This window comes from Nocardia sp. NRRL WC-3656, assembly GCF_000720265.1.
GTDB lineage: Bacteria > Actinomycetota > Actinomycetes > Mycobacteriales > Mycobacteriaceae > Nocardia > Nocardia nova.
In genome coordinates this window covers 1-56,279 of the sequence record NZ_JOJF01000022.1, presented here as the reverse complement: position 1 = coordinate 56,279, position 56,279 = coordinate 1, and the positions used below count along the sequence as shown (strand labels likewise).

The 56,279-nt window shown below is 68.2% G+C and carries 51 protein-coding genes, 1 tRNA gene and 2 pseudogenes (1 of these 54 running past the window's edge); 19 read left to right on the top strand and 35 right to left on the bottom strand.

The features are described 5' to 3' along the window. The 4 genes and pseudogenes from cydD to IG65_RS0125220 all read right to left on the bottom strand — a co-directional run. Positions 1-1,806, bottom strand: partial view of a thiol reductant ABC exporter subunit CydD gene (cydD, locus tag IG65_RS35100; protein ID WP_063833766.1) — the 5' portion only. Its footprint begins 204 nt before the window's first position; only the first 1,806 of its 2,010 coding nucleotides appear in the window; the start codon lies at positions 1,804-1,806; its stop codon lies beyond the left edge, outside the window. A 7-nt stretch (positions 1,807-1,813) separates the two neighbouring features. Continuing rightward, positions 1,814-2,875: a cytochrome d ubiquinol oxidase subunit II gene (gene cydB / locus IG65_RS0125230; RefSeq protein ID WP_030517437.1), complete on the bottom strand. Its 1,062-nt coding sequence runs from the start codon at positions 2,873-2,875 to the stop codon at positions 1,814-1,816. A gap of 10 nt (positions 2,876-2,885) precedes the next feature. Further along, positions 2,886-4,334 (bottom strand): annotated as a pseudogene (locus IG65_RS35095) (cytochrome ubiquinol oxidase subunit I). 167 nt (positions 4,335-4,501) lie between these two features. Then, positions 4,502-5,416 (bottom strand): aminodeoxychorismate lyase, encoded by a 915-nt coding sequence (locus IG65_RS0125220; RefSeq protein WP_030517436.1) that lies wholly within the window; start codon positions 5,414-5,416, stop codon positions 4,502-4,504. Positions 5,417-5,581: 165 nt separating this feature from the next. Here IG65_RS0125220 and IG65_RS0125215 point away from each other — a divergent pair, with 165 nt between their 5' ends. The 4 genes and pseudogenes from IG65_RS0125215 to IG65_RS0125200 all read left to right on the top strand — a co-directional run bounded on the left by IG65_RS0125215 (position 5,582) and on the right by IG65_RS0125200 (position 8,893). Beyond that, positions 5,582-6,697, top strand: coding sequence for a folate-binding protein YgfZ (locus tag IG65_RS0125215; protein WP_369801586.1), 1,116 nt, complete (start codon positions 5,582-5,584; stop codon positions 6,695-6,697). A gap of 23 nt (positions 6,698-6,720) precedes the next feature. Further along, positions 6,721-7,344 (top strand): annotated as a pseudogene (locus tag IG65_RS39290) (MOSC domain-containing protein); the annotation flags it as partial. Between the two features lie 194 nt (positions 7,345-7,538). After that, positions 7,539-8,501, top strand: coding sequence for an asparaginase (locus tag IG65_RS0125205; protein WP_030517433.1), 963 nt, complete (start codon positions 7,539-7,541; stop codon positions 8,499-8,501). A 185-nt stretch (positions 8,502-8,686) separates the two neighbouring features. Next, a complete protein-coding gene (locus IG65_RS0125200; RefSeq protein WP_030517432.1) occupies positions 8,687-8,893 on the top strand; it encodes a DUF3073 domain-containing protein in 207 nt (68 codons plus the stop codon). Between the two features lie 334 nt (positions 8,894-9,227). Here the strand turns inward: IG65_RS0125200 and purM are convergent, their stop codons facing one another. After that, positions 9,228-10,346 (bottom strand): phosphoribosylformylglycinamidine cyclo-ligase, encoded by a 1,119-nt coding sequence (gene purM / locus IG65_RS0125195; protein WP_051756841.1) that lies wholly within the window; start codon positions 10,344-10,346, stop codon positions 9,228-9,230. 187 nt (positions 10,347-10,533) lie between these two features. On the opposite strand from purM, the gene IG65_RS0125190 reads away from it, so the two are divergent. Together IG65_RS0125190 and IG65_RS0125185 are read left to right on the top strand one after the other, a co-directional pair. Further along, complete coding sequence (locus IG65_RS0125190) at positions 10,534-11,400, top strand: alpha/beta fold hydrolase (RefSeq protein ID WP_030517430.1); 867 nt, start codon at positions 10,534-10,536, stop codon at positions 11,398-11,400. After that, on the top strand, positions 11,387-12,010 hold the full coding sequence (locus IG65_RS0125185; RefSeq protein WP_030517429.1) for a TetR/AcrR family transcriptional regulator: 624 nt from the start codon (positions 11,387-11,389) through the stop codon (positions 12,008-12,010). The genes IG65_RS0125190 and IG65_RS0125185 overlap by 14 nt, the downstream gene beginning before the upstream one ends. A 113-nt stretch (positions 12,011-12,123) precedes the next feature. Here IG65_RS0125185 and purF read toward each other — a convergent pair whose 3' ends face one another. After that, entirely contained in the window at positions 12,124-13,728 is a 1,605-nt protein-coding gene (gene purF / locus IG65_RS0125180; protein WP_030517428.1) for an amidophosphoribosyltransferase, read from the bottom strand. A gap of 175 nt (positions 13,729-13,903) precedes the next feature. On the opposite strand from purF, the gene IG65_RS0125175 reads away from it, so the two are divergent. Further along, the gene (locus IG65_RS0125175; RefSeq protein WP_030517427.1) at positions 13,904-15,181 is read left to right on the top strand and encodes a YhgE/Pip domain-containing protein; all 1,278 of its coding nucleotides are present in this window, start codon (positions 13,904-13,906) and stop codon (positions 15,179-15,181) included. Between the two features lies 1 nt (position 15,182). Here IG65_RS0125175 and IG65_RS0125170 read toward each other — a convergent pair whose 3' ends face one another. From IG65_RS0125170 to IG65_RS0125160, 3 genes are read right to left on the bottom strand one after another with little or no spacing between them, the layout of a single operon-like run. Further along, a complete protein-coding gene (locus IG65_RS0125170) occupies positions 15,183-15,569 on the bottom strand; it encodes a sterol carrier family protein (protein ID WP_030517426.1) in 387 nt (128 codons plus the stop codon). Between the two features lie 28 nt (positions 15,570-15,597). Next, positions 15,598-16,254 (bottom strand): CPBP family intramembrane glutamic endopeptidase, encoded by a 657-nt coding sequence (locus IG65_RS0125165; protein ID WP_231509410.1) that lies wholly within the window; start codon positions 16,252-16,254, stop codon positions 15,598-15,600. 58 nt (positions 16,255-16,312) lie between these two features. Continuing rightward, positions 16,313-18,070 carry an alpha/beta-hydrolase family protein gene (locus IG65_RS0125160; RefSeq protein WP_030517424.1) on the bottom strand — a complete coding sequence of 586 codons (1,758 nt, stop codon included), beginning with the start codon at positions 18,068-18,070 and terminating at the stop codon, positions 16,313-16,315. 139 nt (positions 18,071-18,209) lie between these two features. Between IG65_RS0125160 and IG65_RS0125155 the strand changes: the two genes are divergently transcribed. Continuing rightward, on the top strand, positions 18,210-18,491 hold the full coding sequence (locus IG65_RS0125155) for a YiaA/YiaB family inner membrane protein (protein WP_030517423.1): 282 nt from the start codon (positions 18,210-18,212) through the stop codon (positions 18,489-18,491). Between the two features lie 42 nt (positions 18,492-18,533). On the opposite strand, the gene purL is transcribed toward IG65_RS0125155, so the two are convergent. Next, entirely contained in the window at positions 18,534-20,828 is a 2,295-nt protein-coding gene (purL, locus tag IG65_RS0125150) for a phosphoribosylformylglycinamidine synthase subunit PurL (RefSeq protein WP_030517422.1), read from the bottom strand. A gap of 160 nt (positions 20,829-20,988) precedes the next feature. On the opposite strand from purL, the gene IG65_RS0125145 reads away from it, so the two are divergent. Continuing rightward, positions 20,989-22,299 (top strand): glycosyltransferase 87 family protein, encoded by a 1,311-nt coding sequence (locus IG65_RS0125145; RefSeq protein ID WP_231509409.1) that lies wholly within the window; start codon positions 20,989-20,991, stop codon positions 22,297-22,299. Here IG65_RS0125145 and IG65_RS0125140 read toward each other — a convergent pair. Next, positions 22,254-23,558 (bottom strand): M18 family aminopeptidase, encoded by a 1,305-nt coding sequence (locus IG65_RS0125140; RefSeq protein WP_030517420.1) that lies wholly within the window; start codon positions 23,556-23,558, stop codon positions 22,254-22,256. The two genes, IG65_RS0125145 and IG65_RS0125140, sit on opposite strands and share 46 nt — an antisense overlap. Before the next feature lie 69 nt (positions 23,559-23,627). Beyond that, entirely contained in the window at positions 23,628-24,062 is a 435-nt protein-coding gene (locus IG65_RS0125135) for a MarR family winged helix-turn-helix transcriptional regulator (protein WP_030517419.1), read from the bottom strand. A gap of 45 nt (positions 24,063-24,107) precedes the next feature. Between IG65_RS0125135 and IG65_RS0125130 the strand changes: the two genes are divergently transcribed. Next, on the top strand, positions 24,108-25,175 hold the full coding sequence (locus IG65_RS0125130) for a substrate-binding domain-containing protein (protein WP_030517418.1): 1,068 nt from the start codon (positions 24,108-24,110) through the stop codon (positions 25,173-25,175). Between the two features lie 27 nt (positions 25,176-25,202). Here the strand turns inward: IG65_RS0125130 and IG65_RS0125125 are convergent, their stop codons facing one another. After that, a complete protein-coding gene (locus IG65_RS0125125; RefSeq protein WP_051756839.1) occupies positions 25,203-26,201 on the bottom strand; it encodes a LysR family transcriptional regulator in 999 nt (332 codons plus the stop codon). Between the two features lie 245 nt (positions 26,202-26,446). Here IG65_RS0125125 and IG65_RS0125120 point away from each other — a divergent pair, with 245 nt between their 5' ends. Next, entirely contained in the window at positions 26,447-27,691 is a 1,245-nt protein-coding gene (locus IG65_RS0125120) for a Glu/Leu/Phe/Val dehydrogenase dimerization domain-containing protein (protein ID WP_030517416.1), read from the top strand. Positions 27,692-27,724: 33 nt separating this feature from the next. On the opposite strand, the gene purQ is transcribed toward IG65_RS0125120, so the two are convergent. Beyond that, complete coding sequence (gene purQ, locus IG65_RS0125115) at positions 27,725-28,411, bottom strand: phosphoribosylformylglycinamidine synthase subunit PurQ (protein ID WP_030517415.1); 687 nt, start codon at positions 28,409-28,411, stop codon at positions 27,725-27,727. Beyond that, positions 28,408-28,644: a phosphoribosylformylglycinamidine synthase subunit PurS gene (purS, locus tag IG65_RS0125110; protein WP_030517414.1), complete on the bottom strand. Its 237-nt coding sequence runs from the start codon at positions 28,642-28,644 to the stop codon at positions 28,408-28,410. The genes purQ and purS overlap by 4 nt, the downstream gene beginning before the upstream one ends. Before the next feature lie 189 nt (positions 28,645-28,833). On the opposite strand from purS, the gene IG65_RS0125105 reads away from it, so the two are divergent. Further along, positions 28,834-29,478 (top strand): MBL fold metallo-hydrolase, encoded by a 645-nt coding sequence (locus IG65_RS0125105; protein WP_030517413.1) that lies wholly within the window; start codon positions 28,834-28,836, stop codon positions 29,476-29,478. 46 nt (positions 29,479-29,524) lie between these two features. Here the strand turns inward: IG65_RS0125105 and IG65_RS0125100 are convergent, their stop codons facing one another. Continuing rightward, on the bottom strand, positions 29,525-30,895 hold the full coding sequence (locus IG65_RS0125100; RefSeq protein ID WP_030517412.1) for a dipeptidase: 1,371 nt from the start codon (positions 30,893-30,895) through the stop codon (positions 29,525-29,527). 162 nt (positions 30,896-31,057) lie between these two features. Here IG65_RS0125100 and IG65_RS0125095 point away from each other — a divergent pair, with 162 nt between their 5' ends. Beyond that, a complete protein-coding gene (locus IG65_RS0125095) occupies positions 31,058-32,503 on the top strand; it encodes a glutamate decarboxylase (protein ID WP_081879757.1) in 1,446 nt (481 codons plus the stop codon). A 12-nt stretch (positions 32,504-32,515) separates the two neighbouring features. Here the strand turns inward: IG65_RS0125095 and IG65_RS0125090 are convergent, their stop codons facing one another. From IG65_RS0125090 to IG65_RS0125080, 3 genes are all read right to left on the bottom strand, one after another. Further along, the gene (locus IG65_RS0125090) at positions 32,516-33,235 is read right to left on the bottom strand and encodes a DUF2334 domain-containing protein (protein WP_030517410.1); all 720 of its coding nucleotides are present in this window, start codon (positions 33,233-33,235) and stop codon (positions 32,516-32,518) included. Between the two features lie 106 nt (positions 33,236-33,341). Then, complete coding sequence (locus IG65_RS0125085; RefSeq protein WP_051756848.1) at positions 33,342-35,519, bottom strand: S9 family peptidase; 2,178 nt, start codon at positions 35,517-35,519, stop codon at positions 33,342-33,344. Positions 35,520-35,618: 99 nt separating this feature from the next. Further along, the gene (locus IG65_RS0125080; protein ID WP_063065915.1) at positions 35,619-35,831 is read right to left on the bottom strand and encodes a hypothetical protein; all 213 of its coding nucleotides are present in this window, start codon (positions 35,829-35,831) and stop codon (positions 35,619-35,621) included. 310 nt (positions 35,832-36,141) lie between these two features. Between IG65_RS0125080 and IG65_RS0125075 the strand changes: the two genes are divergently transcribed. Then, positions 36,142-36,366 (top strand): DUF397 domain-containing protein, encoded by a 225-nt coding sequence (locus IG65_RS0125075; RefSeq protein WP_228796201.1) that lies wholly within the window; start codon positions 36,142-36,144, stop codon positions 36,364-36,366. Between the two features lie 80 nt (positions 36,367-36,446). Here the strand turns inward: IG65_RS0125075 and IG65_RS0125070 are convergent, their stop codons facing one another. From IG65_RS0125070 to IG65_RS0125050, 5 genes are all read right to left on the bottom strand, one after another. Further along, the gene (locus IG65_RS0125070) at positions 36,447-37,406 is read right to left on the bottom strand and encodes an alpha/beta hydrolase family protein (RefSeq protein ID WP_030517406.1); all 960 of its coding nucleotides are present in this window, start codon (positions 37,404-37,406) and stop codon (positions 36,447-36,449) included. A 118-nt stretch (positions 37,407-37,524) separates the two neighbouring features. Continuing rightward, the gene (locus tag IG65_RS0125065) at positions 37,525-37,995 is read right to left on the bottom strand and encodes an HIT family protein (protein ID WP_051756836.1); all 471 of its coding nucleotides are present in this window, start codon (positions 37,993-37,995) and stop codon (positions 37,525-37,527) included. A 131-nt stretch (positions 37,996-38,126) separates the two neighbouring features. Further along, the gene (purB, locus tag IG65_RS0125060) at positions 38,127-39,560 is read right to left on the bottom strand and encodes an adenylosuccinate lyase (protein WP_030517404.1); all 1,434 of its coding nucleotides are present in this window, start codon (positions 39,558-39,560) and stop codon (positions 38,127-38,129) included. A gap of 6 nt (positions 39,561-39,566) precedes the next feature. Beyond that, a complete protein-coding gene (locus IG65_RS0125055) occupies positions 39,567-40,271 on the bottom strand; it encodes a TetR/AcrR family transcriptional regulator (RefSeq protein WP_081879751.1) in 705 nt (234 codons plus the stop codon). A 247-nt stretch (positions 40,272-40,518) separates the two neighbouring features. Beyond that, entirely contained in the window at positions 40,519-41,688 is a 1,170-nt protein-coding gene (locus IG65_RS0125050; RefSeq protein ID WP_030517402.1) for a pyridoxal phosphate-dependent aminotransferase, read from the bottom strand. Positions 41,689-41,819: 131 nt separating this feature from the next. On the opposite strand from IG65_RS0125050, the gene IG65_RS0125045 reads away from it, so the two are divergent. Then, positions 41,820-42,824: a M23 family metallopeptidase gene (locus IG65_RS0125045; protein WP_051756834.1), complete on the top strand. Its 1,005-nt coding sequence runs from the start codon at positions 41,820-41,822 to the stop codon at positions 42,822-42,824. Between the two features lie 62 nt (positions 42,825-42,886). Here IG65_RS0125045 and purD read toward each other — a convergent pair whose 3' ends face one another. Continuing rightward, positions 42,887-44,179 carry a phosphoribosylamine--glycine ligase gene (gene purD, locus IG65_RS0125040; protein WP_030517400.1) on the bottom strand — a complete coding sequence of 431 codons (1,293 nt, stop codon included), beginning with the start codon at positions 44,177-44,179 and terminating at the stop codon, positions 42,887-42,889. A 105-nt stretch (positions 44,180-44,284) separates the two neighbouring features. Here purD and IG65_RS0125035 point away from each other — a divergent pair, with 105 nt between their 5' ends. After that, entirely contained in the window at positions 44,285-44,710 is a 426-nt protein-coding gene (locus IG65_RS0125035; RefSeq protein WP_030517399.1) for an HIT family protein, read from the top strand. Between the two features lie 15 nt (positions 44,711-44,725). Here the strand turns inward: IG65_RS0125035 and IG65_RS0125030 are convergent, their stop codons facing one another. The 3 genes from IG65_RS0125030 to IG65_RS0125020 all read right to left on the bottom strand — a co-directional run bounded on the left by IG65_RS0125030 (position 44,726) and on the right by IG65_RS0125020 (position 47,700). Further along, positions 44,726-46,129: a sensor histidine kinase gene (locus IG65_RS0125030; protein WP_030517398.1), complete on the bottom strand. Its 1,404-nt coding sequence runs from the start codon at positions 46,127-46,129 to the stop codon at positions 44,726-44,728. A 194-nt stretch (positions 46,130-46,323) separates the two neighbouring features. Continuing rightward, positions 46,324-47,061, bottom strand: a complete 738-nt coding sequence (locus tag IG65_RS0125025; protein WP_030517397.1) for a response regulator transcription factor — start codon at positions 47,059-47,061, stop codon at positions 46,324-46,326. Between the two features lie 150 nt (positions 47,062-47,211). Beyond that, positions 47,212-47,700 carry a hypothetical protein gene (locus tag IG65_RS0125020; protein WP_156055760.1) on the bottom strand — a complete coding sequence of 163 codons (489 nt, stop codon included), beginning with the start codon at positions 47,698-47,700 and terminating at the stop codon, positions 47,212-47,214. A gap of 304 nt (positions 47,701-48,004) precedes the next feature. Between IG65_RS0125020 and IG65_RS0125015 the strand changes: the two genes are divergently transcribed. Continuing rightward, positions 48,005-48,211: a hypothetical protein gene (locus IG65_RS0125015; RefSeq protein WP_030517395.1), complete on the top strand. Its 207-nt coding sequence runs from the start codon at positions 48,005-48,007 to the stop codon at positions 48,209-48,211. Positions 48,212-48,253: 42 nt separating this feature from the next. On the opposite strand, the gene IG65_RS0125010 is transcribed toward IG65_RS0125015, so the two are convergent. The 3 genes from IG65_RS0125010 to IG65_RS0125000 form a co-directional block, all read right to left on the bottom strand. Continuing rightward, a tRNA-Thr gene (locus IG65_RS0125010) sits at positions 48,254-48,328 on the bottom strand. 158 nt (positions 48,329-48,486) lie between these two features. Further along, on the bottom strand, positions 48,487-48,729 hold the full coding sequence (locus IG65_RS0125005; protein WP_011207082.1) for an MbtH family protein: 243 nt from the start codon (positions 48,727-48,729) through the stop codon (positions 48,487-48,489). Positions 48,730-48,887: 158 nt separating this feature from the next. Then, the gene (locus IG65_RS0125000) at positions 48,888-49,727 is read right to left on the bottom strand and encodes an alpha/beta fold hydrolase (protein WP_030517394.1); all 840 of its coding nucleotides are present in this window, start codon (positions 49,725-49,727) and stop codon (positions 48,888-48,890) included. 270 nt (positions 49,728-49,997) lie between these two features. Between IG65_RS0125000 and IG65_RS38640 the strand changes: the two genes are divergently transcribed. Next, positions 49,998-50,165, top strand: coding sequence for a hypothetical protein (locus IG65_RS38640; RefSeq protein WP_169812365.1), 168 nt, complete (start codon positions 49,998-50,000; stop codon positions 50,163-50,165). 99 nt (positions 50,166-50,264) lie between these two features. After that, entirely contained in the window at positions 50,265-51,812 is a 1,548-nt protein-coding gene (locus IG65_RS0124990; protein ID WP_030517393.1) for a trehalose-6-phosphate synthase, read from the top strand. Between the two features lie 358 nt (positions 51,813-52,170). Here IG65_RS0124990 and IG65_RS0124985 read toward each other — a convergent pair whose 3' ends face one another. Genes IG65_RS0124985 through IG65_RS0124970 form a run of 4 tightly spaced genes read right to left on the bottom strand, consistent with a single transcriptional unit; the run spans position 52,171 to position 56,181 of the window. Then, positions 52,171-52,671 carry a h domain protein gene (locus IG65_RS0124985; RefSeq protein WP_030517392.1) on the bottom strand — a complete coding sequence of 167 codons (501 nt, stop codon included), beginning with the start codon at positions 52,669-52,671 and terminating at the stop codon, positions 52,171-52,173. After that, positions 52,668-53,516, bottom strand: a complete 849-nt coding sequence (locus IG65_RS36100; RefSeq protein WP_051756832.1) for a hypothetical protein — start codon at positions 53,514-53,516, stop codon at positions 52,668-52,670. The genes IG65_RS0124985 and IG65_RS36100 overlap by 4 nt, the downstream gene beginning before the upstream one ends. Further along, entirely contained in the window at positions 53,513-54,937 is a 1,425-nt protein-coding gene (locus IG65_RS0124975) for an MCE family protein (RefSeq protein ID WP_030517390.1), read from the bottom strand. The genes IG65_RS36100 and IG65_RS0124975 overlap by 4 nt, the downstream gene beginning before the upstream one ends. Continuing rightward, positions 54,934-56,181, bottom strand: coding sequence for an MCE family protein (locus IG65_RS0124970; RefSeq protein WP_030517389.1), 1,248 nt, complete (start codon positions 56,179-56,181; stop codon positions 54,934-54,936). The genes IG65_RS0124975 and IG65_RS0124970 overlap by 4 nt, the downstream gene beginning before the upstream one ends. Positions 56,182-56,279: the final 98 nt, after the last annotated feature.

The window sequence follows — 56,279 nt, the reverse complement described above, 5'->3', positions numbered from 1 at the left end:
TACCTCGATGATGTGATCGGCGATGGCGAGCACGGTGGGGCGGTGCGCCACCACGACGACCGTCGCGCCCGCGCGGGCCCGTTCGGTCAGGGCGGCGAGGACCGTCGCCTCACTGTGTTCGTCGAGATGGGCGGTGGGTTCGTCGAAGAGCAGAATCGGGCGGTCGGCGGCCAGCACGCGAACCAATGCCAGGCGTTGGCGCTGGCCGAGGGACAGACCGACGCCGCCGGGACCCACCACGGTGTCCCACCCGTCCGGAAGTTCGCCGAGTACTGTGTCGAAACCCGTTGCCGCACAAGCATTGTCGACGGCCTCGGCGCGGCCGGCGGTACCACCACGCCCGCCGCCACCAGCTTGCGCGCCGAAGAGTTCGAGGTTCTCTCGCAAGGTGCCGGGCAGCAGCACCGGGCGCTGCGGCAACCAGGCGATATGCGACCACCATCCGTCCGGATCGAGCTCGCCGACCGGGCGCCCACCTGCCAGAACCGCACCCCGCTCCGGCGCCATCAGACCCAATATCACTTGCAGCGCAGTCGATTTCCCGCTTCCATTGGGGCCGATGAGGGCGGTCACCGCGGCCGGTCGGAACACACCCGACAATCCGGCGGGGGCGTACCCGCCCCGCGCGCGCACCCACACGTCACGCAGCTCGATCTCCGCGGTCCCCGGTTCGACCGTCGCCGGGACTCGCGCCGCGGATGGCTCGCCGGATCGCCGGACACTGCGGGCATCTGCTCGCCGAGGTTCGGTGGGCGCGTTGGCCTCCACCGAGACTTCCCGCGCACCGGCGACGCTCGCGGACAGGTCCCGCGCCTGGGTCCGGTCCGGCTCCAGTATCGCGAAAGCCCGTTCGGCAGCAGCCATTCCGTCCTGCGCCGCGTGGAACCTCTCCCCCACCGCACGCAGCGGCAGATAGACCTCCGGGGCGAGGATCAGGCCCAGCAGACCGGCGTACAGGCCCATATGCCCGAAGACCAGCCGCATGCCGATCGACACGGCGACCAGTGCCACGCACAGGGTCGCCAGCATCTCCAGCACCATCGACGACAGGAACGCCATCCGCAGCGTCGCCATGGTCCGCTTGTGCAGCGCCTCGCCGAGCTCGCGCACCCGATGCCGCATGGTCGGCGCACTGTCCTCGGCCGCACCGGCTTCCCGGCCGAGCGCCCGCAGCGTCGGCATGCCGGCGAACAGGTCGAGCATCTGATCCGACAGCCGGGTGGTGGCGGCCAGGGCGTCGGCGGCACGGCCCTGGGTCATCAGCCCGATCAGAATCATGAAGATCGGGATCAGCGGCAGCGTCACCAGGATGATGATCGCCGCGGTGAGATCGTGCACCGCGATCACGGCCAGCACGACGGGCGGTACCAGGACCGCGAGCAGCAACGCGGGCAGATATCCGGTGAGATAGGCGCGCAATCCGCCCAGTCCGTCGCCGACCACCACCGCCAGTTCGGTTCGCCGCCGGTCCAGCTCCCGCGGCGGCAGGGCGGCTCCGGCGGCCAGGACGGAATTCTCCAACTCCGCGACCACCTGTGCGCCGGCTCGATGCGCCAGCCGCGACTGCCACCAGTTCGCCACCGTCCGCACCGCGATCGCCGCCGCCAGAATCGCCAGCTCGGCGGTCCACGCGCCGATCGTGCGCTGCCCGGGATCGGTGATCACGCCCGCCGCGACCCGGGCCAGCATCAGCGCCGCGACCACGATGCCCGCCGTGATCACCAGCGACAGCCCCACGCTGACGATCAGATATCGGCGGGCCGAGCGGGCGTGACGCCACAGCCGGGGATCGACGGGACGGGCCATCGTGGACCTACCGCGCGCCGCGGCGCATCGACAGGCCGATGGGCGCCGGGATCTGCTCGACGGTGATGCGCTTGCGGAAGACCCAGTACGTCCAGCCCTGGTAGATCAGCACGACCGGAGTCAGCACCACCGCGACCCAGCTCATCACCACCAGCGTGTAATGCGTGGAGGAGGCGCTGACGGTGGGATGCCCGTCGACCATCCGGCCGTCGACGGTCAGCCCGTAGGCGGCGTCGATGGTGGACGGCAGCACGTACGGGAAGAGCGCACCGAACAGCAGCACGATCGCGGCGACCACGGTGACGGCGGTGCCGGTGAACGCCCAGCCGTCGCGATGCCGCAGCACCGCACCACCGGCGAGCAGCAGGCCGAATACCGCCACGCCCAACGGGATCCAGGTCCAGCCCTGGCCGTGGGCGAGCTGGGTCCACAGCGCGAAGGCGGCGGCGACCACGGTGGCCGGCAACCAGATCACCCGGGCGATCCGCTCGGCGCTGTCGCGAATATCGCCGCCGGTCTTCAAGGCGATGAACACCGCACCGTGCAGGATGAACAACAGCAGCAGCGTCAGGGCGCCGAGCAGCCCGTACGGGTTGATCAGGCCGAGCAGACCGCCCTCGATCCGCCGCTGCGCGTTGAGCTGCGTTCCGTGCACGATATTCGCGAAGGCCAGCCCCCAGGCCAGCGCGGGCACCCAGGAACCGAAGACGATCGCGGCGTCGCACCATTTGTACCAGCGCGGATCGTGGATCTTGCCGCGCCATTCGATCGCCACCGCGCGCACGATCAACGCCACCAGGATCAGCAGCAGTGCCAGGTAGAACCCGGAGAACAGGCTGGCATACCACTCCGGGAAGGCCGCGAACATCGCACCGCCCGCGGTGATCAGCCACACCTCGTTGCCGTCCCAGACCGGCCCGATCGTGTTGAGTACGGCGCGCTTTCGCGTTTCGTCGCCGCGGCCGATGATCGGCATCAGTATCCCGACGCCGAAATCGAAGCCCTCGAGCACGAAGTAGCCGGTGAACAGGACACCGATCAGCAAGAACCAGAATTCGGGCAGACTCATCCTCGGCTCCTCAGTACGCGAACGAAAGCTTCTCGACCGCAGGCGTTTCCGTCTCCGCGGGTGGCTGTTCGGGCCCCTCGATCACATAGCGCCGCATGAGGAAGAACCACACGACCGCAAGTGCGCCGTACACCAGCGTGAAGACGATCAGTGAGGCCAGCACTGTGCCTGCGGTATGCCCGGAGACGGCTTGCTGCACGGTCATCCGGATGGCCGGGTTCCCGGTCGGATTCGGTGCGACCACCCAGGGCTGGCGGCCCATCTCGGTGAAGACCCAGCCCGCGCTGTTGGCCAGGAACGGCGTCGGAATGCAGATCAGGCTCAGCCACTTGAACCAGGGCTGATCCGGGATCCGTCCGCGCCGGGTCATCCAGAAGCCCAGCAGCGCGATGGCCGCCGAACCCACTGCCCAGCCGATCATGGCGCGGAAGGTCCAGTAGGTGACGAACAGATTCGGCCGATAGTCACCCGGGCCGAATTTTTCGTTGTAGCTCGCCTGCAGGTCCTTGACACCCTGCAGCGTCACGCCGCTGAACCTGCCTTCGGCGAGGTACGGCAGCACGCCGGGCACCTCGAGGACGCGGGTGATGCTGTCACAGTTGTTGTGGGTGCCGACGGTGAGTATCGAGAAGTCGGGGTCGGTTTCGGTGTGGCACAACGATTCCGCCGAGGCCATCTTCATCGGCTGCTGTTTGAACATCAGCTTGCCCTGGATGTCGCCGGTGAATACCAGTGCGATGCCGGCGATCACGATCACCCACATCCCGGCGCGGGCGGCGGGCCGCCACATACCGCGCGCCTCTTCCAGCAGTTCCGGATGGCCCGAGCGGGCGTTGCGAACCATCCACCAGCCGCCGATACCGGCCACGAAGGTGCCGGCGGTGAGGAACGCACCCGCCACGACGTGCGGGAAGGCGGCCAGCGCGGTGTTGTTGGTCAGCAGTGCGCCGATGCTCTGAAGTTCGGCGCGGCCGGATTCGGGGTTGTAGCGGGCGCCGACCGGATGCTGCATGAACGAGTTGGCGGCGATGATGAAGAAGGCCGAGGCGTTCACGCCGATCGCGACCAGCCAGATGGTGGCCAGGTGCACCAGTTTGGGCAGCCGCGACCAGCCGAAGATCCACAGCCCCAGGAAGGTCGATTCCAGGAAGAACGCGGCCAGGCCCTCCATGGCCAGCGGGGCGCCGAATACGTCGCCGACGAAGCGGGAGTATTCGCTCTAGTTCATGCCGAACTGGAACTCCTGCACGATGCCGGTGGCGACACCGAGCGCGAAGTTGATCATGAACAATTTGCCGAAAAACTTCGTCAGCCGGTACCAGTGATCCTTACCCGTGATCACCCATGCGGTCTGCATCCCGGCGACCATCGGCGCGAGGCCGATGGTGAGCGGTACGAAGATGAAGTGATAGACGGTCGTGATCCCGAACTGCCAACGTGAGACGTCGACGACATCCATCCGGCGGCCTCCTGTGTCATGCGGGACATCCACACGTACTACGACATGTCGTAGTGGAGCCTACGCCGGTACAGCCGTGGAGCAACGAGTCCTACGTCACGACATTCCAACAATTATTGCTGCGCGGTAACGGGTTCCGCTTTCGACGCTCCGACAACGCGGTCGAATCAGGTCCAGTCGGCGATATTCCAGGCCCGTTCGATCCCACGGTTCACCAGATCCTTGATTTCGTCGGCACAGTCCGGCGCGGACATCCGCAGCCCGTCCAGTGTCGCCACCCGCGCGGCCAGCGTGATGCTCGACAGTAGCCAAACACTGTCGGCGGTAACGAGATCCGCCGTGAACAGCGACTTGTAGCTGCAGTCCCAGCCGGCCTTGCCCGCCTCGGCGAACAAGGCGCGCTGGGTGATGCCGGGCAGGACCCCGTCGCGCGCGGGCGGGGTGAGCAACTGCTTGTCGCGCTGGATCACGACCGTCGAGCGCGGCCCCTCCAGCACGCGGTGCTCGGTGCTGGTGAAGATCACGTCGTCGGCGTCCTGGCGGGCCGCGAACCGCAGCGCCGCCATATTCGTCGCATAGGAGAGCGTCTTGGCACCCAGCAGGAGCCACGGGGCGGTGGTCGCGAGTTCGGTGGAGATGCCCCGAGTGAGAGTGATCACCGAGATGCCTTCGGCGCGAGCCTTACTCACCCGCTCGGCGACCGGGCTCACGAGCACGTAGCCGGTGAGATCCGGTGCCGGGCCGGACAGTTCGCCCGAACCGACGCGCTTGGACTCGGCGCCGTCGCGGCCCCGCGTCACGATCATGCGCAGCACGCCCTCGCGGTCGGATCCCCATTCCTTGACCGCGGACTCCACGGCGGTGCGCCACTGGGCGACATCCGGGTCGGGCAGGTCCAGCGCCTGGGCCGAGCGCCGTAGCCGCGCCAGATGTAATTCCAGTGCACTCGCCTTACCGTCCCGCACCAGCACCGTCTCGAAGACGCCGTCGCCGCGCAACGTGCCGATATCGTCCGCATAGAGCAACGGCTCGTCCGGATTCCGGACGGTACCGTCGAGTGTCACCAGAACTCGATCCACCATGCGTGGCAGCCTAGGCGAATCGAGCGCTCCAGGCGTGGGTACGCAATCGTCGGGCAACGCCCGGGCGAGCCCCGCGCCCACAGGCGTATCCACGGCATACTCACCGCATACCTGCGGCAACCCGTGGCGCGGCGCGGGTCGGCGCGACCGCCTATTGTGGAAAACGTGTCCGTGGTTGCCGCCCCCAGTCCACTGCTCGGTCTCCCAGGGGCCGTGCCCGGCCCGCCCGAAAGTCCCGATGCCGCGGTCGCCTGGCATTACGGCGATCCCTTCGGGGAACAGCGTGCCGCGGCCCAGCGCGTGGCCCTCGTGGACCGTTCGCACCGTTTCGTGGCGAGGATCACCGGCGCCGAACGGCTGAGCTGGCTGCACACGATTTCCAGCCAGCACATCGCCGAGTTGAGCGACGGCCGGTCCGCCGAGAACCTGGATCTGGACCTCAACGGCCGCGTCCAGCACCACTTCGTGCTCACCGAACTCGACGCCACGGTGTGGATCGACACCGAAGGCGATCGTGGCCCCGCATTGCTCGACTTCCTGCAGAAGATGGTCTTCTGGGCCGACGCGAAACCCGAGGCCGCACCGGACCACGCGGTCCTGAGCCTGCTCGGGCCGCGGGTGCGCGAGCTGACCGGGACGCTGGGCGTCGCCGCGCTGCCGGAGGTGTACGGCGCGGTCGCCCTGCCCGGCGGCGGATTCCTGCGCCGGATGCCGTGGCCCACCGAGGATTCCTACGACCTGGTCGTGCCGCGCGACCGGCTGAGCGAACTGTGGTCGGCGCTGACCGCGGCCGGCGCCGAACCGGCCGGGCTGTGGGCCTTCGAGGCGCTGCGGGTGGCGGCGTTGCGCCCGCGCATCGGCCTCGACACCGACGATCGGACCATCCCGCACGAGGCCCACTGGATCGGCGGCCCGGACGAATTCGGCGCGGTCCATCTGAACAAGGGTTGCTACCGCGGACAGGAAACCGTCGCCCGCGTCCACAATCTCGGTAAACCGCCGCGGCATCTGGTGCTGCTGCATCTGGACGGCTCCGCCGATGCCCGGCCCGCGGCCGGCGACGCGGTGACCGCCGGCGGCCGCGCGGTCGGCCGCCTCGGCACGGTGATCGACCATTACGAACTCGGGCCGATCGCACTCGCGCTGGTCAAACGCGCCATCCCCGCCGACACCCGGCTGGAGGCCGGTCCGATGGCCGCCGCCATCGATCCGGATTCGATCCCGTCCGATGACGAGCCGCAGGCCGGCCGGCTCGCCGTGGACAAGTTGCGCGGCCGGTGAGCGCGCCCGCAGCGCCCCGGGAAATCGGCGCGATCGGCCACGTACTCGCGGTCTGTGTACTCCATGCCGAACTCGAGGTGCCCGCGAAGGTGAGCCGGGTCGGCCGGACCGCGATCGACAAACGCCCGGTCGCCGACCGGGTGGCGGTCCGGGCGCTGGGACTGGCCGGTGACCGCGTCTGCGATACGAAACATCACGGCGGCGTCCACCAGGCCGTCTACGCCTACGCCGACGAGGACGCGCGGCAGTGGGGCGAGCAGTTGGGCCGCACGCTTGCGCCCGGCTGGTTCGGCGAGAATCTGCGGGTGTCCGGGCTGCCCGTCAGCGATGCCGTGATCGGTGAACGCTGGCGCGTCGGCGACACGCTGCTCGAGGTCAGCGCACCGCGCGTGCCCTGCGCGACCTTCGGGCACTGGTCGGGCGAGAAGCAGTGGGTCAAGCGCTTCACGCTGCAGGCCGATACCGGCGCCTATCTGCGAGTGCTGACCGAGGGCACGATCGGCGCGGGCGACCGGGTGCACGTGGACCACATCCCCGAGCACGGCATCACGGTGCGCGACCTGTTCACCGGACACGATCCGGCACGGCTGGAACATTTGCCGGCCGCCGAACCGACGATCTCCGAAGACGTGCGCATGCAGATCGCCCGGCATGCGCGGCGGGCCGCCAACCGGACGCGCAACACCGAACTCCACGAGGAGATTCGCGCCGCGGCAGTGCCGGACAGGGCAGCGGGCGCGGATGCATCGAACGGGACGCTGCCGGACCCCGCGGCCACCGGCGGGGCCCAGCCGATACCGGCCGCGACGGCGTGCGGAACCGCCGAACGAGGAGATCGGCCGTGAGCGTAGAGCTGGTGGAAGTGGTCCGCTCCGGATTCCGCGAATGCGTGCACCGCGGGTCGGTGGTGATCATCGAACCCGACGGGGAACCGTCGCTGGCCCGGGGCGAGGTGCATCTGCCGATCTTCCCGCGGTCGACCAATAAGCCCATGCAGGCGATCACCTTGCTGCGCAACGGTTTCGAGCCGGTGGACGAGGCCGAACTCGCCATCGCCACCGCCTCGCATTTCGGCGAACCCGACCATCTGGCGCTGGTGCGGCGGCTGCTGGACCGCTTCGGCTTCGACGAGAACAGTCTGGGATGCCCGCCGGATCTGCCGATGGGCGAACAGGCCCGCGCCGATGCCCTGGCCGGGCGCGACCGGCACTCGGCCCCTCGCAAGATCTACATGAACTGCTCGGGCAAACATGCCGCGATGCTGGCGACCTGTGTGATCAACGGCTGGCCGACCACCGGATATCTCGACCCCTCCCATCCGCTGCAGCAGGCGGTCACGGCGACGATCGCCGAGATCACCGGCGAACCCGAGACCGACCTCGGCATCGACGGCTGCGGCCTGCCGATCGTCCCGGTCTCGCTGATCAATCTCGCCCGCGCCTACGCCGGCCTCGCCACCGCGGCCCCCGGATCGCCGGAACGCCGGGTCGCGGATGCGATTCGCCACCACCCGCGAGTGATTTCGGGCACGGACGCCCCCGATCTCGAGACGATGCGCGCGACCCCCGGACTGGTCTGCAAGATCGGGGCGGACGGTGTGCACGCGGGCGCGCTGCCGGACGGCCGCGCCTTCGCCTACAAGATCGATGACGGTCACGACCGAGCCCGGATGCCGCTGACGCAGGCGATTCTCCAGCGTATGGGGGTCGAGTGGACCGAGGCCCACGCCGCGCTCGCCGGGCCGCCGGTCCTGGGCGGCGGGGCCCGGGTCGGCATCATCCGGGCAATCCCGGGGGCGGTGTAGAAGCGCACCATTTCGGCGAACCCCCGCTCGACGGCCCCGCGAACGGTGGATGTTCCGGAGTCTTCACCGACTCCTGGAAGCGCGACCGCCTGACACACGCTAAAGTGTCTGTCAGGAAGATTATTAATTCGAACGGGGCCGCCAACCACCCCAGGCCGCCCCGCAGTGACGCGAGGGGGTCAGCCATGGGCCGTGGCCGGGCTAAGGCAAAGCAGACCAAGGTTGCACGCGAGCTGAAGTACAGCTCGCCGTCGACCGACTTCGCGAGCCTTCAGCGCGAGCTGTCGGGGCACTCCCCCCGGCGGAGCGGTGTGCTGTCCGAAGAGCACAATTCGGACGAATCGCTCAAGCGCTGGGAGGAAGATGAGGACTACGACGACTGGCGCCGCTGACTCGGATCGACGTATGCAGGGGGAGGCCTGAGGGGCCTCCCCCTTCGCACGTCGGCAGCGTTTCGGCCGATAGATCGACCGATCCCCACCTCGATGAGGGCTCGTAGTACGGGTTGCCGCCGCAGGTATCACCGATACCCAGGGCGGCGTTACCCGAGTTCGGATTGCTCCGATTTCCACCGTCGGGCACGGTAGACGCTTCGCCGTCCGAGCGCCCCGGAGTGGTGCCGTGGGCAACCCGTGAGCGCGTCGCGAGCGACCCCCGACACGACGCCTCCCGAGACGACAACGCCTCCCCGCCCGAACCGGTGCGAGGAGGCGTCGATGTGTCCGCTCAGAACCTCGGATGTTCCCCGACCAGCGCCACGCGCGCGGCATCGGCATCCTTGGCCTTCTTGACCGATCCCAAGGTCCAGCATTCGATATGCCGCGCGGTCAGCACCGCGAGCGCACGATCGGCATCCTCGGGGGCGACGACGGCGACCATGCCGACGCCCATGTTGAAGGTCTTCTCCATCTCCGCCCGTTCGACCCGGCCGCGCTGCGCGATCAGTTTGAAGATCGGCGCGGGATTCCAGGTGCCACGGTCGATTTCGGCGACCAGCCCGGCCGGCAGCACGCGGGCCAGATTGTTCGCCAGCCCGCCGCCGGTGACGTGGGCGAAGGTGCGCACGTCGGTCTCCGCGATCAGTGCCAGACAATCCTTGGCATAGATCTTGGTAGGTTCCAGCAACTCTTCGCCCAGGGTGCGGCCGAATTCCTCGACGTGCCCGGTGAGCGCCATCCGATCGATGTCGAGCAGCACCCGGCGCGCCAGGCTGTAGCCGTTGGAATGCAGGCCCGAGGAGCCCATCGCGATGACGACGTCGCCGGGCCGGACCCGATCCGGGCCCAGCACCTCGTCCGCCTCCACGACGCCGACGCCGGTCGCGGAGATGTCGTAGTCGTCGGCGCCCATCATGCCCGGATGCTCGGCCGTCTCGCCGCCCAGCAGCGCACATCCGGCCTGGATGCAGCCCTCGGCGATACCGGAGACGATCTGCGCGACCCGTTCCGGAACCACCTTGCCGACAGCGATGTAGTCCTGCAGGAACAGCGGTTCCGCGCCACAGACGACCAGATCGTCGACGACCATGGCGACCAGGTCCAGGCCGACCGTGTCGTGCTTGTCCAGCGCCTGCGCGACCGCGATCTTGGTGCCCACACCGTCGGTGGAGGCGGCCAGCAGCGGTTCCCGGTAGCCACCCTTGAGCGCGAACAATCCGGCGAAACCGCCCAGACCGCCCTGCACCTCGGGCCGGCTGGCCTTCTTGGCCAGCGGCGCGAACAACTCGACTGCGCGGTCGCCGGCCTCGATGTCGACACCGGCGGCGGCGTAGGACGCGCCTCCGGATTGGGCCTCGTCGGCGCCGGTGTCGTTCACACCGGCACCACTCGGGGTCTGCTCAGTCATTGTTCGGGAAAGCTCCAAACCGAATCGGCGGACAGATGCCTGATCACGCTACCGGAGCCGGATAACGAGACTGCACCGGTATTGGGCTGCACGTACGGATTCGAGGCTACCGTCACATCCACCATTGACATACATACGGTATGTAGGTAACTCTGGAACACATCACACCCACTCCGGAAGGCATGTCATGGGAATCAGCACCAGCCTCGGCCCGATTCGACACGTCGCCGTGCCGGGCGGCCGCATCCGCTATCACGAGACCGGGGCCGGCTCGCCGGTCGTCTTCGTCCACGGCCTGCTCGTCAACGCCGATCTGTGGCGCAAGGTGGTACCGGACGTCGCCGCCGCCGGGCATCGCTGCCTCACCCCGGACTGGCCGTTCGGCTCGCATTCGGAGCCGATGCCGGCCGCCGACCTCACCCCGACCGGCGCCGCCGATCTGATCGCCGCGTTCCTGCGGGAACTCGACCTCACCGACGTCACCCTGGTGGCCAACGACACCGGCGGTGCGATCACGCAGATCATGCTGTCGCGCGATCGCAGCCGGGTCGGGCGCGTGGTGTTCACCAACTGCGACGCCTACGAGAAGTTCTTCCCGCAACCGTTCACTCCGCTGCCGCGGCTCTCGCGCGTACCCGGCCTGCTCACCGCGATTCTGCAGAGCCTGCGCTTCCGGCCGGCGCAGCGGCTACCCCTCGCCTACGGGTTGGTCACCAAACAACCGCTGCCGCACGAGATCGCGGATTCCTACCTGCTGCCGAGCCTCAATTCGGCGGCCATCCGCGCCGATCTGCGCCGGTTCCTGCGCGATATCCACAAGCGCCATACCCTCGCGGCCGCACGCACTTTCGGCGAGTGGGATCTGCCGGTGCTGCTGGCCTGGGCACCCGAGGACAAGGTGTTCCGCCTCGATTTCGCGCAGCGGCTGGCACACGATCTGCCCGATGCCACGCTGCACACGATCGAGGATTCGCTCACCTTCATCTCCGAGGACCAGCCCGAGTTGCTCAGCCAGTTGATCGTGGAGTTCACTCGGCTGCATGCCACGCCGTAGCCAGGAGGACAGATCACGCGCGACGCGGGCGAGTCTCGAGTCGGTCGGGCGGCGGCTGTTCGCCGAACGCGGATATTCCGCGGTGTCGGCGGAGGAGATCGTCGCCGCGGCCGGTGTCACCCGCGGCGCGCTGCATCATCACTACGGCGACAAGCGCGGCCTGTTCATCGCGGTCCTGGAACAGCTCGAGGCGGACAACACCGAGGAGGTCCGGCATGCGATCGACACCCTGCCCGACCCGACCGATCTGCTGGCCGCGATGGCGACCGGCCTGCACACCTTCCTCATGATCAGCCGCCGCCCGGAAACGGTCCGGATCGCCATGTCCGACGGCCCTGCGGTACTCGGCTGGCAGGGCTGGCGTGAGATGGAAGCGCGCCACGGCCTCGGGCTGATCACCAATCAGCTGGAATTGGCCGTGGAGTCCGGCCTCGCGCCCGCGGTCCCGGTCCGGACCCTGGCCCAATTGATTCTGGCCGCGATCACCGAGGCGGGCATGATCGTCGCGCACGCCGACGACCCGGATGCGGCCGGCGCCGAGGCCGAGCAGTGCATTCTGATGATGCTCGGCGGATTGCTCACACCGCCCAGCACGTCACCGAGCCTTTAGGCTCTCGGACCTGTTCGGCACCGAATGTGCGTGCGCCCCAAGTCGATTCGACCTTCGATGAACATGCCGGGCCGCCACGACGAACGGCCCGGGCACGACGTCACGGGTGACGCTCAGGGGCGGCTCAGCGCGCTCGCGTTGGCATTCTCGCCCAGGAGTTCCGATTCCGGCTTACCGGAGAGAATTCCTTCGAGGACGTTCTTGCCGACGGCAGCCTCGTCGGGCAGCGGGATCGGGTACTTGCCGTCGAAGCAGGCACAGCACAGGCGGGTGCGCGGCTGCTCGGTGGCCGCGATCATGCCCTCGAGCGAGATATAGCCCAGGCTGTCGGCGCCGATGGAACGCCGCACGCTTTCGACCATCGCCGCTTCCGAATCCTGTGACCCCTCGGCCATTTCCGGCCCGGCGCCGTTGGCGATCAATTCGGCCGGCGAGGCGAAGTCGATGCCGTAGAAGCACGGCCACTTCACCGGCGGGGAGGCGATGCGCACGTGGATCTCCAGCGCCCCGGCCTCGCGCAGCATCCGGATCAGCGCGCGCTGGGTGTTGCCGCGCACGATCGAGTCGTCGACCACGATCAACCGCTTCCCGCGAATCACCTCGCGCAGCGGGTTGAGCTTGAGCCGGATACCGAGCTGGCGGATGGTCTGGCTGGGCTGGATGAAGGTGCGGCCCACGTAGGCGTTCTTCATCAGGCCCTGGCCGTACGGCACGCCGGAGCCCTGGGCGTAGCCGACCGCGGCCGGCGTTCCGGACTCCGGGACCGGAATCACCAGATCGGCCTCGACGGGATGTTCGGCGGCCAGCCGGCGGCCGATGTCGACCCGGGTGGCGTGCACCGAGCGACCTGCGATCGTCGAATCCGGCCGAGCCAGATAGACGTATTCGAAGACACAGCCCTTGGGTTCGGGGTTGGCGAACCGCAGCGAACGAACTCCGTCGGCGTCGATCGCCAGCAGTTCGCCGGGCTCGATCTCCCGGACGAACGAGGCACCCACGATGTCGAGCGCGGCGGTCTCGCTGGCAACCACCCAGCCGCGGTCGAGGCGGCCCAGGCACAGCGGCCGCACACCCTGGGGATCCCGCGCCGCGTAGAGGGTGTGCTCGTCCATGAAGGTCAGGCAGAAGGCGCCGCGCAGCGTGGGCAGCAACTCCATGGCCGCCTGCTCGATGCTCTTGTCGGCCGCGGCATGGGCCAGCAGCGCGGTCATCACATCCGAATCCGAGGTGGCGGTGATCGCACTGCCCGGCAGGCGGCCGTTGATCAGGCCCAATTCCCGGGCCCGCGTCGCCAGCTCGGCGGTGTTGACCAGATTTCCGTTGTGCCCCAACGCAAGTCCGGTGCCGACGGCCGTGGTGCGGAAGATCGGCTGAGCGTTCTCCCAGATGGTGGAACCTGTGGTGGAGTACCGGCAGTGCCCGATGGCGATATGCCCCGGCATCGCCGCCAGCGTCTGTTCGTCGAAGACCTGCGAGACGAGGCCCAGATCCTTGAACACCAGTACCTGCGAGCCGTCCGCGACCGCGATACCGGCGGCCTCCTGGCCGCGGTGCTGCAGTGCGTACAAGCCGTAGTACGTGAGCTTGGCCACATCCTCGCCCGGAGCCCAGACGCCGAAGACGCCACACTCCTCGCGGGGTTCGTTCTCAGGCTCGTCGGCTGCGGAGGAGTTTCGGCCTGCGGCGGTCTTCGGGATCGACAGATCGGCGTGGGTCACCGTTTGCTCCCTGTTAGTCGGGCGGGGGGCACTCATCATTCTACGGGTCATCCGCGCGAAACCCACGTCCGGATCCTCCGGGTGGCGAGCTGTTTGCTGCTACGGTTCGTCCGTGGCGAGTACCGACACCGCAGTACAAAGTCGAAATCTACGGCGGCTTATTCCGTTTCGATGGATGTTCCCTGTGGCGGTCGTCTCAGTGGTGGCGGCGTTGTTGGGCCTGCTGTATCTCGACTATGTCGTCGACCCCCAGCGAAATCTGCACGACTTCCCGATCGCCCTGGTCAACCAGGATGTGGGTGAGACGCTCGGCGCGCCCGGCCAGCAGAAACACGTGAACTTCGGCGATCAGGTCGCCGACGGGCTGCGTGCGGCCGTGCCCGCCGACCAGATCGATCTGCGCGTACTGGGGCTGCCGGAGGCCCAGCAGCAGATGCAGAACGGCCAGGTCTACGGCACCGTAGTCATCCCGAGCGATTTCAGTAAGCGACTCGGGATCCTGGGTGTGGGCAGTGTCATACCGGGCGATATCGAGCGGCCGATCATCACCTTGCTGACCAATCCGCGGTCGGGCACCTACGCCACGCAGATCGTGGTGCGTTTCGGGGATCAGGCGCTGCCCCAGATCAACGAGAAGGTGGGACAGCAGCTCACCGAGCAGGTGCGGACTCAGCTCACCCCGGCGCCGGGCGGCCCACCGGCCCCCGAACTGTCCGGTGCGACCCGCCTCACCCTCGCGCAACCGCTGCAGATCCTGGTGCAGGAGTTCCATCCCCTGCCCGGCGGGTCCGGCCAGGGGCTGACGGCGTTCTTCTACGCGCTGCTGTTGCTGATGGCGGGCATGCTCGGCGCGATGATCGTGCACACCATGATCGACTCGGCCCTAGGTTTCGTGCCGACCGAATACGGGCCGTGGTACGTGCACTATCCCGCCACACCCGTCTCCAGACTTCGCACGCTGCTGATCAAATGGGCGGTCATGGCGGTGGCCGCGGTGGTGGTCTCCGCGATCCTGCTCGGCATCGGCGCGGCATTGGGAATGCCGCTGGACAATCCGCTGGGGCTGTACCTCTACGGGGTGCTCGCGATCATCGCGGTCGGCTTCACCGGTATCTCCATCCTCGCCGCGATCGGCTCGGCCGGATTGCTGGTGAACATGATCCTGTTCATCGTGCTGGGCCTGCCGTCCTCGGGAGGCACGGTTCCGATCGAGGCGACACCGAAGTACCTCGGCTGGCTGGCCACCTTCGAACCGATGCACCAGGTGTTCCTGGCGGTGCGTTCGCTGCTGTATTTCGACGGCAACGGCGCGGCCGGTTTCACCCGTGGCTTCTGGATGACCGTGCTCGGCCTCACGATCGGTGTGGTGCTCGGAGTGGTCGTGACCCGCTTCTACGACCGAAAAGGGTTGGAGCGCAAGCCGATCAACCGTACCGAGCCCGCCCCGGCCTAGGTCACAGCGCGACCAGCGGCAGCCAGCGGGCCAACTCCCCCGCCCGGATTCCGGAGGCGCTCAACGCCCCCGAATCCACCGCGGCGTCGAAATCCAGCAGTCCGGTCGCGAGCAGCAACCACGTCCGCGGGTCGGTCTCGACCACGTTCGGCGGCGTCCCCCGGGTGTGCCGTGGCCCCTCGATACATTGCACCGCCACGAAGGGCGGCACTCGCACCTCCACCGAGGCGCCCGGCGCCGCGGCGGCCAGACTCCGCGCGGTCCCGCGCACGGCCGCCGCGAGCTCGGACCGTGCCGGCTGGGCCGCCGACTCGTCGCGCAGCCACGCGCCGAGCGCCGCCACCGAATCACGCACCTGAGCAGGGTCCACAGCCGAACGTCGCGCCATTCCACCGAGCGTAGCGAGCCGAACGGACTCAGCGGTGCGATACACCCCGGCCGATGCGCCGGTCACGCAGCGCCACCGCCACTCGCGGCGCCAGCGCGCCACCGGCATTCAGGGCGAGGTGAACGAGCGCCGGCGCCGTCGCACTGCCCGTGCGGCGACGCAGCCAGGAGAAGAGCAGCCCGCCCGCGGCGGTGAAGGCGACAGTGGCTGGGATGCTGTCACCCGCGGACCGTGCCGGATGAATGTGCCACAGGCCGAAAACCACTGCGCCGCCATACGTCCGCACGTGCCTCGCGTCGTCGAAGAGCCGGTCCAGCGTCCCCCGGAAGATCAGCTCCTCGCTGTAGACGGTACCCACCGGAATGTGGATGCCGGCCCATTCGGCCGTACTCACCTCCGGCTCGCGCTCGGCGAACTCCGCCATTCGATTCCGGATCCCCGGTACGGCGAGCCCGACACCGTAAGCAGTGACGATCGCGCCGAATGCCGCTGCGCCCCAAGCCCATCCACGTCGAGAAAGCCATTCCGACCGGCCGTCGAATACCGCGGCATACCCGGTCGCGAACGCGGCGTTGGCGACCGTGCGACCCCGTATGCCCGACCCCAGCCTCGGCAGCACGAGATTGCTCCACATCAGGGCGATGCACGACGCCGATAGGGTGCGCACCACGCTTCGGTTGTTCACCGATCCGCACCTCCCGAGTGCGCGTTCCGGCCGTAGCGCGAGGTTTTCGTTACCGTGCTCATTTCACCGCGCGTTCGAACGCTTCCGACAGTTCCAGCTGCGTCCGGATGTTCTCCTGCAGTTGCGGATTCCAGTCCGGAGGCGGCAGTACCGCGGCCCAGCCGTCGAGGACGAGGGTGCCGTAGTTGTGTCCGTGCCCGTCGCTGACCCCTTGGGCATTGGTCAGGTCGGCGGCGACCTGCCAGAAGGTGACCAGCGGCCACCAGCGCATCTGCGTGGACACGTCGGAGCCACGCGGCTCGGAGAGCCAATCCGGTTGGGAGAAGATCAGATCCGGTGACCACCAGACGATGGGGTCGGAGGGATGCTGCAGGTAGGCGATGCGCGGACGCCGCCATTCCGGTGACGGTTTCGTCAGATCCGCTGCGGTGGAAGCGAATCGGACCACGAGACCGTCGGCGTAGATCGGTTCCACCTCGCGGGTGCCGGGGTCGCGGCGCTCGACGAACTGTTTCCACAGCCGATTGGAATTCGGCGGGCCCACCCAGAGCGCGCCGTCGACCTTGGCGCGCAGATCGGCCAGGCCGTCGAAGGCCGCTTCCGAGCCCTGCGAACCCAGGCTTTCCCCGTACACCAGCAGCTTCGGCCTCGACTGCGCCGGTCGCGCCGACCAGGCGGCGTAGACCGCCTCGAACATCTTCTTCCCCGCCACCGCGACCTTCTGCCGGTCCGCGAGGAACGACAGCACACTCGGCAGATACGAGTACTGCGAGGCGAGGATCGCGGTGTCGCCGCCGTACATGTACTCGAGCGCGCCCGCGGTCGTCGAGTTCACCCATCCGGTTCCGGTGGTGGTGACGATCACCAGCACCTTGCGGTCGAAGGCGTGCGTGCGTTCGAGTTCGGCGACCGCCAACTGTTCCTGGGTCTGTCCCTCGGCCGCCGATCCGAGACCGACGTAGACCCGAACCGGTTCGCGCGCGGGCTTTCCCGTCACCGCGCCGATGCGGAAGGCATCGGGTCCGTGCGAGACGAACCACCGGCCCTCCGAACCGAGCGTGTCCCATTTGGCGAGCGATGCGGGGCTGCCGGAGCGCTCGGGTTCGGTCGGCTGCACCGCGTACGGCGTCATCTTGTCGTTGCGCACGCTGAACGCCGAGTTGGCGACGGTGAAGAAGGCCTCCGACAGCACACCGTTGAACAGCAGCACCGCCACCACGGCCAGCACGATCGCGCCGACGCTCGGGGCCAGTTGCGGCGGCACCCGCACCCAGCGGCTGAGCAGACGGGCGAAGAACCGCACGATCCACCGCACCGTCCGGTAGATCGCCACCACCAGCGCGGCCACCGCGACACTGAGCCCACCGGTGCGCAGATAGGCGGCGCGCGTGGTGCCTTCCATATCCATCAGGCCGTAGATCTGCCGTTGCCAGTCGGCGGAGAGGACGAGCATGTAGATCGCGGTGAGCAGACAGATCGTCAGGATCGTCACCTTCACCGCGTAGCGAATCCGCAGCGACGGTGCGCGAAAACGCAAGCGCGGCCGGATCAGTCTGCGAAAACCCCACTCCAGCAGACAGCCCACGCCGTAACCGATGGCGGCGTTCAGACCACTGATCAGACCTTGGAACAACCAGTCGCGCGGCAGCAGTGACGGCGTCACCGACCAGGCGAAAAACACTGTCGCGGTGACCAGGCCGACGTAGTTGAGGGCGATGATGTCGTCCTCGAGCCGGCGCAGCAGCCGCAGGCCTCGCCGATAGACCACAACGCCGCGCGTACGCAGCGTTGTGAGAGTCTCGGCGGTATCGAGCACCCGTCAAGTATGGCGGTCGGTGTGCCGAAATCGGGGACCTCGCCACGTGAGGCAAACAACGCCTACAACGGGAATTACCCGGTGTACTCGAGTAGTTCTACGCACGTTCCCCGCGGCCCGGGACCGCAGACTCGACGGTATGAGCACTCCCACCCAGCAGAAGAGCAGCCCCGCCTTCCTGGCCCAGGCCGCGATCGCCTTCGGCGTCAGTTTCGTCGCCGCCACCGCGGGCATCGTCTATCTGCCGCTGGATATCTGGCAGCGCGGATTCCTGTTGATGACAACGCTGTTCATGGTCTCGAGCGCCTTCACCCTTGCCAAGGTGATCCGCGACCAGTTCGAGTCCGCGCGCGTCCATCAGCGTATCGACGAAGCCCGCGTGGAAAAGCTGATGGCCGAACACGATCCGTTCCGGGTGTGAGCGGACCGCGTCGCTCCGGGTGCGGCCGCGGTCCGCCTCGGCTCACTCCGCGGAGGCGCCGAACAGCGCGGGCAGCGTGCCCTCGTGGGCTGTGCGCAGTTCGTCCATCGTGATCGAGAACTGGCCCTGTACCTCGACCGAGTCCGAGCCCTGATCCACCACGCCGATGCGCACCCACGGCAGTTCGCGCGCGGTGCACATCTTGGTGAAACGCGTCTCCTCCGACCGCGGGACCGCGACCAGGACGCGTCCGGCCGATTCCGAGAACAGCGTGACGAACGGGTCGTCCCCCTCGGGCAGCAGGATGCGCACACCGGTTTCACCGGCCAGCGCTCCTTCGACCACCGCCTGAGCCAGGCCGCCCTCGCTGAGATCGTGTGCGGCGCTGATCATTCCGTCGCGCGAGCCGGCGGTCAGCACCTCGGCGAGCAACTGCTCGCGGGCGAAGTCCACCCGCGGCGGCACACCGCCCAGGTGATCGTGCTCGACCTGCGACCAGATGGATCCGTCGAATTCGTCACGGGTCTCGCCGAGCAGGATCAGCGTCTCTCCGGGCTCGGTGCCGAATCCGGTCGGGATGCGCCGGTGCACATCGTCGATGACGCCGAGCACGCCGACCACCGGGGTCGGCAGGATCGCGGTCTGGCCGGTCTGGTTGTAGAAGCTGACGTTGCCGCCGGTAACCGGAATGCCCAGGGCCACACAGCCGTCCGCGAGGCCGCGCACGGCCTGCTGGAACTGCCACATCACGCCCGGGTCCTCGGGGGAACCGAAGTTGAGGCAGTTGGTGACGGCCTTGGGCGTCGCGCCGGTGCTGGCGACGTTGCGGTAGGCCTCGGCCAGCGCCAGCTGCGCGCCGGTGTAGGGGTCGAGTTTGGTGTAGCGGCCCGAGGCGTCGGTGGCCAGGGCGATGCCGCGGCCGGACTCCTCGTCGATGCGGATCACGCCCGCGTCGGCATGTTCGGCCAGCACCGTGTTGCCGCGCACGTAGCGGTCGTACTGCTCGACGATCCACTTGCGGCTGCACAGCTGCGGGCTGGAGATCATCTTCAGCAGCGTGGCCCGCAGCTCGTCGCCGGACTTCGGCCGGGCCAGCCCGGCGGTGGTGTCGGCGACCAGCGCGTCCTGCTCCTCGGGACGCCGCACGGGCCGCTCGTAGACGGGGCCTTCGTGCGCGACGGTGCGCGGCGGCACGTCCACCACGGTTTCGCCGTGCCACTTCACCACCAGGCGGTCGCCGTCGGTGACCTCGCCGATCACTGTGGCCAGCACGTCCCACTTGTGGCAGACGGCCATGAACGCCTCGACGTTGTCGGGCGTCACCACCGCGCACATGCGTTCCTGCGATTCGCTCGAAAGCACTTCCGCCGGTGTCATATTCGCCGCGCGCAGCGGCACCTTGTCCAGGTCGATGCGCATCCCGCCGTCGCCGGCCGCCGCCAATTCCGATGTCGCACAGGACAGTCCGGCACCGCCGAGGTCCTGGATGCCGACCACCAGTCCGGCGTGGTACAGCTCGAGACAGCACTCGATGAGTACCTTCTCGGCGAACGGGTCGCCCACCTGCACGCTGGGCAGTTTCTTACGGCCGGAACCGGATTCGTCACCCGAGAAGGTGTCCGAGGCCAGCACCGACACACCGCCGATACCGTCCAGACCGGTCCGCGCGCCGAACAGCACGATCTTGTTGCCGGTTCCGGAGGCGAAGGCCAGGTGCAGATCCTCCACCCGCATCACGCCCGCGCACAGCGCGTTCACCAGCGGATTGCCCTGATAGGAGGCGTCGAAGACGGTTTCGCCGCCGACGTTGGGCAGGCCGAGGGAGTTGCCGTAGCCGCCGACACCGCGCACCACGCCGTCGACCACTCGACGGGTGTCGGGATGGTCGGCCGCGCCGAAGCGCAACTGGTCCATCACCGCGATCGGCCGCGCGCCCATCGCCATGATGTCGCGCACGATGCCGCCGACGCCGGTGGCCGCGCCCTGGTACGGCTCGACGTAGGAAGGGTGGTTGTGGCTTTCCACCTTGAAGGTGACCGCCCAGCCGTCACCGATGTCCACCACGCCCGCGTTCTCGCCGATACCGGCCAGCATCGATGCGCGCATCTCGTCGGTGGTGGTCTGGCCGAAGTAGCGCAGGTGCACCTTCGAGGATTTGTAGGAGCAGTGTTCGCTCCACATCACCGAGTACATCGCCAGCTCGGCATCGGTGGGGCGGCGGCCCAGAATGTCGCGGATGCGCGTGTATTCGTCGTCCTTGAGACCCAGCTCCTTGTACGGCTGCGGGGTATCCGGGGTGGCTGCGGCGGCGCTGACGGTGTCGACGTGGACAGTCACGGTGGGCTACCTAGGTCCTTTCGGCCGGGCAAACGTGCAGCTACGAGCTCCGACGCTGGAGTGAGAGACGGAATGCACGCGGATGGGGAATCCAGGCCAGTCTAATGGAGGGCAAACCCAGCCCGACCAGGCAGCACCTGTTCACCGGTACGCTGAGCCGGTGAACGATCGATCCAGGGTCGCAGATCCGGACGAACTGCCCGCGACCACGTCGTCCGCGCGGTCCACCGGGGGGCTGACGACTCGGCAGCGACGGCTACTCCTGATCGCGATCGCCCTGTTCGTCGTCTCGGCGATCGTCTCCTGGGCCGCCCACATCTGGACCGGCTACATCGATCTCCAGGTCTACCGCAACGGCGCCCGCACGTGGCTCGACGGCGGCGACCTGTACGGGCCGATGCCCAAGGTCTACGGCATCGGGCTGCCGTTCACCTATCCGCCGCTGGCCGCACTGTTCTTCGCGCCGCTCGCGCTGATGCCGCTCGCCGTCGCCCAATGGCTGGTGCTGCTCACCTCGATGGCGAGTCTCGCGGTCACGTTGTGGCTGGTGCTGGTCCGGATCCGGCCGGAGATGGACCGGTCCACCCGGGTGATCCTGCTGATCGGGGCGCTGGCCGTGCTCGGCCTGTCCGAGCCGGTGCGCCAGACCTACAACTTCGGCCAGATCAATCTGATCCTGATGGCGGCCGTCGCGCTGGACGCACTGGTTCGCAAGCCGTTCTGGCCGCGCGGCATGCTGATCGGAATCACGGTGGCGGTGAAGCTGATTCCGGCCGGCTACCTGCTCTACTTCCTGCTGCGCCGGGACTGGCGCGCGTGCCTCACGCTCATCGGCTCGGCGATCGGCGCGATCGCGCTGGCATACCTGCTGTTCCCGCACGATTCCACCGAATACTGGTTCCACACGCTGATCGATACCGGTCGCATCGGGCCGCCGCAGTACGCGGGCAACCAGTCGCTCAAGGGGTTCGCCTTCCGCCTGGGCGTCTCCGACGGCGCCGCGACGGCTATCTGGATCGGGCTGTCGCTCATCGCGATCGGACTCGCCGCCCTGTGGATGAAACGGCTGCTCGACGCCGGTCATCAGGTGTCGGCGCTGCTGGTGAACTCGGCGGCGGTCCTGCTGGTCTCGCCGGTCTCGTGGTCGCACCACTGGGTGTGGGTCGCCCCCGCCCTGCTGGTCGCGGGCGACCTGATCGCCCGGATGCCGGCCGCGGACGCCCCGGATACGCCGGGACGCGCGGCTCGGCGGCGGCGGATGTGGATCGCGATCACCGCCGCGATCACCGTGCTGTTCATGGTCGGGCCACAGTGGGTGCTGCCACACAACGCCGACCGCGAACTCCGCTGGGCGTGGTGGCAGCAGATCATCGGCAGCAGCTATGTGCTGGTGACCTTCGCCGCTCTGGTAATCGCGGCGATCGCCTACCGCCCGAGTGGTGTGAGGAACGCCGCGAGCGCCGCCGAATAGGAGGCCACGTCCGCGGCGCCCATCAGTTCGCGCGCCGAATGCATCGCCAGCTGCGGTGCGCCCACGTCGACGGTCGGCATACCGGTGCGCGCCGCGGTCATCGGGCCGATGGTGGAACCGCACGGCAGATCCGCGCGATGCACGTACCGCTGCAGTGGCACCCCGGCCTGCGAACATGCCAAGGCGAAGGCTCCGGCACCGACCGCATCGGTGGCGTAGCGCAGATTCTGATTCACCTTCAGCACCGGGCCGCCGCCGACCTCGATGCGATGCGAGGGCTCGTGCCGCTCCGGATAGTTGGGGTGGGTGGCATGGGCCATATCACCGGAGGCGCAGATCGAACCGGCCAGTGCCGCAAGGTAATCCGCGCGGCCACCGCCGCGGGCGAGCACGATTCGCTCCAGGATCGCGGGCAGCAGATCCGATTGAGCGCCGCGGTCGGATTGGCTGCCGACCTCCTCGTGATCGAACATCGCCAGCACCGGGGTGGTGCCACCGTCCCGGTCCGCGGCGGCCAGGAACGCCTGCAATCCGGCATAGCAGGTGGCCTGGTTGTCCAGCCGCGGCGCACTCACCAGATCCTGGTCGCGGCCGACCACCCGGCTCGGTTCCAGGTCGTGGGTCATCAGTTCCCACCCGAGCACGTCGTCGGCGCGGACGCCGGCCTGCTCGGCGACGTAGGCGATGAACGAGCGCGGCCGCTCCCCCAATCCCCAGATGCCGTTGACGTGGCGTTGCGGATCCAGCGTCACCCCGCGCCGATCCTCGGACAGGTGGATGGCCAGTTGCGGCACCCGGACCAGCGGATCGTCGATGCGGACCAGCCGCTGGCCCAATGCGTCGCCCTCGCGCACGGTGAGCCGGCCCGAGATGCCGAGATCACGGTCCAGCCAGGAATTGAGCCAGGCGCCGCCGTAGGGTTCCAGGCCGATCAACTGCCAGCCCGCGACGGCCAGATCGGGATGCTGTTTGACACGCAGATTCGGGCTGTCGGTGTGCGCGCCGACCACCCGGAACGCACCCGCCGGATCGGTGGTCGTCGCGGCCCAGGCGACCAGGGATCCGCCGCGGATCACGAAGTAGCGGCCCACTCCCCCGTTCGTCTCCGCCGCCTCGGCCCACGGCCGGGCCTCGGGCAGTTCGGTGAATCCGTGGGCCGTCAATTCGGCTGCCACCGTGCGGCATACGTGAAACGGGGACGGCGAGGCATCGATGAAGGCGCACAGCCCGGAGGCCGACGCGGTGGTGGAGACCGGCATACCGGCGATCCTATCGGCTGCCGGAATTGCCGGATTATCGCCGAGTCGGCGGGCGCGTTCCGAACCGGATCAATCCGACTGGGTCTCGACCATCAACTCGAGCAGTCGCAGCAATTCCGCGTGATTTCGCGCGCCGATTCGTTTACGCAATTCCTCTTCGGCGAGCGACTCCTGCTCGCGCACCGAATCCACCAGATCCTTGCCGCGATGGGTCAAACCGATGAGAATGCGGCGGCGGTCGTCCTCGGCCGCAATTCGAAAGATCAGGCCGCGTTCGGCCAGGGCGTCGGCGTGGCGGGTGGCCGACGAGGGCGGTAGCTGGGCACGAACCGCCAGCTCGCTCATGGTGATACCGGAGCGGTCGGACAGATTCGACAGCATGGCCCACTGGTCGGCGGTCAGCTGCCTGGCACACAGTGCCGCGTCGAGGTGGCGGAGCCAACCGCGTTCCGCAGCTCGCAGCGCCCCGTGCAGCGTGGCGACGCCACTTACAATGGTCGACATATTTTCCGCCCCATCATTTCGCTCGGATACGAAGAAGGGTACCGAATGTTCTCCTTCGGCGAGAGCCCGGACGAAGTGGTCGAGGTCCTGAATATCGTCCCCCTGCAGGGCCCCGTCGGAATTGTCGCGCCGTCCTGTGAAGCGGCGATTTCCTTGGCTGCGAAAGAAATCAACAGCGGCACAGGAATTCTGGGCCGGCAAGTACGGGTGACGACCATCGACGGCGGCCGCAGTCCGGCCGAGGTGGCCGACGAGGTCTCGGCGCTGCTGGCCACCGGAATGGTCGATGCCATCACCGGCTGGCACATCTCGGCGGTCCGCCAGGCGGTTGCCCGGGTCACGGGCGGGCGGGTTCCGTATCTGTTCGCCAACGTCTACGAGGAGCTGCCGAACGAACCGGCCGAGGTGGTGATGATCGGCGAGGCGCCCAGCGGCCACATCCTGCCGGCCATGCGGTGGTTGTCCCGGGAATTCGGCACCCGCCGCTGGGCGATCATCGGCAACGACTACATCTGGCCGGTGGCCACCGGCCGCGACGTCCGTGCCGCGTACCGCGACGCCGTCCACTACGAGCGCTATGTGCCGCTGGGGACCCGGGACTTCGGCTCGATCCTCACCGATCCGTGCCTGGACCGGGTCGACGGCATCGTGATGTTGCTGGTCGGGATGGATGCGGTCCGGTTCAACCAGCAGTTCACCGCGATGGGCCGGGCCGGGAAGCAACTGCGGGTCAGCCCGGTCGTCGACGAACAACTCCTGCTCGCCGCCGGCCCCGGCGCCAACACCGATCTCTATGTCGCCTCCAGTCTGTTCCCCGATGTGAACGCCGATCCCGACCGGCAGGCGCGCTATCACCGCATGCACGGCCGCTTCGCGCCGAAGCTCACCTACTTCGGCAACACCGCCTACGAGGCGCTGCATACGCTGCGGGCGATGGCCCATGCGGTCGGCTCCCTCGAGGTGCCGCGGATGCGGGCCGCGCTCGAGGACGGCGTGGTGCTGGAGACGCCGTCGGGAGCGCGGATGTACCGCGACAATCACGTGGTCCGCCCGCCCAGCCTGATCGCCCGCGCAGAGGGCGTGGACCTGCGGATACTGGACACCTTGTACTGACGCCGCTGTACCGGCACCTCGCGCGGCTCAGTCGAGCCCGAGCGCCTTGTGCGTGACTTCGGCCGAATCATTCGGTGGCGCAACGGTTTCCGGACCCGGCGCGGCGAGCAACGGTCGCTCCGGGCCGAGCCCCTTGTCGACGGCGGCGGCCCGGACCGCGTTCACGACGAACAGCAGCGCCGCCCGGCGTGCCGTATTGGTGCGATAAGCCAGCGAGACGGTTCGGGTGAGGCCCTCACCGAGCCCGACGATATCCACGCCCGGCGGCCGCAGCGCCAGCCCCAGATCCGAGACCAGCGTGACACCCAGTCCGGCCGCGACCAGCGCCATCGCGGTCGACTGCTCCTCCACTTCGTGGTCGATGCGTGGTTCGACCCCGCCGGACTGGAAGGCCAGCCGGACCGCGTGACCGAAATGGGAGCGAGCGGGCGCGAGGATCCACGGATGTTCCGCCAGATCGGCCAGCGTCACCGTCAGCGCCGGCACCGCTCCGGCCGGCACCGCCGCGTAGAGCCGCTCGACCGCGATCACGGCACGTTCCAGACCGCGGTCCCAGGTCATCGGGTAATTCGAGTAGTCGAGGACGAACGACAGGTCGAGGGTCCCGTCGCGAACAGCGGCAGCCGTCGCCTCCGGTGCGAGTTCCCTGGTCCGCACCAGAATGCCCGGATGGGCGCGGGCGAGCGCGGTGAGCGCGTCGGGCAGCAGCCCCGAGGCGACCGAGGCCCACACTCCGGCGGTGAGTGTCGCCGACACCGACTCCCCGGACTCCTCGAGCGCCTGCGTGGCCCGCTCCACCGAGGCGAGGATCTCCTCGGCGTGCTCGGCGAGCAGAACTCCGCGATCGGTGAGTTGCAGCCGACGCCCGCGCCGCTCGAACAGCCGCAGCCCCACGTCGCGCTCCAACTGAGCCAGCTGTTGCGACACCGCCGAGGCGGTGTAGTGCAGCGCACCCGCGGCCGCGGTGATCGTGCCGCGCCGATGCAGCTCGCGCAGCATGCGCAGGCGAGGCAGCGACAGGTCCATGGCATCGAGCGTAAGCGCTGCGCGGAAACCGTACGCGCGGCCCGCAACGCTGTGCGGACCGCTGTGCAGAAACACTGAACACGGCCGTGAACGAACCGTAAATAGACGTGTGACCGGGCAGGACTCAGGCTGGTGACAGCGAATCACCAGCCGGGACGACGAGGTCCGGACGCCGATCGTCGCGCGACTCGTCGTTCCCCCGCGGATGGTGGTCGGCCATCCGAACGCGAAGGAGGTAGTTCGCCGTGACGACGATCCACAACCCGGCCGAGGACACCGCACCGACCGTCCCGCCGGTGCCCGCGACCGTCCCGGTCACCCCCGCGATCCGCCGCCCCGAGCCGTATATGCGGCTGCAGTGGACCGATTCGGATACCGGCGCCGTCGGCTATCTCGTCGTCCACACCCTGCGCGGCCGCCTGGCCACCGGCGGCACCCGCATGCGGGCCGGCTGCACGCTGAGCGAGGTGGAGGATCTGGCGCGCGGAATGGCCGCCAAGACCGCGACCTTCGACCTGCCGATCGGCGGCGCGAAGGGCGGCATCGACTTCGATCCGAAGGATCCGCGTGCCATAGAGGTGCTGGAGCGATTCTGCGAGGCCATGCGCCCGTGGATCGATGCGCACTGGGTGACCGCGGAGGACCTGGGCGTCCCGCAGCATCTGATCGACGAGGTCTTCGAGAAGCTGGGCCTGGGGCAGAGTTATCACGCCGCGATCCGCCGCGCCGCGGATCCGGCCGCCACCCTGGAACGGGTCCGCAACGGACTGAACGCGGCGGTCGAGGGCGGTTTCCTGCTGGGCGATGTGATCGGCGGTTACGGCGTCGCGCACGCGTGCCTCGCCACGGCCGTCTCGTGGGGCCGGATGCCGGCCGAGACGACGGTCGCGATTCAGGGAGTCGGCACCATGGGCGGCGCGGCGGCCTACTACCTGCACGAGGCGGGCATGCGCGTGACCACGGTGGCCGATGCCGCCGGTGCCCTGTACCGGGCGGGCGGACTCGATATCCCGGCTTTGCTGGAATTGCGCGACGACTACGGCGAGATCGACCGCTCCCGGTTGCCTGCGGATGTCGAGCAACTGCCACGCACCGCGGTGCTGTCCGCCGATGTCGACATCCTGGTGCCGGCGGCCATTTCGTACGCGATCACGCCGGACAATTCCTTCGACGTGCGCGCCCGCGTCGTCGTCGAGGCGGCCAACGCCGCCACCACACCGGAGGCGGAGGCCATGCTCGCCGCCCGCGGTGTTCCGGTGCTGCCGGACTTCGTCGCCAATGCCGGTGCGGTCGCCTGGGCGTGGTGGCTGCTGCTCGGGGAGGTCGACGACGTGCCGGACAACTCCTTCGATCGCCTGCGCACCACCATGCACACCAAGGTCGCGCAGTTGCTGTCCGCCTGGACCGACCACGGCATCACACCGCGTGACACCGGCCGACGCTGGGCCGACGACCCGGCGCCGATCACCGCCGCGGTCGTGATCCCCTGAGCGACAGGACGATCAGGCCGTGGTGACGGGCGATCAGACGGTGGTGACGAGGCTGTCGAGGACCGACAGGAAGATCCCCAGCCCGTCGTCACTCGGCCCGGTCAGCGGTTCGGTGGCGTGTTCGGGGTGCGGCATGAGACCGACGACACGGCCGTTCGGGGAGGCGATGCCGGCGATATCGCGCTGCGAACCGTTGGGGTTGCCGCCCACGTAGCGGAAGACCACCCGGCCCTCACCCTCGAGTTCGTCGAGCACGGCCTGCGAGGCCTGGTAGCGGCCCTCCGCGTTCTTCACCGGGACCAGGATCTGCGCACCCGCTTCGTAGCGCGAGGACCACGCGGTCGCGGTGGACTCCACCCGCAGCCACTGATCGCGGCAGACGAAGTGCAGGCCCTCGTTGCGGGTCAGGGCACCCGGCAGCAGTCCGGCCTCGCACAGCACCTGGAAGCCGTTGCAGATGCCCAGCACCGGCATACCCTTACCGGCGGCCTCGACGACCTTGCCCATCACGGGCGCGAACCGGGCGATGGCACCGGCGCGCAGATAGTCGCCGTAGGAGAATCCACCCGGCACCACCACCGCGTCGACACCCTTGAGGTCCGCGTCGGCGTGCCACAGGCTCACCGCTTCGGCGCCGGCCAACCGGACCGCGCGCGCCGCGTCGACGTCGTCGAGCGTGCCGGGGAAGGTGATGACACCGATTCGCGCAGAGCTGGTCACGGCAGCCGCACCACTTTCCAGTCCTCGATCACCGTGTTGGCGAGCAGGGCCTCGGCGATCTTCTCGAGCTCCGCATCGCTGACGCTGTCGTCGATGTCGAGTTCGAACCGCTTGCCCTGCCGCACATCCGACACACCCGGGAAACCCAGGCGTCCGAGCGCGCCGGCGATGGCCTGACCCTGCGGATCCAGGATCTCGGCCTTCGGCATCACCTCGACCACAACTCGTGCCACGCGTTGCTCCTCAAGCTGGTGGGGGGATTACCACAACAGCTTAATCGGGGCTGCTCGCGGGCGCCCCGCCGGGCCACGGCACCTGCGAGAGACGTCACAGCGCCTGTCGGCCGGCCTCCGCGTGGCCCCTCCGTGGTTACGCAGCCGCGTCCAGGTCCCCGCTGCGGCCGGAGGCGATAGCGTGAACTCATGCGCATCGCCCACTTCGGTCATTCCTGCGTCCTCGTCGAATTGAACGGCGCGAAGATCCTGTTCGATCCGGGCACTTTCTCGCACGGATTCGAAGGCATCACGGGACTCGACGCGATCGCGATCACCCATCAGCACCCCGACCACATCGATCCGAACCGGATCGAGGCCCTGGTCGACGCGAATCCGAGCGCCCGCCTGCTCAGCGATCCGCAGACCGCACAGCAGCGCGGTGAACCGTGGCAGGCCGTGCACGCGGGCAATATCGTCACCATCGGCGATCTGCAGATCACCGGTGGCGGCGGCAAGCACGCGGTGATCCATCCGGAGCTGCCGGTCGTCGACAACACCGTCTTCCAGCTCGGCAGCGCCGAGGATCCGGCGCAGTTCGTCCACCCGGGCGATTCCCTGTGGGTCCCGCCGGTATCGGTCGGGGTGCTGGCGGTGCCCGCGGTCGCGCCGTGGATGAAGATCAGCGAAGCGGTGGACTATCTGCGCGCCGTGGCGCCGCGCACCGCCGTCCCGATCCACTACGGCATCATCGCGCCGGAGGCGCAGGGCATCTACTTCGGCCGCCTGTCCGAAATGCGCCCGGCCGATACCGAATTCGCGCTCATCGAGCCGGAGGACAACAAGACCTTCTAGCGGGCGCGCACCGCGAAGCCACGCCCCTCACCGAGGAGCGCGCCCCTCACCGCGAATACGAGGACAGGAACAACGCCTCCGCCAGCGCCACGTGCTCGATCTCGCTGGGGTCGACACTTTCGTTCGGGGCGTGGATCAGGCATTTCGGCTCCTCGACGCCGAGCAGCATGATCTCGGCGTCGGGATAGGTCTCGGCGAAGACGTTGCACAGCGGAATCGAGCCGCCCTGCCCCTGCATGGTGGCGGTGCGTCCGTACGCGGCGGCGAAGGCGTCCTCCATCGCCAGCCGCGCCGGGCCGCAGGTACCGGATCGGAACGGCGCCCCGGTGCCCTCCGTCTCGACCCGGACGCGCGCACCCCACGGCGTATGCGATTCGATATGCGCGGTAAGGGCTTTCAGGGCCGGAGCCGGATCCACTCCGGGCGGGATCCGCAGATTCAACCGGGCCCGCGCGCTGGGCTGGACGGCCGCCGCCGACCCCACCACCGGCGGGACATCGATGCCCAGCACGGTCAACGCCGGCCGAGCCCAGAGCATGTCCGAGATGGTGCCGCTGCCCAGCACCTGTACGCCGTCGAGAATGCCGGCATCGACCCGGAACTGCTCCACCGGATATTGCGCGCCGTCCCAGACCTGATCGGCCGGCAACCCGGCGACCGTGGTGTTCCCGTGTTCGTCTCGCAGCGTCGCGAGCAGCCGGATCAACGCGGCGACGGCATCCGGAGCCGCCCCGCCGAACATACCGGAATGCAGTGGGCCGGAAAGGGTTTCGACCGTGACGAGCACATTCACGTTTCCGCGCAGGGTCTGGGTGAAGGTCGGCAGTCCCGCCGCGAAATTGCCGCAGTCACCGATCAGCAGTGCGTCGGCGCGCAGCAGGTCCGCGTGCTGCGGAACGAACTCCTCCAGACCGCCGGTGCCCTGTTCCTCCGAGCCCTCGCAGACCAGCGTGATGCCGACCGGATAACCCTTGTCTCCCAGAGTTTTCCGCAGTGCCCGCAGAGCGGTCAGATGGACGACGATATTGCCCTTGCAGTCGGCCGCGCCGCGCCCGTACCACCGGCCGTCGCGTTCGGTGAGCTCCCACACCGGAGTCTCCCAGGCCGCCTCGTCCACCGGCGGCTGCACGTCGTAATGGCTGTACAGCAGCACCGTGGGGGCTCCGGCCGGAGCCGGGTACCGGGCCACGACCGCCTCGCTGCCGTCGGGCGTCTCGTGCAGGCCGACGTCGGTGAGACCGAGGTCGGCGAAGGCGTCGGCGACCCATCGCGCCGCCCGATGACATTCTTCCGGCGGAAACTGCCGCGCATCGGCCACGGACCGATACGAAACCAACTGGGCCAGATCGGCTTTCGCCTGCGGCATCAGCGCCCGCACCTGTTCGCGCAGGGCCGCCGTCCGAGAATCGTCGGTCATTCACCCAACCTAACCCTCTTTCCGGGACCGGCCGCATCGGCGTCGGGCGCGGCGCGGGACGGAATTCGCCCGATTTCTCCCTGCGGTTCATGGCCGGTGCGCACCTGCAGCGGGCATGATGAAGGAGAGCTCGACCGCGATCCGACCACCGGAGAGGACGAGATGTCTGCATCATCGGAATCCGACGACCTGTTCGCGATGCCCGATCTGGATCGCGGCGCACCCAAGACCCACTTCCCACATCGCGAGATGCCGGCCCCGGAGGCCTATCAGATCGTGCACGACGAGCTGATGCTCGACGGTGTGTCGCGGATGAATCTGGCCACCTTCTGCACCACCTGGATCGACGATCACGCTCGCCGGCTGATGGCGCAGAGCCTGGCCAAGAACATCGTCGACAAGGACGAGTATCCGCAGACCGCCGAGCTCGAGCGTCGGTGCGTGCGCATGGTCGCGGACCTGTGGCACTGTCCCGATCCCGGCTCGACGCGCGGCACCTCCACCATCGGGTCCAGTGAGGCGGCGATGCTCGGCGGGCTGGCCGCGAAGACGCGCTGGCGCAAGAACGGCGGACAGGGCGTCCCCAATTTCGTCTGCGGCCCGGTGCAGGTGTGCTGGGAGAAGTTCGCGCGCTATTTCGACGTCGAGATCCGGCAGGTGCCGCTGCGCGGGAACCGCTATACGCTCGAGCCGGACGACATTGCCGCACACTGCGATTCGAATACGATCATGGTCGTCGCGACGATGGGTCAGACCTTCACCGGACTGTTCGAGGACGTCGCCGCGATGAGCGCGGCCCTCGACGACCTGCAGGCCGGCACCGGCCTGGACATCCCCCTGCACGTCGACGCCGCCAGCGGCGGATTCCTCGCCCCGTTCACGGCGCCGGACCTGGTCTGGGACTTCCGGCTCGAGCGGGTGAAGTCGATCAACGCCTCCGGGCACAAGACCGGCCTGGCTCCGCTGGGCGCCGGCTGGGCGCTCTGGCGCACGGCCGCCGACCTCCCGGACGAGCTGGTGTTCAACGTCGACTACCTCGGCGGCAGTATGGCCACCTTCAACCTGAATTTCTCCCGCCCCGGCGGTCAGGCCATCACCCAGTACTACGACTTCATCCGGCTCGGCCGCACGGGCTACACCCGGTTGCAATCGGCGATCTACCGGGTCGCCGAACATCTGGCCCACGGCCTCACCGAGACCGGATTGTTCGAGATGATCCACGACGGCACGCCCACGCGGGGAATCAGCGCGGTGTCGTGGCGGCTGCGCGAAGATCCCGGCTTCAATCTGTACGACCTGTCCGAACGCCTGCGCTCGCGCGGCTGGCTGATCGCCGCCTATCCGCTACCGGCCGACCGGCAGGACGAGACGATCATGCGAGCGGTCGTCCGGCACGGCTTCACCCACGATATGGCCGATCTGCTGCTGGCCGATATCGACCGCTGCGTCGATCAGCTGAAGAAGCATCCGCTGTCCACCTCGCTGACCCGCAAGGAGGCGGGCGGCTTCACCCACGACGCCACGGCCGCGGTATCGGACCGGACTATCGTCACCGAGGTGCGGGACATGCTGCGCGCGGCCGGGGAGGACCCGGCGCAGATTCGCTGACGTCGAGCGAGCTCATGCCGCATGCGGCATGGCGTACGGTTCCCACCGGTAGACGTCCGGAACCGCCTCGTGGAACAGCGCCAGATCGACCGCGTCGAGCATGGCCTGATGGGGACCGGGCCGGGACAGTTGCGCCGCCGAGACGGCCAGTCGCAGCGTTCCCCCGCGTCGCGCGATGCGGGCCGCGCTCATGATCAGTGCGTGGCACCACCACGGTTCGGCCCGGAAACCCTCACCGACGCCGTGCACCCAGCAGCGCTGTGCCGTGTCCCGTTCCAGGTCGTGGATGGCGGTCAATCCCAGCGCCAGGCGGAAGCCGACCTCGGGCAGGGCGGCGACGGCGCCCTCGGAGGCCGTCCAGCGCGGGGCGGCGAACAGCCGGGTGCGCAGGCCGATCTGTTCCATCACCCGGTCGGCGGCGGTGAGGCGCAGGCGCGCCTCGTGCTTGGGCAGCGCGGCGAATTCGGCGCGGCGGCGTTTGGTCGCGGCCTGGTCGTAGCCGTGCAGCACGATCGCGTCACCCGCGCCGCGGCGGTCCCGCAGCCACTGCTGGGTGCGCGGATCCTCGGTGAGCCGGTATTTCCCCTTCAACCGCGGCGCCACCAGCAGCGACAGCCGTACCCCGCGGCCGTCCATCTCCGCGGCGAAGGCGCGCGCCTGTTCCAGTGTGGTGTCGCGAATACCCGACACCGAGACGATCAGCTGCCCGAACCCCCGGTCGTTGCCGCTCATGCCTCCACTGTGCGCGCGGCAGGTGTCGGCCCCGTGCAGCCGAAGTGACGCCCCGACGAATTCCCGGAGCGACCACCCGGCCGCACGGTCCGGCAACCGGCAGCCGTCAGCCGACCTCGCCGAGCCCGACCCGATCGAGCACCCAGGCGTATTCGAAGGCGACTTCCTTCCACTTCTCGTAGCGGCCGCTGACGCCACCGTGCCCGGCGCTCATCTCGGTCTTCAGCAGGAGCTGGGAGTCACCGGTCTTCGTGGCCCGCAGCGCGGCGACCCACTTCGCGGGCTCGACGTAGAGCACGCGGGTGTCGTTGAGACTGGTGATCGCCAGGATCGCCGGATAGTCCACGGCCGCCACGTTCTCGTACGGCGAATAGGACTTCATATAGGCGTAGACCTCCGGATCCTCCAGCGGGTTACCCCACTCGTCCCATTCGATGACCGTCAGCGGCAGCGACGGGTCCAGAATCGAGGTGAGCGGATCCACGAACGGCACATTGGCGAGGATGCCCGCGAACAGTTCGGGCGCCAGATTGGCCACCGCACCCATCAGCAGCCCGCCCGCACTGCCACCGTCGGCCACCAGCACCTGCGGCGTGGTGACGCCGGTATCGACGAGATACCGTGCGCAGGAGACGAAATCGGTGAAGGTGTTCTTCTTGGTGAGCGTCTTGCCGTTCTCGTACCACAGCCGCCCCATCTCGCCACCGCCGCGCACATGGGCGACCGCGAACACCATGCCGCGGTCGAGCAGCGACAGCCGCGACACCGAGAAACCCGGATCGATACTGGCCTCGTAGGACCCGTACCCGTAGAGCAGCAACGGCTTCGGGTCCGCACCCTCGCTGTCGCGGCGGCGCACCACCGAGATCGGAATCCGGGTGCCGTCGGCCGCGGTCGCCCAATCCCGGTGCTGCACATAGTCGTCCGGGTCGTAGCCGCCGAGCACCTGCTGCTGTTTGCGCAGCATCAGTTCACCGGTGGCGGGCACGTAGTCGAAGACCTGCATCGGGGTGATGAACGAGGTCACGCCCAGCCGCAGTGTCGGCTGCGCCCATTCCGGATTGGAGCCCACGCCGGCGGAGAACAGTTCCAGGCCGAATTCCAATTCGCGCAGCTCGCCGTAGCCGTCGGAAGTCAACGGCCACACCGCGACTCGCGGCAGGGCCTCGCGCCGATACGAGAGCACGAGATGGTCGCGGAAGCAGTCGACGTCCTCGAGCCGCACATCGTCGCGATGACCGATCAGCATGGTCATCGCGGCCGGATCGTCCACCGGCGCCTCGGTGAGCACGAAATTCTCGGCCTTCACACCGTCGACCACGTCGTTGTGCAGGATCAGCAGCCGGTCCTGCCCGCCGATCACCGCGTGTTCGGCCGAATACTCCACACCCTCGCGGCGCGGCAGCAGCACCCGGAATTCGCCCTCGGGATCGTCGGATTCGAGGATCCAGCCCTCCGTGGTGATCTTCGACCCGACCCAGATCATCAGGTACTTCTCGGAGCGGGTGGCGCCGATGCTGACCCAGTAGCGCTCGTCGGGCTCGTGGAACACCTTGACGTCGTCGGACTGCGTGGTGCCGAGGCGGTGGCGCCATACGGTGTCGGGCCGCCAGGATTCGTCGACGGTCTGATAGAACACGTGGGTTCCGTCCAGCGACCAGGTCGCCCCCGGCGCGGTGCCCGGGATTTCGTCGCCGAGCAGCTCGCCGCTGCGTAAATCCTTGAACCGCAGCACATATCGCTCGTCACCGACGGTATCGGTGGAGTAGGCCAGAAGCGTGCCGTCGTGACTGATCGAATAGGCGCCGAGGGCGAAGAAATCGTGCCCCTCGGCCAGCACGTTGCTGTCGAGCAGAATCTCCTCACCGGGAATCTCGATATCGACGTCGAGTTGCGGCGGGGTCCAGTCGTCGACATCGGTGATCGGGCAGCGGCAGTGCACGCCGTACTGCTTGCCTTCGAAACTGCGCGAGTAGTACCAGTACTCGCCCAGCCGCGCCGGGACCGACATATCGGTCTCCTGGGTGCGCGATTTGATCTCGTCGAAGATGCGCGCGCGCAGCGGGGCCAAGTGGGCGGTCTGCGCGTCGGTATAGGCGTTCTCGGCCTCGAGATGGGCGATGACCTCGGGATCGTCCTTGTCCCGCAGCCATTCGTAGGGATCGACGAAGGTGTCACCGTGATGGACGCGTTCGGCCGGGACCTGTTTGGCCGCCGGCGGGGTCACCGCCGCCGCGGCGTCGCCGGCGTTCTGGATGGTTCCGGTACCACTGTCGAGAGCCATGGTGACCACCGTAATCGCGGCACGCCGGTCCGGGCGCGCACCCCCACACCCGCCGGCACGAACGCATCGGCGAGGACGGGAGTGCGAGCTCGGCCCGCGTTACCCCAGGCCGGTGGTCCGCGGTGCGGGCCGGCGCAGGTCACGCCCGTTGCCGCGGGCCGAACGACGAGATTCCATCAGGAAGAACAGTGCGGCTTTGCGGCGCGGGCATTGGTCGGTGGGACAGCTGCTGTGACTGTGCAGGATGTTGTGCGCCTGCTCGACGGTGAGGTGCCGGGGCACCACCGCGCAACTGTCGAAGACGGGTGCCATGCGGTGCTCCATCCTTGTCGTCCCTTCAGTGCGGCAGGGCACGCCCTCTCGGTCTCTTGACCAGTCGACGCCTTCCAACTGCCACAGTGAATGGGGTTTCCGATCAGGTTGCGGCGTAAACCAGCGGTGTTGCCGGGACGAGTAGACGAATGCCACATTTCGCAGGTCGGCATATCGGTGTGATCCCGGCCATGCCGGTACGCGCGGATTCGGAAACGACGCCGGTGCGGCGGCTTCCGACCGCCTACTCTCGGGGACGGCAGCGCCCGCGCCGATCCCGCGGGCGATCACATCGATGCAGGAGCACAGGTTGGAAGCGAAGAATCGCGAGATCGAACCCGAGGCGGTCTGGCAGCGCAGCGGCGACGGGGAGGGTGGTGTCGAGGTGGCCTTCCTGGCCAGCGGCAATATCGGGCTGCGTGATGCCAGGAATCCGGACGGGCCGGCGCTGATCTTCACTCCCGGCGAATGGCGGGCGTTCGTCGCCGGCGCGAAGGACGGCGAATTCAACCGGCCGGGCGCGCAACCGCACTGAACCGCAGCGCACCGGATCTCCGGGGTCTTGCCCGGTCGCGCGGGGCGTCCCGCGCCGATCGGATGCGGCGGCCCCGGCGATCAGGCCCCGATCGCCGCGCCGATTGTCGGCCAGGACGCGTGCAGATAGTCCTGCCAATACGACCAGGAATGCGTCCCCACCGGACTGTGATCGACCCGGGCCGGGATTCGCATGCCGCGCAGCCGCTGCTCGAAGGCGGTGACGCAGACGTCCACGCCGGCCTCGATCGGCCCGCCCAGGACGATGTTCTCCGGCAGCTGCGGTTTGATCTCGGTCTCGTGCGGACCCGGGATTCCGGTGCCGGTGGACAGGTAGAGGGTCTTGCCGCGCAGCCGATTCGCCAGCAGCGCCGGATCGTGGGCGCCCCATTCCGCACTTCCGGGCGCACCCCACATATCGAACGGATTGCCGCCGCGATTGGCGATCGAGAACATGATCGCCCCCTGCGCGATGCCCAGGTCCGGGCACGCGCTGTATCCCGCCACCGCCTCGTACAACTCCGGATGGCGAACGGCCAGGACGAACGCCGCGATGCCGCCCATCGACAGGCCACCGATCGCGTTCACGCCGTTGCCGGAGAACGTGGCGTCGATGATGGGCGGAAGTTCGCGCGTCAGGAAGGTTTCCCACTGGTAGCGGCCGAAGTGCGGATCGTCGCGCTGCCAGTCGGTGTAGTAACTCGCCTGCCCGCCGATCGGCAGCACCACGTTGACGTTCTTACCGTGGAAGAAGGGTTCGGCATCGGTGGCATTGGTCCAGGTGCTCTGCTGCACACCGGGATCGAGCCCGTCGAGCAGATAGTAGGAGGGCCGTGAACCCCCACCGGCCGGATGCAGCACCTGAACCTGGATGGTGCGTCCCATCGCTGGGGAGTCGACGAACAGGGCCGTCCGGGTCGGGCTCATATCGTTTTCCCCGACCACCCGCGCCGCCGATGCGCGTGGCTGTGGACCCATCCAGGGACCGAAGACGCCCAGTCCGACTGCCAGCACAACCGCAGCAACGAATGAACGTCGCATGTCCCCACCTCCGTCAACCCACCACAGCTGCTACTCAAAGTAACGCATACTGTGGCGCTCCGCGGAGCTTTCGACCTCCTGGCGCTTCCTCAGCAAACCACCCGGTCCGCAGGAGAACTCAGGTGAGCCACCACTTTCCGTCCTGCCCGCGCGCGGCGTTCGGTTGTGCCCGCCCGACTGCGCCCCGGATCGATGCGGCCAGATAGTCCAGGTCCGCACGCGGCGGGGTCGTCGCGCGATTGCGCAGCCCGAAGCCGTCGCCGGGCGTGCGCGGAATGACGTGCAGATGGACGTGGAAGACCTCCTGCCCGGCCGTAACGCCGTCTGCCAGAAAGAGATTCACCCCGTCACAGCGCACCTCGGACTGCCGCAGCGCGGCCGCCAGACGCTGCGCGACCTGAAAGAGCTTGCCGCCGATCGCCGGATCGAGTTCGGCCAGACTGCGCGCCGGAATCTTCGGAATCACCAGCAGATGACCGGGTGTCATGGGACGGATGTCCATGAAGGCGAGAACGTCGTCGTCCTCGTAGACCTTGGACGAGGGCGCCCGCCCGGCGACGATATCGGCGAAGATCGTATAGGGGTCCATATCCGGCAACCCTAGTCGTCGATTTCGCCTGCGCCGCCGCACCATTCGCACGGCGCCGAGCACGCGCGAGACCACCGCGCGAACGGCGGCGCCGGGCGGTTGCGGTGCCGCGACCATCGGTCCGGCGGCGGTTACAGAATCGGCGAGGGGGTGTAGCGGGCGGCCTCGGGATTCGCGTCGATCAGCTTCTGCACTTGCGCCACCACATCGCTCACCTGCGCCTCGGCGGCGCCGATGAACGCCGTCCGATCGGCCAGGGCGGCCTCGAGTCCGGCCCGGTCCAGCGGCATCCGGTCGTCGGCCGCCAGGCGGTCCAGCAGATCCGGTTCGCGCCCCTGCTCCCGCATGGCCAGCGCCACCGCGACCGCGTGCTCCTTGATGACCTCGTGCGCACTCTCGCGCCCGACCCCGGCCCGCACGGCCGCCATCAGGATGCGCGTGGTGGCCAGGAAGGGCAGGTAGCGGTTGAGCTCACGCTCGATCACGGCCGGGTAGGCGCCGAATTCGCCGAGGACGGTCAGGAAGGTCTCCATCATGCCGTCGATGGCGAAGAACGCGTCGGGCAGCGCGACCCGGCGCACCACGGAACAGAACACATCGCCCTCGTTCCACTGCGCGCCCGCCAGTTCGGCCGCCATCGAGCCGTAACCGCGCAGCACCACCTGCAGACCGTTCACGCGCTCGCAGGAGCGGGTGTTCATCTTGTGCGGCATCGCCGAACTGCCGACCTGCCCGGGCTGGAAACCCTCGGTGACCAGTTCGTGTCCCGCCATCAGCCGCACCGTGTGCGCGAACGACGAAGGGCCCGCGCCCAATTGGACCAGCGCGGAGATCACGTCGTGGTCCAGGGAGCGGGGGTAGACCTGGCCGACACTGGTCAGCACGGTCGCGAAGCCCAGATGCCCGGCGACCTTCTGCTCCAGCTGGGCGAGTTTGGCGGCGTCGCCGTCGAACAGATCGAGCATGTCCTGCGCGGTGCCCATCGGGCCCTTGATCCCGCGCAGCGGATACCGGTCGATCAGCTCGCGCACCCGGTGCAGGGCGATCAGCACCTCGTCGGCCGCACCGGCGAAGCGCTTGCCCAGGGTGGTCGCCTGTGCCGCCACGTTGTGCGAGCGACCGGCCATCACCAGCGACTGATACTCGGCAGCTCGCTCCGCCAGCCGCGCGGCGACCGCGACGCCGTGTTCGTAGACGTGTTCCAGCGAGAGCCGGATCTGCAACTGCTCCACGTTCTCGGTCAGATCCCGGCTGGTCATGCCCTTGTGGATCTGCTCGTGCCCGGCGAGGGCGTTGAACTCCTCGATGCGCGCCTTCACATCGTGGCGGGTGATCCGCTCGCGTTCGGCGATCGAGGCCAGGTCGACCTCGCCCAGCACCCGCTCGTAATCCTCGAGGACCTCGGGGGTGACCGCCTCGGTACCGGCGGCGCCGAGTTCGGTCTGGGCCCGCAGCACCTCGAGCCACAGCCGGCGCTCCAGCACGATCTTGTTCTCGGGCGACCACAACTGCACCAGCTGCGGGCTCGCGTACCGGGTGGCGAGGACGTTCGGGACAAGACTCACGAGCAGTCAGTCTAATGTTCGATGCCTGCTCGGTTGCTGGGGCATGGCCGCGGGCAGGTGCTGCGCCGCGGCCGGTGGCACGGTCTGCGGCGCCATCAGCGGTTGCGGCACCGGCGGAGCGATCACATCGATCAATTCCAGCAGCGCGCCGCGGGCGGTCCGGCGCGGTTGCGGATCGGATTCGGCCAGCGCGGCGACCACCGCTCCGTCGACCACCGCCACCAGCCGGCGCAACTGATCGGTGCGCACCATCCGATCGGATCGGCGCAGCACATCGGCCAATAAGTCCTCGAGCTGGGCGCGTAACCGCAGCTGCACCTCGCGTAGTTCCGGATGCCGGGCCGAGGCCACCGACCGCTCGTAGCGGGCGATCAGCCGCCCGCGGGCGAATTCGTCGGGGCCGTCGGTGCCGACCATCAGATCCACGATCAGATCGACGGTCGCCTCGGCGCCGCGTTTGCGGTGGGTGACCTCGCCGATCCGGCGGCGCATCGACTCGAGTTCGGCATTGCCGCTGAACTCGACCGCGCGCGCGATCAGATCCTCGAGGGATTCGAAATAGTAGGTCGTGGATGCCAGGGGCAGATCCGCGCGCGTCGCCACCGAACGGTGGCGCACGGCATCGAAGCCACCTTCGAGTAGCAACTCCGCGGCAGCCGCAACCAACGCTTGGCGACGCCTTTCGCCTTTCGGGGTCGTCGCGGTGATCACCGTGTCATCGTGCCAGTCATCATCGGTTCATCCGTGCCAAATCGGTGCGATCTGTGCAAATCTGTGCGTCTGTGCAATCCCGGCCGAATCGTTGCTGTGCAATCGACCATGGGACCGCGCAAATTTCCGGGATCCGATCCGAGCGGACAGCCGGGATCGGTTCGAAATAGCAAGGGTTGAAATCACAACCCGAATCATTTGTACCGCATCCACGCGCTCCGGTGGGCCGGTACGGAAAGTCTGTGCGTCAGCTCAGATATCGGCCGAGTCGCACCAGCGCCTCCTCGATATCCGCGGTGGCGCCGGCGAAGGAGAATCGGACCGTGCGGTGTCCGTTACGGGTGTCGAAATCGATCCCGGGCGCGAGGGCGACACCCGTGTGCGCCAACAGATCCGCGCACCAGCGCGTCGAATCCTGGCTCAGATGACCGATATCGGCGTACGCGTAGAAGGCGCCGTCGGCCGGCGCCAGATCGCTGATGCCGAGGGCGGGCAGCCCCTCGAGCAGTAACGACCGGTTGCGGGCATAGCGGCGGACGTGTCCGTCGAGTTCGGATTTGGCCTCCGGGCCGAACGCGTGCGCCGCCGCGAATTGCGAGATGGCCGGCGGGCAGACGGTCATATTGGACGCCAGCCGCTGCAGCGCCGGGCGCAGCCGCGCCGGTGCCAGCATCCAGCCCAGCCGCCAGCCCGTCATCGAGAAATACTTCGACACCGAACCGATCACCACCGATTCGCGCGAGGTCTCCCACGCCGAGCTCACCGGTTCGGTATCGCCGTCGACGCCCGAATAGGCGATGCCGTGATAGATCTCGTCGGAGATCAGCAGCGTGCCGTGCTCGTCGCACCAGCGGGCCAGGGCCGCCAGCTCGTCCGGGGCGATCATGGTGCCGGTCGGGTTCGCCGGGCTGGCGACGATCAGGCCGGCGGGCGGTTCGGGCAGCTCCTCCAGCATCGCCACCGTCGGCTGGAACCGGGTCCGGGGGCCGCAATCGAGTTCGATCACCCGGCAGCCCAGTGCGGTGAGGGTGTTGCGGTAGGCGGGGTAACCCGGGCGAGCGACCACGACGGTGTCGCCGATGTCGAATGCGGCCAGGAAGATCAGCGTGAACGCGCCCGAGGAGCCGGTCGTGATCACCACGTCGTCGGACTCGACCTCGACGCCGTAGGTGTCGCGATGATGGGCCGCGATGGCCGAGCGCAATTCGGGGATGCCGAAAGTCTCGGTGTAGCCGAGTAATTCGGCGTCGAGGGCCGCCTGGGTGGCGCGGCGCACCGGCACCGGGGCGGGCGTGGAGGGCTGGCCCGCCGCCAGGACCAGCACGTCGCCGTGGGTGCGGGCGCGTTCGGCCGCGGCCTTCCAGACGTCCATGACGTAGAAGGTCGGAACGGTGGACCGCCGGGATTCGCTGCGCACCAGACGACGGTAGAACACCGCCTCGGCAGGCCGGCGCGCAGTCCGTTTCCCGGGCACCGACGCCTGAGACGTTGCTGTGCGCCGCCGCGCCTCCCTGCGTGTCCGGGCGGGCCCCTGTTATCGTCGGCAGAATGCCTGACCAGGCACGCCGCGCGAAGTCGTACCAGGGGGGCTGGACCGTGATCCGCCCCGACTGGCGAACGACGCTGCGCCGCGACCGTCCCTCGATCGCGCATCGCCTGCGTTCCTCGGCCCGCCGATCGCGTGAATTCGGGCAGGTCGCGGCGGTCGAATGGCGCACGCGGGTGGGGCGCTGGTGGCAGATGATGCGGGATCGACACTGGCGCGAGGAATTCGAGACCCTGTGGCCACGGCTGCGCGGCTGGGTCGGCGACCATCGGGTGCTGGTGATCGGCATGGTAGTGGTCGGACTGTTCGCCGCCGCCGACGCCGTGGCGCCGCAACCGGTCGACTCGACGCCGAAACCCGGTGCGGCACAGCGGATCGCGGTGGCCTATCCGCTCCAGGTGCAGGCCGAACCCGAAACCAGCAAGCGCTATCTGACCGCCATCGACAACGGCGAGCGCATGCGCGAGGCGCAGGTGGTCGCCGCGGCGTCGCGGGCCACCCTGGAACGCGCGAAGGCCGAAGCCGCCGCGGCGGTCGCCGGGACGCCGCAACCGTGGCTGTCCGGGCCGGCCACCACGATTCCCGGCGGCATCCTCCCGGGCGGAATCGCCCCGGGCATCGGCGGTTTCGCCCTGCCCGCGCGCGGCGTGTTCACCTCCGGTTACGGGGGCCGGTGGGGCACCTTCCACTACGGGATCGATATCGCGGCGCCCATCGGTTCGCCGATCTACGCCGTCGCCGACGGCACCGTCATCGACGCCGGGCCGGCGCAGGGCTTCGGACTGTGGGTGCGCATCCGCCACGACGACGGCACCATCTCGGTGTACGGCCACATGTACGACTTCTCGGTGTCGGTCGGCGAGCGGGTGCGCGCCGGTCAGCAGATCGCCCGCATCGGCAACCGCGGCGATTCCACCGGCCCGCACCTGCACTTCGAGATCCTCATCGGCGGACAGCACGTGGACCCGCAGCCGTGGCTGGCCATGCACGGCATTCAGGTCGGCTGAACCCGGCGGGCTCGCTTCGGCCTTTGTGCGCCTCGAAATCGGTGGGGCCGAAGCTGATTCGGCTACACGCGGGTGGGGAGCGAGATGCGGTCCTCGACGGCGGCGAGACCGATATCGGTGCGGAAGTGGCTGCCGGGCAGTTTGATTCCCGCGATGCGTGCGTAGGCGTTCGTGCGAGCCGCGGTCAGATCCCCACCTGTGGCAACGACATTCAGCACACGCCCGCCGGCCGACAGCAGTGCGCCGTCCGCGCGCAGCGCCGTACCGGCGTGCAGCACTTCGGCATTCGCGCTTCCCTCCGAGGCCGGGGCGCTCTCGGCGCCGGAGATGACGTCACCGGTGCGGGGGCGGCCCGGATAGTTCTCCGCGGCCAGCACCACCGTGATCGCCGCGCCGTCCTTCCAGACCGGCGGCTGCGCCTGCGCCAGCGTGCCGGTCGCGGTGGCGTGCAGCAGGGCGCCGAGCGGACTGTCGAGCAGCGCGAGCACGGCCTGGGTCTCGGGATCGCCGAAGCGGCAATTGAATTCGACGACCGCGGGTCCGGCCTGGCCGATCGCCAGACCCGCGTAGAGCAGGCCGGAGAACGGGACACCACGCCGAACCATCTCGGCGGCAACGGGTTTGACCACATCGTCGACGATTTCGGTGACGGTCTCCGGCGGCAGCCACGGCAGCGGGGTGTAGGCGCCCATGCCGCCGGTGTTGGGGCCGGTGTCGCCGTCGCCGACGCGCTTGTGGTCCTGCGCGGGCAGCAGCGGCACCACGGTCTCGCCGTCGACCAGGCAGAACAGGGAGACCTCGGGACCGTCGAGGAACGATTCCAGCAGCACCGGATGGCCCTGCTCGAGCAGTTCGGCACCGTGGTCGCGGGCCGCGGACCGATCGGCGGTGACCACCACGCCCTTACCCGCGGCCAGCCCGTCGTCCTTGACGACCCAGGTCGGCCCGAAGCGATCCAGTGCGGCGTCGAGCTCGCCCGGATGATCGACGACCTCGCTGTGCGCGGTGCGCACCCCGGCCGCGGCCATCACGTCCTTGGCGAACGCCTTCGATCCCTCGATCCGCGCGGCGGCGGCCGACGGTCCGAAGCAGGCGATCCCCGCCGCCCGGACCGCGTCGGCGATGCCGAGCACGAGCGGCACCTCGGGACCGATCACCACCAGATCGGCGGCGAAATCCCGGGCCAGGTCCACGACGGCCTCCGCGCTGGCCGGATCGACCGCCCGCACCTCGGCAACCTGGCCGATCCCCGGATTGCCGGGCGCGGCCGCGATCGCGGTGACCCCGGGATCCCGACGCAGGGCTTCCACCAGGGCGTGTTCACGGGCTCCGGATCCGATGACGAGTACGCGCACGCGTGACAGCTTAGGGGACGCAGGTGAACAGCAGATGCGGGTACCGGGAGGACAGCCCGCCGCCCCGGCCTCCGCCTCCCGGCCGGGCGGGGCAGTATGAAACCCATGCCATCTGTATTCAGCGCGATCATTGCCGGACAGCTGCCGGGGCGGTTCGTGTGGGAGGACGAGGAATTCGTCGCCTTCCTGACCATCGCTCCGGTCACCCAGGGTCATACGCTCGTGGTTCCTCGCAAGGAGATCGACCAGTGGCAGGATCTGGATCCCGCCACGTTCGCGCGGATCAACGAGGTCGCTCAGAAGATCGGCCAGGCGGTGCGCAAGGCGTGGGACGCGCCGCGCGCGGGCCTGCTGATCGCCGGGCTGGAGGTGCCGCACCTGCACGTGCACGTCTTCCCGGCGTTCGAGCTGGGCGATTTCAACATCTCGGGCGCGGACACCGATCCGAGCCCGGAATCGCTGGACGAGGCGCAGGACAAGATCACGCAGGCGCTGCGCGATCTCGGCTACGGCGCGAACGTCCCGGCCTGACGCACCGAGCCTGAATCACTGCTGCGAACGGGGCAGGCGCACCGCGAAGGTGGTGCCCTGTCCCACCGCGCTGTGCACCGCGACCGTGCCGCCGTGCGCGGCGACCAGCGCCTGCACGATCGACAGACCCAGTCCGGTGCCACCGCTGTCGCGGCTGCGTGAGGTGTCGGTGCGGTAGAAGCGTTCGAAGATGCGCTCGGCGTCCTCGGTGGGCAGGCCCGGCCCGGTGTCGGCGACCTCGATGACCACCTCGTCCGGAGCGGGTGTCAGCGCGACGGTGACCGCCGCGTCGGGCGGGGTGTGGATCAGCGCGTTGTTGACCAGATTGCCCAGCACCTGACGCAACCGCGCTTCGTCGCCACGCACCTCCAATGTCCCTGTGCCCGGGCGTATTTCCAGGTCGATGGGTCGACGCGGCTCCTCGGGTCGCTGGGCCGCGTCGACGGCGCGGGCACTGTGCACCGCATCGCTGGCCAGTGCCAGCAGATCCACCGGCCGGCGTTCCACCGGGCGCTGCGCGTCGAGGCGAGCCAGCATCAGCAGGTCCTCCACCAGCAGGCTCATCCGCTTGGACTCGCGTTCGATCCGGTCCATGAACAGGGCCGGATCCGCCAGCGCCCCTTGCCGATACAACTCCGCGAAACCCTTGATCGTGGTCAGCGGGGTCCGCAGTTCATGGCTGGCATCGGCGACGAACCGCCGCATCCGGGCCTCCGAACGCCGCGCGGATTCCTCGGATGCCTCGGTGGCGGCGAAGGCGCTCTGAATCTGGGACAGCATGCCATTGAGCGATTGCGAGAGCCGATCGACCTCGGTGTTGGTGCCCTGCACCGGAACTCGCCGATGCAGATCCCCGCTCGCGATGGCCGCGGCGGTCTTCTCCACCTCACCGAGCGGGCGCAGACTCCGGCGAATCACGAACTGCGCCACCACCGCGAGTACGGCGAGCACGATGAGGCCCACCGCGACCTGCAACCCGATCAGACGATCGATGATGTTCTCGGTTTCGGTGAGGCGCAGCGCGACCACACTGGATCCCTGCGGAGTCACCACCTCGAGCGCGCGCCAGTGTTCGTCGGGGTCGCCGACCGATCCCACGGTCTCGGGATGTCTCGAAAGATTCGACGGAGTGTCCGGAACGGTGGGTCCGGAACTCAGCAGCAGACGCTGATTTCCGGTGGGTCCGGTCACCTGCACGTAGAACAGCGCGGGCGGGCGTTCCCGCCCCGGAGGTTGCGGAAGGTGCTGGGGCGGTGGCGCATCGGGGCTCGCCCAGCTGTGGGCGGCGTCGAACAGTTGCCGATCGACCTTGTCGATCAGCACATTTCGCATCGCGGAGGTCACCGCCACACCCGATACCAGCAGTCCGAGACCCGCCAGGCACACCAGCGCGAGCACCAGGGTGACCCGCAGCGGCACCGCGGCCAGGCGACGCGAGATCCGGTGCCGCAGTCCGCGCCGCGGCGGGGCCACGCCCTCGGCGCGTGCGCCGGTTTCGGCGATGCCACCGGGTTCGGGTTCGGTGCCCGGCTCGGCCGTACCGGCCGTCGCGAGCACCGCCTCGGTGCCGGCCGCGTCGTGGTCGGCGCGCTCGCGCACCGAGCGCGGATCGCTCATTTCGCCGACGACCGGCTGCGGCTGGGCGCGCGCATCACGTAGCCGACACCGCGCAGGGTGTGGATCAGCCGGTCGGGACCGGTGTCGACCTTCTTGCGCAGGTAGGAGACATAGGTTTCCACCACGCCCACCTCGCCGCCGAAGTCGTAGCGCCAGACGTGATCGAGGATGCGCGGCTTGCTCAGCACCGTGCCGGCATTGACCATGAAGTATCGGAGCAGGGTGAACTCCGTCGGCGAGAGCGCGACCGGTTCCCCGGCCTTCCACACCTCGTGCGTGTCGTCGTCGAGTTCGATGTCCTCGAAGCGGATACGCGAGGATTTCGTCTCCTCCACCACGTGACCGGAGCGGCGCAGAATCACCCGCAGCCGCGCCACCACCTCCTCGAGCGAGAAGGGTTTGGTGACGTAGTCGTCGGCCCCGAGGGTGAGGCCGGTGATCTTGTCCTCGACCTCGTCCCGCGCGGTGAGGAAGAGGACCGGGGCATCGATGCCGTCGGCGCGCAGCCGGCGCAGCAGGCCGAAGCCGTCCATACCGGGCATCATGACGTCGACGATGAGGGCGTCGGGCCGGAACTGCTTGGCCCGGTCCAGCCCTTCGGCGCCGTTGGCGGCCGTGGCCACCTCGAACCCCTGATAGCGCAGGCTCACCGACAGCAGTTCGACGATCATCGGTTCGTCGTCGACCACCAGCACCCGAGCCTCGGGGGTCCGATCGCCAGCCACTCCACTCATGCTGGATATCGTCTCTCCTACAGCCCGGAATGCGCTGAACGTTGTCTGGGAGTTTCCTGCGAGCCGGCTGCGCGACAGGTCGGAGAACAGGCGACCCGCCGACCCGGGCGGCGCCTCCCGGATCGGCGGGTCCTCGATGGTGCTGCGCTCTTATGCGGCGGCCTTCAGATCGGCGCCGAGCGTCTTCGCGTCACCCTTGATCGTCTTCAGGGTGTCGGCGGCGGAGCTGCCGTCCAGGCTGTCCTTGGTCTTGGCCTGCTGCAGTTCCTGACGGAACTTGTTGAACTCCTCCTTCACCTTGGCGGGCACGGCGGCCTCGTTGTGGGTGAGGGTGTCGATGTCCTTGTCGAGCGACTTCTCGAGGTCCTCCGGCTTGTCGGTGTCCTGAATCTCGGTGAGAACCTTCTGGATCGCGTCCACGGAGGGCGCGGCCGGCTGGTCGTCACCGTCGTCGTCCTTGTGCTTGTCGGCGCCGAACGCCGAGCCCGTGGACAGCTTGGGAGCCGACGGCGCGCTGCTGGTCGTGGGCGCGGCGGAGGGGGTATCAGCCGAGGCGACGGAGGCGGTAGCGCCGGCGATCGAGACCGAGAGGGCGGCGAAGGCGGTCGTTGCCAAGATCCGGCGGGTGGCTGTTGTCATATCGACAGTCATCTCCTAACTTCGGTGGGTTTCATCAGGTGCGTTGCCACGAATCTGCTCGGGCAGGAAGTCCTGCCCGGACAGCGGCCGCGGCAACGGGGCCCGACGCTAGGGGGACGGCTCGGAGCGGCGCAATGGCCCGAAACGGAAACCACCAGGTCGGCATGCGAGGTTTAGCGACGGTTTTGCTGACGACTTTTCGCCCGTTCATCGCGGGGTGGCGGGCGCTTAACTTTCATCACGGCGGCGCGGATCGGAGCACACTGCGCCCGAAAAGAGCAGAATGGACACCGGAAAGGTCGTCATGGCAGCGATACGGGGCCTGCTCGACGTGGTGTTGGGCATCCTGACGGCCGTGCTGGGCACGGTGGTCGGATTATTGGCGCTCGTCGTCTGGATCCTCGGCGCGGTGTTGTGCGTGACGATCCTGTTGATTCCGCTGGGAATCCCCGTCATCAAACTCGGCAGCCGCCTGTTCGGCCTGGCCCGGCAGCTGATGCATCTCCCCTGACGCGAAAAAGCTCCGACCTGCTTTCGCAGGCCGGAGCCCGAGTGGAGCCCCCTGTCAGGATTGAACTGACGACCTTCGCTTTACAAGAGCGGTGCTCTACCACTGAGCTAAGGAGGCGGGTGAAGCGGTGCCATCATAACCGGGGCGCGGGCCGTCCGGAAAAATCGTTCACCACTGTAGGAGGGAGCGGCGGATCGCAGCGGCTGCGTGTGCCCCTCAGGGCAGCACGCAGCCGCCGATCACCGTCGCTCCGCGCAGTTTCGTCCGGCGCGGAATCAGGACTGGGCGCCCTGGCGAGCCGCGTCGTCGGCCGCCATCGCGTCACGCAGGCTCTTGGGACGCATATCCGTCCAGTTCTTCTCCACGTATTCGACGCAGGCAGCGCGGCTGTCCTCGCCGAACACCACTCGCCACCCGGCCGGGACCTCGGCGAAAGCAGGCCACAGGGAATGCTGCTCCTCGTCGTTGACCAGAACGAAGAAGCGGCCGTCCTCGTCGTCGAAGGGGTTGGTGCTCATTTCACCTCACTGGATGCTGGCGCTGTGTACGGGAACGCGCTGGATACGGAACTCGCGGGGCGCGGGCACGAGCCGAAACCGACCTGAGCCGACCGACCAGAGCCGTAGCCCCCGAGCGATGTGTCGACACTAGCAAGACCGACGTTACGCGTTGGTGGTTACCTCGAGCCCGCGAAGAAATCGAGCAGGATCTTATTGACCGCCTCGGGACGTTCCAGATACCCGTAATGCCCGGCGTCGGGGATCTCCTGGTATCGGGCGTCGGGAATGGCTTCGGCCAGCTCACGGGTCAGATACGCGGGAATCATCCGGTCGTCGGCGAATCCGATCGACAGGCACGGCACCTTGATCGCGCGATAGGCCTGCAGCCGATCGAAATCGTGATCCATCCGGCGCTGCGCCCGGATTCCCGGGGATGCCGGTCCGCCGGTGAATTCGAACAGATCCAGCCAATCGCGCGCGGAATTCGGATCGGCCATCGTGGCGGGCGAAAGATTCATCACCGCGGTCAGGGCGGCCTCGTATTTGGCGGGCAGTCGCACGCCGGAGGCGTCGAGTTCGTGTTCGCCGAGCGAGAGCGTCTTCTGGAATTGGTCGAGCCGCGCGTGTCCGGCCATGAATACGGCTTTGCGCACGAGGTCGGGGCGCGCCAGGGCCAATTCCTGCGCGACCCGCGCACCCATCGAGGTGCCGGCGACCAGGACCGGGCCCTCGTCGAGAAATTCGATCAGCGCCGCGGTGTCGGCGACCAATTCGTCGATGGTCATCCCGTCGGGCGCCTCGTAGGACGGAGCGATGCCGCGATTGTCGAACGTGCACACTCGGTAACCGGCCGCGACCAGCGCCGGAACCTGGTGCAGCTCCCACACCCGCCCGGGGCTCCCGGTGCCCATGATCAGCACGACCAGCGGGGCAGCCCCCTTGGTGTCGGTGCCTTTGGCCTTGTCTCCCTTCACCTGGTAGTTCAGCGAGATTCCATTCACCGTGGCCAACGGCATAGTGCTGCGACCCTTTCCACTCGATTCGTGCGGTGCTCGATACACGCAGTGGGCGAAATTCGCCTCCCTACCAACGTTATAGGTTCCCGAGGCTCCAGCGTTTCGCCGGTGTGGCGGGTGTCGCCCCGCGCTGTTGCGGTTCGGCAGCGGTCGGTACCGAGTCGACGGACCCTTGTGCGGCGACCGATACCATTGACAGCGCACGGCGCCGACACCACGACGGTCGAACCCCACCGCCGTGCCACGACCCCGAGCCGAGAGGACACGATGATGGCCGCGAAGAGCGCCAACGACATCGCGGACGACGACCTGGAACCGCTCGCCGACGAGACCGCACGGCAGGCTCAGCGCGTCGTGGCCGCCTACGCCAACGATGCCGACGAATGCCGGATGCTGCTGTCGATGCTCGGAATCGGTCCCAGCGCGCGCAGCGAATAGGACGAGCCCCGCGCAGCGCAATGCGCAGCGCTCATCACAACTGAAATCCCACGCCTAGTTCCGCCATTTCGGCGACCGGAGGATCCAGCAGTGGACCAGATGCGCGACATACGCAGCGATCGATCTCGAGACGCTTCGCCGGAAACCGAATCCGCACCAGCGGACCGTCCCGGCGGCGCCGGGTCCGGTTTCGTCGTGGTCGCCAACCGGCTCCCGGTCGACCTGGAACGTCTCCCGAACGGGACCAAGCGGTGGAAGCGCAGTCCGGGCGGCCTGGTCACGGCCCTGGAGCCGGTGCTGCGCAACAACAACGGCGCCTGGGTGGGCTGGGCGGGCGTTCCCGATGTGGATGTCGATCCGATCATCGAGGACGGCCTGGAGTTGTATCCGGTGCCGTTGACCGCCGAGGAGGTCGCCGCCTACTACGAGGGATTCTCCAACGGCACGCTGTGGCCGCTCTATCACGACGTGATCGTGCGGCCGGAGTACCACCGCGACTGGTGGACCGCCTACGTGGACGTGAACCGGCGCTTCGCCGAGTACACCGCGAAGGTGGCCGCCGAGGGCGCGACGGTGTGGGTACAGGACTACCAGCTGCAGTTGGTGCCGAAGATGCTGCGCATGCTGCGGCCCGATCTGACCATCGGATTCTTCCTGCACATCCCGTTCCCCCCGGTCGAGCTGTTCATGCAGCTGCCGTGGCGCACCGAGATCGTGGAGGGTCTGCTCGGCGCCGACCTGATCGGCTTCCACCTGCCCGGCGGCGCGCAGAACTTCCTGTACCTGGCGAGAAGGCTTGCCGGACAACCCACCTCGCGCGGCACGGTCGGTGTGCGGTCGAAACTCGGTGTGGTGCAGGTCGGTTTCCGCACGGTGCGGGTCGGCGCCTTCCCGATCTCGATCGCCTCCGCCGAACTCGACGAGCTGTCGCGAAGACGCTCGGTGCGGGAGCGCGCCGCTCAGATCCGCAGGGAGCTGGGCAACCCCAAGCACATCCTGCTCGGTGTGGACCGCCTGGACTACACCAAGGGCATCGATATCCGCCTGGCGGCGCTGCAGGAACTCCTGCACGAGGGCCGGCTGGACCCGGCCGAGACGGTGATGGTGCAGCTGGCCACGCCGAGTCGCGAACGGGTGGAGAGCTACATCCAGATGCGCGGCGACATCGAACGTCAGGTGGGCCGCATCAACGGCGAATTCTCCCGCGTCGGTTACCCTTTCGTGCACTATCTGCACCGGCCGATCCCCCGCGACGAACTGGTCGCCTTCTTCGTCGCCGCCGACGTCATGCTGGTGACCCCGCTGCGCGACGGGATGAATCTGGTCGCCAAGGAGTACGTGGCCTCGCACAGCGGCCTCAACGGCGCCCTCGTGCTCAGCGAATTCACCGGCGCCGCAGCGGAATTGCGTCAGGCCTACCTGTGTAATCCGCACGATCTGGACAGCGTCGAGAACGCGATCATGTCCGCCATCGAGGACGACCCCGAAACCAAGCGGCGCCGCATGCGTTCGCTGCGCCGCCAGGTACTCGCCCACGATGTGGACCGCTGGGCGCGCTCGTTCCTCGACGCACTGGCCCAGGATCGGGTGGCCGGCAGCGCCCTGCTCACCGATGCGGATGTGGATCCGGGCGGCGCCGAGCGCTAGGCCCGCGGCGAACGCTCCGCGGCGGGGCCGGGCGAACGTTCCGGCGACTGCACAGCGACCCGAGGCGGGTACACCCTTCGAACCGACCGTCCGGCAGCCGGAGAGCGCCACCCACACCGAATCTCGGTCCTGGCCTCCGCCGGGGCAGGCGGTCGCCGCGTACCCGCCACCCCGGATTCCGCCGCACCCGCCGGATCACCACACGGTCGGTCCGTGCGGCACAGGCGCGCTTCACCGGCGGGAGATCTGCGCCGCGACCGGAGCCGGTATCGACCACCGATCCCGCCTCGGAATCGCTGTGCCGTCGACGGTAGGGACGAACCCTTAACGGGGATAACGGGATTCGCTTAACGCGGGATCAGATCGGGGTAATGGCGTCGACCAGCCAGTGGCCGCCGTCCTTGTCCAGAGCCACGCGGACCCGGCTCGGCGTCACCGTGCCCTGCGGGGAGTCCTTACTGGTGGTCACCTGGTTCAGGTACAGCAGGACGACCGCGTGCGAGCGCTCCGCGGACACCACACCGGCCGCCGTGGTGGTGGCCTGCACGGTGAGCTGCTTCTCCTTGGCGCCGGGTGCGATCGCCTGCTGAATCAGCTTCAGGTAGTCCTTGCGGAACGACGGGGTGAGGTTGTCGGCCGATTTCGGCAACTCGGCGTCGACGGTCTTGAAGTCGTAGGTGAATACCGACTCCACCGCGTGCCGGGCCGCGGGCACCGAGTCGGTACGGGCCTGCTCGACCTGTTTGTCGGACCAGTACTTGTAGCCAGTGACCGAGGCCATCGCGACCGCGGCCACGAACAGCACCGCCGCACCGATGAACAGGATGGGACGCAGCTTGCCGGAACCTTGTCTGCTCATGCCACGAACTCCACTTGCGAGGCGGTGATACCACCGTTGTCGTCGCGGTCGACCGTGACCCGGAAGCGGTAGTAGCGCTCCTGCGGATCCTTGGCACCGGCGTTGGTCAGGGTCTGCTTGGCCGCGACCAGCACCTTCGCGGTGTGGTCGTCCTGGCTTTCGACCGCGGTCTCGATGATCTCGCCGCTGGCCTTCACCTTGGCCTGCTGCACGACCTGCGCGTAGGCGTCCTTGCGCTCGGAGTACTCCTGCTTGAGCTGTCCCGAGGCGACCGAGAGCACCCGGTCGATGTCCTGCTTCGCGGTGTCGTCCTTGATGTTGGTCAGATTGAGAATGGCCTGCTTGGCGGTCTGCACATATTCCGCGCGCTGGTCGGCCTGGGCGCCGACCTGATGCTGGTGGTAGGCGAAGAAGCCGCCCGAGCCGACCAGCAGGAACAACGACAGCACCGCCACCACCGCGGCCGCCCAGCCCAGCGGTCCGAGTGAGCGCTTCGGCGGCTCGGAGGTGTCCGCCGCTGCCGTCTCCTCCGCGGAGTCGGTGAGCCGCACGGTCGTGTCGTCGTCGGCCGCCGTCGAAAGCTTCACGGTGGTCTCGGACTTCGCGTCGGCGCCGGACACTGCCTTCGATGCCGCCTCGGAGGAGGACTCGGTCGCCCTCGCCGGCGATGTGGTCGACGATTGCACCGCCTCCTCGGCAGCGCCCGCGGCGCCGAGCTTCACCGTCGCTTCGTCGGAGGGCGCGCTCTCGGTCCGGTCGACCGCTATCGCGTCGGTCGGCGCTCCGGCCTGCCGGCTGGCCCGGCGCCGGACGCGACCGGTGGGTGTGGAATTCGATTCGCTCATTTCTGTTGCTCCTCGAGCATCGCCTGCCAACTGGACGGTACAGTGCCCGATCCGTCGGGGCCCACATCCCCCTGTCGGTAGGTCCGGCCGTCGGGTCCGGTGAAGGTGTGGTTCTTCAGGTCGTAGGTGCGCAGCGCCGCCGCCGGTTGGCTCTGCGCGGCCGGAGCGTCGCCGGGGTTGGCCGCCGGCTCACCGGACGGGGTGACCGGGTGCGGATCGCCGAAGGGCGGGTTGTCGCCCTCGGGCACATAACCCTGCGGGTCGTGGCAGAGCTCCGGACTCGGAGCCCGCTTACCCGGCACGTCCGCACACGGCGTGTTGCGGATACCGCGCACCGCTTCCTTGGCGTTCTGCGCCACCTTGCAGTAGAGATTCGGCGGCGTGTCCGGGGTGTCCTTCAGGGCCGGCGAGCGGCGCTGATCCTGCGGCAGGAAGCCGGTGGTGCAGCCGGGCGGGTCGTTGAGCCCGAGCATGAAGTCGACCATGGCGCCGTATTGCGTGGGCCCGCGGATGGATGTCAGCAGCGCCGCCACCAGCTGCGGGTAGATCACCAGGATCTGTTCCACACCTGCGTGGTAGGTCACCCCGACCTGGCCGACGCTGGTCAGATTCGACAGCAGCAGCGGCAGCGTCGGCCGCAGATCCTGGAAGGTCTGCGACACCTTCTGCGCGGCCGCGGGGGTGCGGTCGAGCAACTGCCCCAGCGAGGGGTCGTGCTGGCGCAACTGATCGGTGACGGTCGCCAAATCCTTTGTCCACGAACGAATCGCGGCGTCGGACTGGTTCTGGGTGTCGAGCAGCGGGCCGATCTTGTCGAGCAGATCCTTGGTCTCGTTCGTGTTCTTCTTCGCCTCCTGCACCAGCAGCGAGGCGGAGTCGATGAACTTCTGCAGATCCGGGCCCGCGCCGTTGAACGCGGTGAAGGCATCGTCGATGACCTGGCGCAGTTTGGTGTCGGCGACACTGCTGAGCAGCCGGTCGGCCTGGTCGAGCATATCGCCGACATCCTGCGGAAGTCTGGTGCGCTGCACCGGGATCACCGAACCGTCGTGCAGATTCCCGCCGTGCGGATTCTCGGCCAGGACCAGATCCACGTACTGTTCGCCGATCGCCGACACGCTCTTCACATAGGCATCGACATCACTGGGAATCTTGAAGTCGCTGTTGATCGACAGCTTGGCGTCGACCCCCTCGGGGGTGAGCTTCACATCCTCGACCTTGCCGATGTTGGTACCGCGGTAGGCGACGTTCGCGGTCGGGTACAGCCCGCCGGTGGCCTCCAGTTTCACGGTCACGCCGTAGCGGCCGATGCCGAACATGGCCGGCAGGTGGACGTAGACGCCCGCCATCACGACCAGGCCGATCACGGTCAGGATCGAGAAGATCACCAGCTGGATCCGGATGAATTTGCTGAGTTTCATCGACCCGCACCCCCTTGTTGCGGCGCGGGCACCGTCAGCCCGGGTATGGCGGGCAGATTCGGAATCGGCGGCAGGCCGGGAATACTCGGCGTCGGCGCGGCCGCTCCGGGCGCGGGCGGTGGCGGCGGTTGCATCGGCCCGGTGACCGGGTCGCCCTTACCCATCGCGGTATCGGGTGCGATCGTGCCCAGCGCGCCCTCGACCCCGCCGAAGCGGCCGCCCAGCGGCGTACCGGTGAGGAAGTTCGAATCCAGTCGCGCACCGGTGAGATCGACGGTCATCAGCAGGTTGAGGTAGTCACCCTTGAGCGCCTTGTTCAAGTTCCGCATGGGGAACGGGAAGGTGAGCAGGATCTGCAGGGCGTCGGCCAGTTTCGTTCCGGTGCTGGCCAGCGATTCCAGGGCCGGATGGAGATTGGCCAGATCCGCCTTCAGGTTGTCACCGCTCTCGGCGATCACCCGGCTCACCACATCGCTGAGATCACCCAGTGCGGTAATCGTTTTGGTGATGTTCTCGCGGCGGTCGGCCAGTACGGTGAGGGCCGGATGCAGCTGCGTGACGGCCCGGGTCACCTGTTCCTTCTGGTTGTTCAGCTGTCCGGCGAAACGGTCCAGCCCACCCATCGCGTCGATGATGTCCTTGGTCTGACCGTCCAGGGTGCTGGTCAGCTGCGCCAGCTGCGGCAGCAGATCGCGGATGGCATCCGACCGCCCGGAGAAGGTCTTGTTCAGCTCGTGGGTGATGGTCTCGAGCTGGGAGATACCGCCACCGTTGAGCACCACCGACAGCGACGACAGCGTCTGCTCGGTGGTGGGATAGACACTCGCGCGCGACAACGGGATCACATCGCCGGGCTTCAATTGGCCTTCCGGCGCAACGTCTTTCGGCGCCGACAGCTCGACGTGATTACTGCCGAGCAGGCTGGTCTGCCCGATCGCGGCCACCGTGTTGGCGGGCAGGTGCACACCCTTCTCGAGGCTCACCGTGACCAGCGCGTGCCAATCCTCGACCTGGATGTTCTTCACCGTGCCGACCGTGACGTCGTCCACCTGCACCGGCGAATTGCGGGTCAGCGTGGTGACATTCGGCATCTGGATCTTGATCTGCCAGGCGCCCTCACCCGTTCCGGCCGCACCGGGCATCGGCAGGGTGTTCAGACCGTCCCACTCGCATCCGGTGGCGCCCAACAGGATCACCAGACCGACGGCGGCACCGGCGAGTCGCATCCGTCCGCGTCGCATCATCGTCCTTACCTTTCTTTCGTGGTGATAGAGCCCGCAGCCATCGGGTTCCGAATCACCTGGGAGCGGTGGGTTTGGCTTCATGGTCGTTGCCGAGGTTC

What these genes read in the sequence shown, in the direction of transcription:
- cydB (WP_030517437.1), bottom strand. Translation starts at nt 2,875, where the DNA reads ATGAGTCTGCCCGAATTCTGGTTCTTGCTGATCGGTGTCCTGTTCACC.
- IG65_RS0125220 (WP_030517436.1), bottom strand. Translation starts at nt 5,416, where the DNA reads ATGGTGGATCGAGTTCTGGTGACACTCGACGGTACCGTCCGGAATCCG.
- IG65_RS0125200 (WP_030517432.1), top strand. Translation starts at nt 8,687, where the DNA reads ATGGGCCGTGGCCGGGCTAAGGCAAAGCAGACCAAGGTTGCACGCGAG.
- purM (WP_051756841.1), bottom strand. Translation starts at nt 10,346, where the DNA reads ATGACTGAGCAGACCCCGAGTGGTGCCGGTGTGAACGACACCGGCGCC.
- IG65_RS0125190 (WP_030517430.1), top strand. Translation starts at nt 10,534, where the DNA reads ATGGGAATCAGCACCAGCCTCGGCCCGATTCGACACGTCGCCGTGCCG.
- IG65_RS0125185 (WP_030517429.1), top strand. Translation starts at nt 11,387, where the DNA reads ATGCCACGCCGTAGCCAGGAGGACAGATCACGCGCGACGCGGGCGAGT.
- IG65_RS0125175 (WP_030517427.1), top strand. Translation starts at nt 13,904, where the DNA reads ATGTTCCCTGTGGCGGTCGTCTCAGTGGTGGCGGCGTTGTTGGGCCTG.
- IG65_RS0125170 (WP_030517426.1), bottom strand. Translation starts at nt 15,569, where the DNA reads ATGGCGCGACGTTCGGCTGTGGACCCTGCTCAGGTGCGTGATTCGGTG.
- IG65_RS0125155 (WP_030517423.1), top strand. Translation starts at nt 18,210, where the DNA reads ATGAGCACTCCCACCCAGCAGAAGAGCAGCCCCGCCTTCCTGGCCCAG.
- IG65_RS0125140 (WP_030517420.1), bottom strand. Translation starts at nt 23,558, where the DNA reads ATGCCGGTCTCCACCACCGCGTCGGCCTCCGGGCTGTGCGCCTTCATC.
- IG65_RS0125135 (WP_030517419.1), bottom strand. Translation starts at nt 24,062, where the DNA reads ATGTCGACCATTGTAAGTGGCGTCGCCACGCTGCACGGGGCGCTGCGA.
- IG65_RS0125130 (WP_030517418.1), top strand. Translation starts at nt 24,108, where the DNA reads ATGTTCTCCTTCGGCGAGAGCCCGGACGAAGTGGTCGAGGTCCTGAAT.
- IG65_RS0125125 (WP_051756839.1), bottom strand. Translation starts at nt 26,201, where the DNA reads ATGGACCTGTCGCTGCCTCGCCTGCGCATGCTGCGCGAGCTGCATCGG.
- IG65_RS0125105 (WP_030517413.1), top strand. Translation starts at nt 28,834, where the DNA reads ATGCGCATCGCCCACTTCGGTCATTCCTGCGTCCTCGTCGAATTGAAC.
- IG65_RS0125100 (WP_030517412.1), bottom strand. Translation starts at nt 30,895, where the DNA reads ATGACCGACGATTCTCGGACGGCGGCCCTGCGCGAACAGGTGCGGGCG.
- IG65_RS0125095 (WP_081879757.1), top strand. Translation starts at nt 31,058, where the DNA reads ATGTCTGCATCATCGGAATCCGACGACCTGTTCGCGATGCCCGATCTG.
- IG65_RS0125090 (WP_030517410.1), bottom strand. Translation starts at nt 33,235, where the DNA reads ATGAGCGGCAACGACCGGGGGTTCGGGCAGCTGATCGTCTCGGTGTCG.
- IG65_RS0125085 (WP_051756848.1), bottom strand. Translation starts at nt 35,519, where the DNA reads ATGGCTCTCGACAGTGGTACCGGAACCATCCAGAACGCCGGCGACGCC.
- IG65_RS0125080 (WP_063065915.1), bottom strand. Translation starts at nt 35,831, where the DNA reads ATGGCACCCGTCTTCGACAGTTGCGCGGTGGTGCCCCGGCACCTCACC.
- IG65_RS0125070 (WP_030517406.1), bottom strand. Translation starts at nt 37,406, where the DNA reads ATGCGACGTTCATTCGTTGCTGCGGTTGTGCTGGCAGTCGGACTGGGC.
- IG65_RS0125065 (WP_051756836.1), bottom strand. Translation starts at nt 37,995, where the DNA reads ATGGACCCCTATACGATCTTCGCCGATATCGTCGCCGGGCGGGCGCCC.
- IG65_RS0125045 (WP_051756834.1), top strand. Translation starts at nt 41,820, where the DNA reads ATGCCTGACCAGGCACGCCGCGCGAAGTCGTACCAGGGGGGCTGGACC.
- IG65_RS0125035 (WP_030517399.1), top strand. Translation starts at nt 44,285, where the DNA reads ATGCCATCTGTATTCAGCGCGATCATTGCCGGACAGCTGCCGGGGCGG.
- IG65_RS0125025 (WP_030517397.1), bottom strand. Translation starts at nt 47,061, where the DNA reads ATGAGTGGAGTGGCTGGCGATCGGACCCCCGAGGCTCGGGTGCTGGTG.
- IG65_RS0125020 (WP_156055760.1), bottom strand. Translation starts at nt 47,700, where the DNA reads ATGACAACAGCCACCCGCCGGATCTTGGCAACGACCGCCTTCGCCGCC.
- IG65_RS0125015 (WP_030517395.1), top strand. Translation starts at nt 48,005, where the DNA reads ATGGCAGCGATACGGGGCCTGCTCGACGTGGTGTTGGGCATCCTGACG.
- IG65_RS0125005 (WP_011207082.1), bottom strand. Translation starts at nt 48,729, where the DNA reads ATGAGCACCAACCCCTTCGACGACGAGGACGGCCGCTTCTTCGTTCTG.
- IG65_RS0125000 (WP_030517394.1), bottom strand. Translation starts at nt 49,727, where the DNA reads ATGCCGTTGGCCACGGTGAATGGAATCTCGCTGAACTACCAGGTGAAG.
- IG65_RS38640 (WP_169812365.1), top strand. Translation starts at nt 49,998, where the DNA reads ATGGCCGCGAAGAGCGCCAACGACATCGCGGACGACGACCTGGAACCG.
- IG65_RS0124990 (WP_030517393.1), top strand. Translation starts at nt 50,265, where the DNA reads ATGCGCGACATACGCAGCGATCGATCTCGAGACGCTTCGCCGGAAACC.
- IG65_RS0124985 (WP_030517392.1), bottom strand. Translation starts at nt 52,671, where the DNA reads ATGAGCAGACAAGGTTCCGGCAAGCTGCGTCCCATCCTGTTCATCGGT.
- IG65_RS36100 (WP_051756832.1), bottom strand. Translation starts at nt 53,516, where the DNA reads ATGAGCGAATCGAATTCCACACCCACCGGTCGCGTCCGGCGCCGGGCC.
- IG65_RS0124975 (WP_030517390.1), bottom strand. Translation starts at nt 54,937, where the DNA reads ATGAAACTCAGCAAATTCATCCGGATCCAGCTGGTGATCTTCTCGATC.
- IG65_RS0124970 (WP_030517389.1), bottom strand. Translation starts at nt 56,181, where the DNA reads ATGATGCGACGCGGACGGATGCGACTCGCCGGTGCCGCCGTCGGTCTG.